The sequence below is a fragment of the Corynebacterium sp. KPL4035 genome (assembly GCF_037908325.1).
Taxonomy (GTDB): domain Bacteria; phylum Actinomycetota; class Actinomycetes; order Mycobacteriales; family Mycobacteriaceae; genus Corynebacterium; species Corynebacterium kefirresidentii.
Genome location: NZ_JBBMGF010000004.1, coordinates 1 through 56,923 on the forward strand (window position 1 = coordinate 1; position 56,923 = coordinate 56,923).

The following is a 56,923-nucleotide window of genomic DNA, read 5'->3' on the forward strand; positions in this document are numbered from 1 at the left end:
AAGCAAAAACAACCAACGCACAAGGCCTAATCGACCTCATCTTGGAAGACACCCACACCAGCGTCGCGATCAACACACTTACCACCAACGAAATCACCAACAGCGTCTACATCCCAGGCGCCGGATGGATAAACATAGGCCACGCGCCCACAGACAACACCTTCATCCGCCGGCTTAATGCCGACGAAATTGACGGATACACCCCAAATGCTGATATCCGCGCCTACACCCAAGGCAGAGACGCCACCTGCCGCTGGCCCGGCTGCACCATCCCCGCCACACAGTGCCAACTAGACCACCGCATCGAATACCACCAAGGCGGACCCACCAGTCCAGACAATCTAGTAAACCTGTGCCAGCATCACCACAACATCAAAACTGACCGCCGCGTCCACTACATCCTCGACCACATCACCGGCACCATCGCCTGGCTCCACCGAGACGGCACCTACCAACTAGACCACGCCACCAGGCCCCTAGCCACACACCAAACACACTGGAACCACACCTGGGCACAATACCTCGCACTACAACAACAAAGAACAAAAAGAGGAACGGCAACAGATTAGGTTGATGGCAACCGGAGTACGGCTCCATGATTGATCTCGCCATGCCTTAGTGTGCCGTTTTCCTCCTCTGGGATGATGCTGGCCGTCGTTCATGGTAGCTAAACTATAAGAGGTAATTTCCCATTTACAAGGAGAATTTGTTTCATGACTGATGCTGCGGCTCGCGCCGTTGACTTGTTCAAGCAATACGGAAGCGATGACACAGCCGTTGTGGCCCTGGATCATGTTTCCATTGAGTTCGGCAAGAGCGAATTCACTGCGATCATGGGCCCATCGGGCTCCGGTAAGTCGACGCTAATGCACACTATGGCTGGTTTGGATTCCGCGACTTCCGGTTCGGCGTTTATCGGCGATACCGATATGTCGGCGCTCAACGACAAGGACATTACGGCGCTGCGCCGTGATCGGCTGGGCTTTATTTTCCAGTCCTTTAACCTTGTTCCTACGCTGACTGCCGCGGAAAACATCACGTTGCCGACCGACATTGCGGGTAAGGACGTCGATAAGCAGTGGTTCGAAGAGGTAACTCGCCGTCTAGGCTTGGCAGAGCGCTTGGAGCACCGACCGGCTGAGCTATCAGGCGGTCAGCAGCAGCGCGTGGCCTGTGCCCGCGCGCTGGTTTCCCGTCCGGAAATTATCTTCGGCGATGAGCCAACCGGCAACCTGGACTCCAATTCTTCGGCCGAGGTGCTCGATATTTTGCGCACGGCAGTGGACAAGGATGACCAAACCGTGGTCATCGTGACGCACGATGCGAAGGCAGCGTCGTACGCGGACCGAGTGGTTTTCCTTGCTGACGGCAAGCTTGTCAACGAGTTGCACAATCCGACGATGGAGGCCATTCACCAGGTAATGGCGGAGATTGAGGGCTAAATGGCACGCGGAAATGCAATGCGCAGGGTGTCCCTGCGCAATATCGTGGCGCATAAGTTGCGCCTTGGGCTGACAATTCTCGCGGTGGTCTTGGGCACAGCGTTTATTGCCGGCTCGTTTATGTTCACCAATTCGCTGAAGTCTACTTTTGACTCCGCCGTGGATAATGAATTTCGTGGCGTGGATGCGGTGGTGAGCCAGAAGGACGACAATGGCGCGAAGCTGGATGAAAAGCTTCGCCAGAAGTTGGCCGATGATGAAGATGTCAAGAACATCAATATTGCGGATTCGGAGACTGTCGTCGCAGCCAATGAGAACTCGGAGGCCTATCAGACTCAGGGCGGTACGGCCAGCGTTGTCCCGTTTTATCCAGAGGATAAGGTCGTTGGCGGTGCCGATAAGCTAAAGGAGGGCGAGGAGCCGAGCGGTAAGGACGAAGTCCTTGTCAATTCCTCCGCGGCGGATAAATACGGAATCTCCGTGGGACAAAAGCTCATTGTGGTTCACCCCGATGAGCAGGATACGGTTACCGTTTCTGGTATCTCGGAGCCCGCCGTCGACCAGGGCGATAGCATCGTGCTGAGCATGGCCGAGAAGGACTACCTGGAGCGCTACGGCGATCCGAGCCAGCTCAAGGTTTCTGCGGCCGAAGGCGTGGATGCGAACGCCTTGGTGGATCACCTAAATGACAAATATGACGTCAAGGCGGAGTCGGGCGAGCGCCTGGCGGAGGAAACCTCTGAGATGATGTCCTCCGCCTTGAAGTTCATTAACTACTTCCTCATTGCGTTCGGCCTGATTGCACTGCTGGTGGGCACGTTTATCATCGCTAATACCTTCTCTATGATTGTCGCGCAGCGCACCAAGGAATTCGCTCTCCTGCGCGCGCTGGGCGCTTCCCGCCGCCAGATTACGAACTCGGTGGTGGTGGAATCTGCCATCGTGGGACTTCTGGGTTCCATTGTCGGCGTCGTTGCCGGCATGGGCTTGGTGGCCATCATTAAGGCAGTAATGAGCGCGAAAGGAATGCCGTTCGACGGTGGCTTGGGCCTGAGCGGTTCGGCCATCGTGGTCCCGATTATTCTGGGCACCATCGTGACGGTCGTGTCCGCGTGGGCCCCGGCACGGCGCGCAGGTCGCGTGCAACCGGTTGAAGCGATGCGCACCACCGAGTCTGCTTCTGCGTCTTCCCTGAAGGTCCGCACAATTTTCGGTGCCATTATTTTGCTGGTTGGCATTGTTGCGGCGTTGGCAGGCGTGCTTTCCGACGGCGAGACGAACGTCCGCGCCGTCCTCGTCGGTGTGGGCGCGTTCGGGATCATTGTCGGATTCTTCTTGGCTGGCCCAGCCCTGTCGCTCCCTTTGGTGCCGACGGTAGGCAAGGTAATCGGTGCGCCTTTCGGTGCTATCGGTTTTTTGGCGGCGACGAACTCGCGTCGCAATCCACGCCGCACGGCAGCCACTGCCTTTGCGCTGACCCTGGGCGTCGCCTTGGTGACGGCAATTGGCATGCTTGGTGCGACGATGAAGTCCTCCGTGGCCGATACCGTGGAGCAGAACATCACCTCCGATTACCTCCTTTCTGGCCCTAGCTCCGGTGAATTCCCAACACCGAAGGACACTGGTAAGCGTGCGGCTGAGGCTGAGGGCGTAGATAAGGCCATCACCATCGGTATGGCCCCAGTAACCGTGGACGGTCAAGCATCGATGGATTATGGCCCACAATTCCAGCAGACCACGACTGCGGATGGAGATCCGTCGTCGATGATTGCGCTCGACATGGTCGAGGGCGATGCCAACTTGGATAAGGGATTCATTGCTACCGAAGACTTTGCCAAGGAACACGGCTGGAAGGTAGGAGAGACCTATAAGGTAGCTTCTGCGGAAAAGGACAAGAAGGCCGAGGCCAAATTGGTCGGCATCTTTAAGCCCACCGATGTGGTGCAGAATATGGTGCTCTCGCAGGAGGTAGCTGAAAAGGTTGCACCGGAGAAGTCCTTTACCGTCCAGATGGTGGGCGTCTTGGGGCAAGAGGGCTATGACAAGGAAGAACTGCGCCATAACCTGGAGGATGCGGTCAAGGATCTGGTTGTGGTTCAGGTCAATTCCGGTGAGGAGTATGCGGGCCAAGCTGCAGGCTTTATTGACCAGATGCTCTCCATCCTTTATGGTCTGCTCGCCCTTGCCGTCATTATTGCGGTGTTGGGCATTGTCAATACCTTGACCTTGGGCGTAATCGAGCGCCGCCAGGAGATCGGTATGTTGCGGGCTGTGGGCACACAACGCCGCCAGATCCGCACGATGATTACCCTGGAGTCCGTGCAGATCGCGCTCTTTGGCGCGGTGATGGGCATCCTCATTGGGCTCGGCTTGGGCTGGTCTTTCATCAAGATCCTCGGCGATGAGGGACTAGACTCTGCGCAGATTCCGTGGGCGATGGTGCTCATTATGCTTGTGGGCTCGGCCCTCGTCGGCATTATCGCGGCAGTATGGCCGTCGCACCGCGCGGCGAAGACGCCGCCATTGGAAGCAATCGCCGACTAGCTGCCTAGTCTAAGGCCTCCCCTCATCACACGTTGAGGGGAGGCCTTAATGCTTTTACGCGGCCATCCATGCCTTGACTGCCGATACCGCATCCTTGGTCTTCATATCGGGCAGGTAGGCGTGCATGGTGGCCAGCGCGATGGAAGGAAGCTTCAATTCATCGTGATAGCACAGGTACCACGGGTGCTCCTCGGGTTGGAATTTGCGCTTGCTGGCCGCGAGGGTGCGGAAGCCGTAGAGCGGTTCGACTTCTTCCCCAATGCGATTGAGGGCGACGTCGAGCCAGTTAGGCTCGTCAGGCTGTCCAGCCAATGGCGCACCGGACAAGGAGATCCAGGCAAGGCCTTCGGACTGGGCAATGAGCATTGCCTCTGAGATGAGGAGCTCAATTACTCCCTTAAAGCCGTGCTCGTTGCGGCGCATGACGTCGAGAACGTAGCCGGTAATAGCACCGTTTTCGTATACCGGCATCCAACTGGTCACACCATGCAAAGTGCCGTCGGCGGATTCAGCAAGCAAAAGCCGGGTGCCGGTCACCGTCATTTCTTCTAAGCCGCCGAGGGTAAAGCCCATCTCGGGTAGGGCCTTGTCGGAAACCCAGTCCTCGCTGAGTGCGCTAATGCGGGCGATAGAGGCTATATCTAGCTCCTCCCACGTGGTCCACCGAGTACTAACTCCTTCCTTCTCGGCTTTGTTTCGGGCCGTGCGCACATTTTGGAATTTCTTTCCTTTGAATTCCACGGATTCGCAGTTGAGGACTGCTTCTTCTGCAACTTGAAGGCGCTTGAGCTGCGGGTGAGCATCCGCGAACTGCGCATTGACGGAATACCACGCCACGGCCCAGCCTTGCTCGGAGGCAAAGCGCTCGAATTCGGCGCTGATATCGCGGCCGACGGGGGCGCCCAGCGTGAGCGCAATGCCATTGGAGACACGGTAGGCCACATAGGAGTCACCGTGGAAGAAGTACCGGTTGGATTTCCACAGCGTCATAAAGGAAAGATGATCGCCGGTGCCGGATTCGAGTAGGCGGCGGGCCGAGTCGCGGTCGGATTCTTGTGCAGGATCAACGGGCCGAGAAAAGCCAAGGTAGAGCCGGACTGCCAGCAGGATCCAGAAGGCGTTTCCAACCCATAGGTAGATGAACCAGGAAAACATCGTTGCCGGCGCGACGTGGTGGGGAAGGATAAGCGCAACAACGGCCGGAACGAAGCGCAGGGGAGTCTCTGCGAGGATGTCGGCAAGATTTGCTGGGGGAACGGTGTTGTGCAACGAGGCTGTAAGGATCCACAAGCCCGCGCCGAGGGAAGAGGCAAGGATGGCGAAGACAATAGTGCGGGTGAAAAATGCGCGGTTTTCGCGGATCCGGAAGAGCGAATAATTGATAAGCAGCATGAATAGCGCCAAGAGCCAGGGCAGGATGACGAGCACGAGGTTGGGCAGGAGGTAGCTCAGGCGGGAATCATCCCAAAGCTGGTAGGTCAGCAACGCGATGGCCAGTACTTGGGTGATAACCGCCATCCACCAAGCGAGCACGCGGCCGCGCATGAGACCAAAGCACACCACCAGCTGGATGATGAATGGCATGATATTGGCTACCAAGGCGCCGATGCCTTGGGCACGGGCGAGATCGACTGCGGCGGTACAGCTGGTAGAAGTTAGCGAATCTGCGCAGACTTGAGTGGCCTCCAGAGCCGAAAGGTGTGGTGCCCACAGGAGCTGTGTGATTTGGGAGAACGGACCTTCGGCCATGGGGTCGAGTGCCACGAAGGCGGGGCCAATGGCTACGCAGGCGATACCGACGGCGAGGAGCACGCGACGCTCCCTGATGGAAGGCGGCGCGGATTCGGGCTTAAAGAGCAATTGGCCAGCCGTAATGGAAAGCATGGCGGCGACGATGCCGAGAACATCTGACATGGTGCCGGAGTAGAGCACAAAAGTGGCGGTAAGCACGATAAGCGAAACGCGCAGTCGGCGGCGCCATAGGCGGGGGAGTAAAGCCGAAGCAAAACCAGCGGCACCGGCGATAAAACCGATAGGGGTGAGGAAGGTATCGCTCAATAAGTCATTGCCCCATCGATTTAGGCCTACGGTCTCAATGCCGCGGGCGAGCACGATGGACAGCGGGACGCTGATGAGCTGGGAGACAACTCCTACCGCCAATGTGCGCAAGGAACCTAAGCGCCATTCAGCGGGAACGAGCCAGAGCACGATGAGCACGGACAAAATAATGGCGCCACCGGGGTGCGCGGTAGTCAGCGCCAGCCAGTGGGAGGTGGGGAAATCCACTAGGTGAAGTGCCCACATAATGACTAAGACGGCTAGGGAAACGGGAAACCTGGTCAGGATGGTTTTAAGAACGGACATCGTGGGCTCCAATTCCATCGAAGGGATCCTTGATAGCGGTCATTCCACCGCGGCTAGCGGCCCAAGCGAAGGATTCGCGCAGGGCTGGGCGCCACACCTGGAAGGAGTGGCCGCCGGGCCGGGTGCCAAAGTAGGTTTTCATGCCGGCGGCGCGGGCGGCATCGGAAAGCGAGCGCAAAGCATTGACCGAAGCAGTGTCCTTATCGCCAGCGATGAAGATGGCCTGGGTAGAGAAGTGCTTGTGGGCGAGCAGGTGGGCGGGGTCTTGGTCATTGAAGGCGGATTCGTCCCCGGCGAAGAATTTCTTCACCGTCGCCGCGTGGTTGCCAATGGTGGGCTCAGCCTCGCCGGAAATGTCGATGATGGAACCATAGGCTTCGGGGCGGTTGGTGGCGATCTGTAGGGAGCAGGTGCCGCCGTAGCTTAATCCGCCCACCGTCCAGGTGCGCTGATCCGGGTTAACTTTGAATTTTTGTTTAATGGCCTGTGGTACGTCCTGGCTGAGGTAGGTCATTACCTTAGCCTGGGAGCTATCGGCGCAAATGGGGTTGGCGGTTTCAGAGCCGGTGGCGTCCACGGCTATGACGATGGGGCTGCGGCCCCCGTTAGCCGCCTGGAATTGGTCTGCAGTTTCGGCCGCCTCGCCCGAACCGAACCACTGATCTGGGCCGCCCGGGTTGCCGTGCAGGAGCACGATGACAGGCAAGGTGTGGTCCGTCCAGTATGCCGGCGGAATATACGCCGTGGCTTGCCGAGCGGCGAAATGGGAGGTGGTGCCGCGAAGATCCACATGGACGATGGCTGCACCAGACTTGGTGTGGGAAAACTCTTCGTAGCTCATTTCCTTTGCCACAGGGCGCGGGTCAAGGGACGCAATATCTGGATAGGTTTGATATTCCATGTTGACGATGCCGACCGTGGCCAAAAGGGAAAAGATTCCGGCGGTGACCGTGACAATCTTGGGTTTGCGTACCAGCGCCGCCACGGGGACGAAGGCGGCGAGGAAGATGTACCACGGTACTTGCCAGTGACGGAGTAGGAACCAAGCAATAATGCACAGCAGGGCGGCGATGACCAGCGGCCACACCTTGCGCTGGAGGAGAATGATGATGGCCGCAATCGCGAGGATGGCGTAAAAGATCACGCCATTGATGGGATCCGCCAAAGGCAGATTCAAAAGGAAACTCACCCGAAAAATATTAGGCTCGAGCGGACCAAAAGTAACTGCTAGTTAGCTGGGAGTTTGCCGCTTAAATCCCGTGATAAATGCGGGCTGCCCAGATGGTGCCGCGCCAGGCTAAAACGATGCCGAGCCCGATGGTCCAGAAGAGATACTTGCTAAGCCGCCACCATTGCCTGCGTTTGATCATTTCTCCTAGTTCCTTGGCTAGCGTGGACCAGGTGGACAGGCCACCTGCAAGGCCGAGGGCGAGGAAGGGGTGGATGAGGGGGGCGTCGGCAAGCTGGGCGAAACCATAAGCCAGGCCGAGGGCGAGGGAACCCAAAATATTCGCCACGAAGGTGCAGTAGGGGGCAGGTAAAAGCCGGGTAAAACCATAGCGGAGGCTGCCGCCTATGAAGCCGCCGAGAAGGACGCATAGAAGATTCATCGCAGCTTGTCACCCGCCAGGTAGCCGCCCACGCAGCCAACGATGGTGGCTAGGACATAGGCTAGGGCGATGGACCAGTGCGCCTCGGAGGTCAGGAAAGCGAAGGTGGCAAAGCTGGTGAAACCGCCCAGCACGCCGGTGCCCCAGAATGGGCTGGGGCGGAAGTAGCCCATGAGCGCGCTGCCAAGGATATTAATGATGAGCAGCGGGATCATGCCGCCGCCGAGCGCTGCGGAGAGTAGGTATCTGGCGGTCGCACCGAGCGCGGCGCCAGCACCCACGACGAGGAATTGAGGCATGCGCCCTATGTTACTTCCAGTCCATTCCTTGGGACTCTACGAACGCGCGCACCTCATCTACCGGCTTAGTGAGCTTGGGGTCGAAGGCGAGATAAGCCTTAGTCTCGCGGGCTACTAGGCCGGAAAGGAGCAGCAGCCCAATGAGGTTCGGGATGGCGATGAGGCCATTGGCCAGATCGGAGAAGGTCCAGGCAAGCTCGAGCTCTGAGACGGAACCGACAAAAAGCAGACAGGCAAAGAACATGCGGTAGGGGATGGAAGCCTTGCTGCCGCACAGGGATTCCAGGGAACGCTCGCCATAATAAGCCCAGGCCATGATGGTGGAAAAGGCGAAGAAAATAATGGAGAGCGAAACGATGGTGCCGCCCCAGTCTCCGGGCAGTACACGAGAGAAGGCCTCAGCCGTCATGATTCCGGCCTCGTCGCGGCCCATGTCCCAGGTGCCACCCACCACAATGACCAAGCCGGTAATGGTGACCACAATGATGGTGTCAATGAAGGTTTGCGTCATGGAGACTAGCCCCTGGCGCGCCGGGTGCGGGGTTTTGGCGGCCGCCGCGGCGATGGCGGCGGAGCCCATGCCGGACTCATTAGAGAAGATGCCGCGGGCGACGCCGTATTGAATGGCCATCATGATGGTCGAGCCCACGAAGCCGCCGCCTGCGGCCGTGCCGGTGAAGGCATCGCTGAAAATCATGGCAAAGGCGGCGGGAAGCTCTGCGGCATGGGAGAAAATCACGTACAGCCCGCCAAGAACATAAACGATGATCATTAAAGGCACGAAGGCCGCGGTGATGCGGCCGATGGCCTGGATTCCCCCGAGGAGTACGGAGCCTACCAAGACGAACAGGATTGCACCGGTGGCCGCTGGGGCGATGCCGAAAGTGGATTCCATATTGGTGGCCACGGCATTGGCTTGGGCGAGGTTGCCGATGCCAAAGGAGGCGCAGATTGCGAAGATGGCAAAGAAGACAGCTAGCACGGAGCCGAGCAGTCCGGGGATGCCGCGCTTGAGATATTGCTGGGGGCCGCCGGACATCTCGCCCTTGGAATCGGTGGTGCGAAAACGCACTCCGAGGTACGCCTCGGTGTATTTGGAGGCCATGCCCACTAGGCCCGTAATCCAGATCCATACCAGCGCGCCGGGGCCACCAATAGACAGCGCGGTGGCCACCCCCACGATATTTCCCACGCCTACGGTGGCGGCAAGGGCGGTGGTCAGCGCCTGATAATTGGAAATATCTCCTTCGGTGGACTCATCATCAGAGTCTGTGGCAAAGACGTGGCGCGTCGCACGCCCTAGCGTCCGGAACTGGAGGCCACCCAAACGGATTGTCAGCCACAGGCCCGTGCCCAACAGGAGTGGAATGAGGATGAATGGTCCCCAGACCACGGTGCTGATGGCGGAGAGAATGGAATTAAGCGAGTCCATTCTGCAAATCTAGCGAACTATAGAAATGGAGTAAATTTGGCCATACCCCCAGCCGGGGGATCATCCGTCCTGCGCAATCACTGGGGAGAAGGCAAGCTATAGCTATACGGACCCCAACCCCAAGGAGTACGCCATGGCCCACGAGCGCGCCGGCACGCTTGCACAACCATCGGACCTCATTGACATCGCAGAATTGGTCACCGCCTACTACACCCGCACCCCGGATGCGGAGAACCCAGACCAGCAGGTCTCCTTTGGTACCTCTGGGCATCGCGGTTCCGCACTCGACTGCGCTTTCAATGAGGCGCATATCCTGGCGATCACCCAAGCCATTGTGGACTATCGCGCAGAGCAAGGCGTTACCGGGGCAATTTTTATCGGCCGCGATACCCATGCGCTATCCGAGCCCGCCATGGTCTCCGCCCTCGAGGTGCTGCTGGCCAATGAGCTGGAGGTTCGCGTCGACGATCGCGGCCGCTATACCCCGACTCCGGCGGTGTCCCACGCGATTTTGACCCACCCCGGTACCGACGGCATTGTGATTACTCCTTCGCATAACCCTCCGCGCGATGGTGGTTTCAAGTACAACCCGCCAACCGGCGGCCCGGCCGATGCGCAGGCAACCGATTGGATTGCAGGGCGCGCCAACGACTACTTGCGCGCCGGGCTGGAGGGCGTGAAGCGGACGTCTGTCGCGGGCGTGCTGGACGAGCGCTGCGTGAAGCACGACTACGTACAAAACTTTGTTGCTGACCTAGAAAACGTGGTGGATATGCAGGCCATCAAGGATTCCGGCCTGCGCATCGGCGCTGATCCCATGGGTGGTGCCTCGGTGGACTATTGGCAGGCCATTGCGGATCACTACGGACTGAATATGACCGTGGTCAACCCTGAGGTGGACTCCACGTTCCGCTTTATGACCTTGGATACGGACGGCAAGATCCGCATGGATTGTTCTTCGCCGTATGCCATGGCCTCGCTTATCGACGCCCGCTCAAGCTTCGATCTTGCCACCGGCAACGACGCCGATGCGGATCGCCATGGCATTGTCACTCCCGATGCTGGCCTGATGAATCCCAATCATTACCTCGCCGTGGCTATTGAGTACCTCTTCAGCCACCGTCCGCAGTGGGGGAATGCCGGTGTGGGAAAGACTTTGGTGTCCTCCTCCATGATTGACCGCGTGGTGGAAAGCCTTGACCGGGAGCTGGTGGAGGTTCCCGTCGGCTTCAAATGGTTTGTGCCGGGGCTGGTGGAAGGCACCATTGGTTTCGGTGGCGAAGAATCGGCCGGTGCTTCCTTCCTACGCTTCGATGGCTCCGTATGGTCTACCGACAAGGATGGCATCATTATGGATCTGCTTGCCGCGGAGATCACCGCGGTAACGGGCAAGAGCCCGTCCCAGCGCTATGCAGAGCTGGCGGAAAAATTCGGTGCCCCAGCCTATGCCCGTACCGACGCCCCAGCTAACCGCGAGCAAAAGGCCATCCTCAAGAAGCTATCTCCCGAAAAAGTCAGCGCTACGGAACTTGCAGGGGAGGAGATCGTGGCCAAATTAACCGAGGCTCCCGGCAACGGTGCCGCCATCGGCGGCCTGAAGGTGGCGACTAAGAATGCGTGGTTCGCTGCCCGCCCTTCTGGTACGGAAGATAAATACAAAATCTATGCGGAGTCTTTCCTAGGTGAGGAGCATCTCAGAAAGGTACAAGCAGAAGCACAGGCAGTTGTTACCCATGTATTAGAGGTTTAACGCTAAACTCATCCTCGTGAGTAGCAAGAATAAAGGGAAGCTGGTGCTCGATATCATCAGCTTCATCGCCCGCTTTGGCATGGCCTGGGTGTGGATTGAAGCCGGCGTGCACAAGCTCGGCAAAACTCTGGACATGACCCAAGCCATCAAAGGCTATGACATTTTTACGCCTGAGTGGGCTGGTTACCTAGCAACGGTCATTGGTCCATTGGAAGTTATCGGTGGCGTGCTCTTGCTTCTCGGGCTGTTTTTGCGGAGGTCCTCCATCGTGGCAACCATCGTGCTGCTGTTGTTTATGGTGGGCATCGCGCAGGCTTGGGCCCGCGGTCTAGATATTGACTGCGGATGCTTTGGCTATGACGCCCAAAATCCTGACCGCGGAATGGATTATGCGAAGACGCTGTTGCGCGATGCCGCGTATCTATTCCTCACTGTTTGGACTATTAAACGCCCTTTCACTAAGTTTGCCCTTCACCCCTGATAGGTGGGCAAGGTAGGCTGTATTGGTCCGAAAATTTTCAAAGGCAAGGTTCAAATGAGCAAAGTAACTGACCCGAACGCCAAGGGTGGCAACGGTTTTATCTGGGGAGTCGGCGTACTCCTTGTCATCATTGCCGTTGTCATTGGCTACATCGTGTGGAATGGCAAGCAGTCGTCCACAGATTCTGTCGGTGACCTTGAAGCCCAGGACGTGAATATGTCCATGGAATACAACGACGGAGCTATCACCCTTAAGTCTGACAGTGCCAAGAAGGACACCCCTGAGGTGGATTTGTATGAGGACTTCTCCTGTCCTCACTGTGCTGAATTAGCTCAGGCTACCGACGGTGACATGAAGAAGGCCATCGAAGATGGCAAGCTGATTGTTCACGTGCGCACCCTCAACTTCTTGGATGGCAAGGATATTGAAAACCAAGAAGGCTACTCCACTAAGGCGGCAGCCGCGATGTCTGAGCTGTCTAAGTCCGGTGACGTTAAGACCTACTGGAACCTGCGTGATTACATGCTGCAAAACCAGCAAACGGTGGCTTCTTCTTGGGAGATTGCGGACATCGCAGAAGCAGCCAAGAAGCTTGGCGCGGAAGATGATGTTGTTGACTCCATGAAGGACGTGGATATCAAGCAGGGCAATAAGGTTGCGAAGACCAACTACGACAAGCTGGATAAAGAAACCGGCTCTGTCTCTTCGCCGCGTATTGTTCAAAATGGCAAGGATGTTCCAACCGAAAAGGATCAAAAGGCCGGCAAGAACCTGGGCGATTGGGTAGAAATCGTCACCCAGTAGCAGGCGATTTGGAGAGTTAAATGCCCTCCATGTATATTTAAGCGAGTTGCAGCCCACAAGGTTGCACCTCGTTTGAGGGGCTATGGCGCAGCTGGTAGCGCACCACACTGGCAGTGTGGGGGTCACGGGTTCGAATCCCGTTAGCTCCACAATATAAAGGAGAGGAACATTAGTTCCTCTCCTTTTTGTTTGTCTCGGGTGTCTATAGTTTCGCTAAGTCCTCATCAAGCATGCACTGGTCGATAGCAATGCCGACGGCGGCGCCGCTACCCATCGCTTGGGAGACCTGATCCGGCGAACTGACTACATTGCCGGCTGCCCATAGGCGCGATACTGAGGCTTGGCCACGCTCTGCTTTGACCCAGCCATTGGCCGGTTCGCAACCAGCATCCCGTAACAGTGCATCGTTGGGCAGAAAATCGGGCCCAGTAAAGGATGCTTCGTAGATGTGTGCTCCATCGGCACTGTGTACTTCTACGCCGGTGGGCGAGGCCTGATCCGGCTGGACTTGTGTCACCTTCGCATCGTTTATCTCTACGCCCAATCCGGCGAGCTGGGTGCGGTCAAGCCCGGTGAGCTCAAGGCCGTTGGTGTAGAAGGTCAGAGCACTCGTCCACTTAGAAAGCAGTTTGCTAATGCGGATAGTAAAAGGCGGATTCGCGCCGCCAATGAGCACAACCTTCTTCCCCTTGACCTCATGGCCGTGGCAATAAGGGCAGTGAAAGATGCGCGTTCCCCATAAATCACTAAGACCAGGGACATCAGGGAGCTTGTCTGTGAGGCCAGTAGCAACGAGGGCATGGCGGGATTCTAGAAGCGTGTCATCGGTGAGTCTTATTTGCCACGGGGCCTGCTCGGAAGGTCGGGAGAGGCTTTCTACCGTGGCGTGGGTAATGGTGCCGCCGAATTTTTTAACCTCCGCGTGGCCGCGTTCGAGCAACTCGGTGGGAGCCACGCCATCGAGGCCGAGGACGCCGTGGGAATGTTCGCTGAAGCGATTGCGGGGAGTGCCGGAATCGATAACCTGAACATTCCGGTTAGCGCGGGCCAAAGTGATGGCAGCGGCGGTGCCGGCAAAACCTCCGCCGATGATGATGACGTCTGATTGCATTGCTCATCCTTTATGGGAAGTGGGTAGCATGGTTCGCAGCCGAGTATATGCAGCCAACGTCGAAGGGGCCCGCGCGTTATGACTTACGAATCCACGGGGTTCTTTGCACGCGATGCGCTCTACGGGGCGTCTCCTGCACAGGCAGTGGGCAGGTTCTTTATTCGATACTTCAACTTCCTTGGTCGAGCGTCTGTGAGTGAGTTCTGGTGGGTATTTGGCTTTCTAGTGTTGATTTCAGTGCCCATTAACGCCGTCGATCAGCATTATGGCGTGAATATCAAGCCTGTTGTAAAAGGATTTCTTGCTATGCCGGTCGTTTCCTTAATTTTCCGGCGGTTGCACGATTCTGGGAGAACGGGGTTTTTATGCTTGATCGGGTTTATCCCCGTGTTCGGTGGGTTAGCGCTTCTATTCATGATGTGTTTGCCCACGCGGGAGCGCGCGGCGCTTTAAAAATTTCCCTGCCGGATTAGGCTGGGCGTCATGCAGACTTTTTCAAAGCGAGTACGCGACACGGATCAAGCTGGCGCCGAGGCGGCAGGATTGCGGTGGCTTGGGGAAGCTACCGATGCGGTGGTCAACGTAGTAAGCGCCGACGGGCTAGAGATCGTTACCGAGCGCGTGGACGAGGTCATGCCCACGCCGGAGGCGGCGAGGAAGTTTGGTGCGGAGTTGGCTCGCATGCACCACGCAGGAGCCGAAGCGTTTGGCGCACCTCCTGCCGGATGGGAGGGAAAGAACTTCATCGGCAGCATCGAGCAAGACTGCATCCCGACGGATAACTGGGGTGAGTTCTACGTCGAACAGCGCGTGCTGCCTTTTGCGGAACTGGCTGGGATTAGTTCGGCGCAGTTGGATTTGGTAAGGCGAGCTTGCGATGCCATCGCCGCGCGCAGTTGGGATGTGGCGCCGGCTCGCATCCACGGTGACCTGTGGGCGGGAAACCTGCTCTTTGGTTCCGATGGCGGCATCATGATTGACCCCGCTGCCCACGGCGGGCATCCGCATACGGATTTGGGAATGCTGGCCCTTTTCGGGGCACCATACCTAGAAGAAATTTTCCAGGGCTATGGTGCGCCGAAAGATATCGAGAATTGGATTCCTATGCATCAGCTGCATCCACTAGCGGTGCATGCGCTCACGCACGGTGCAAGCTATAACCGGCCGCTGGAGCGTGCGGCTGCCGCAACCTTGGAGGCACTGGCCTAAAGGTTTGGCCCCTGCGGCATGATGCGTTTATGAGCGCCGCGGCGCCATAGGGTTTCGATGCGTTCGCGGGCGGCATCGGGAACCGCCTTTCCCTCCAAGTAGTCATCGATGTGGGCGTAGGTGACGCCGAGGCCTTCTTCGTCGGGAAGCTGGGGCTTATCGTCTTCCAAGTCCGCGGTGGGGACCTTCTCCCAGGTAGAGCGCGGGGCGCCGAGGTGCTCTAGGAGGGCGGCGCCCTGGCGTTTATTGAGCCCGGCCAAGGGGAGGAGGTCTGCCGCACCATCGCCCCACTTAGTGAAGAAAGCAGTGACGTTTTCCGCCGCATGATCGGTGCCGATGACGAGGGCGCCGACCTCGCTGGCGATGGCGTACTGGGCGGTCATGCGCAGGCGGGCCTTAGTATTGCCGCGGTTGAAATCGGTGACGTCGGCAAGCTGCACAGCATCCGCCACCTGCTCGTCGAGGGCGAGGGTGGCCGGCTTGATATTGACGGTGGGGCGGTGATCGGGCTGGATGAAATCCAGGGCAATCTGGGCATCGTCCTCATCGGCCTGCACACCGTGAGGCAGACGTACGGCCCAAAACTCCGCGCCGTCGACGCGGTCCACCGCCAGTTGCGCGAGCTTTCCTGCCAAGGTGGAATCCTGGCCGCCCGAAATCCCCAGCACGTAGCCCTTAGCGCCGGTGGTGCGCAGGTAGTCAACCAAGAAATCCACGCGGCGCTGGACTTCCGCTTCTGGATCGATAAAGGGGCGTACACCCAGGGCTTTTATGATGGTTTGCTGCAGGTTTTCGGCATCGTTCGACATGACGTTCATGGTAGCCGCCTGACACAATATTGTGCTGTGAATAAGGAAGTTTATGTCAAGGTAGTAGCTGGCATAGCGGCCCTCGGCGGGCTGCTTTTTGGTTACGACACCGGAGTGATGTCCGGTGCCTTGCTTTTTATTAGCCCCGAATTCGACATGAGCGCCCACCAAGAGGGGTGGGTGACCTCGATGCTGCTTGTGGGGGCGGCTGTTGGTGCGCTGACAGCCGGGCGCATCGCCGATAGGTTTGGCCGCCGCTTCACACTGATTGCGGGTGGCATCATTTTCGTGCTGGGCTCCATCTGGTGCGCCCTGTCCGGATCGGTGGGCATGCTGGCCACGGCGCGCACGTTCTTGGGCTTTGCAGTAGGTGCGGTCTCCATCGTTTCGCCCATGTACATCGCGGAAATCGTGCCCGCCAAGGTGCGCGGGCGCATGGTCTCGCTCAATACCCTGGCGATTGTGGTGGGTCAGTTGATGGCCTACTTGGTCAACTCCGCGTTGGCCTCTACTGGCAGCTGGGAGTGGATGCTGGGCTTGGCCGCCGTGCCAGGACTCGCGTTGGCGCTCGGAATGGTGTTTCTGCCAGAGACGCCGGTATGGCTAGCGACGAACGGCAAGATGGCTCGTGCTCAAGAAATTGCCGGGCGCGCCGGAATGGATATTTCGGAGCTGACTTCGCAGGAGACCGCGCGCAAGTCCAGCGGGTCTGAGTGGAAGGCTCTTGCTGCCAACCGGTGGATGCAGATTACGGTGCTGCTGGCCATGCTGATGGGGCTCACACAGCAGATTACCGGTGTGAACGCCATCGTGTACTTCGCGCCGACCCTGATGAATCAGGTGGGGATTTCTACGGCCAATTCGGTCTATACTTCCATCGTTATCGGCACGGTATCCGTGCTCGCCTGCTGGGTGGGCCTAAAGGTAGTAGACCGCATTGGGCGCAAGCGCTTATTGCTCATCGGCCTGACCGGCAACGTGGTCTCGCTATTCATTCTTTCCTTCGCCTATTCCCACGCCCAGGATTCCACCGCTATGGCTATGGTCTCTTTGGTATTTATGGCGCTGTTTATTGCCTTCCAACAGGCGGCGGTCTCACCCACGACGTGGTTGCTTATCTCCGAGCTAGTGCCGCTGCAGGTACGTGGTCTAGGCATGGGCATTGCGGGACTATCGTTGTGGGCCACCAACTGGGCCGTGGCGCAGTACTTCTTGCCGCTAGTGGAGTGGCTGACTGGCCCGGTGGCGTTTATGGTCTTTGGAGTCTTTGGTCTCATCGCCATTGCCTATACCCGCATTTTGGTTCCAGAGACAATGGGACGTAGCCTGGATGAGGTAGGCGAGGAGATGAAGTCGCGCTACGAGCGCGAGTCCGCAGTCGTCAAGCCTTAGTGTTTTGGTATTGACGGCCGTGTGAGGTAAAATTTTTCTTCGTGTCATGGCTGGGGATTCCCAGTCCGTGCTTTACTTATTCAACCGCATGTAGATTGCGCATAACGAAAGGAGCGCCCGATGAAGGTCCGTAAGTCCCTTCGGTCGCTGAAGAAGAAGCCGGGCGCCCAGGTTATTCGCCGCCACGGTAAGGTCTTCGTGATCAACAAGAAGGATCCCCGTTTCAAGGCTCGTCAGGGCTAATTGATTCGCGATTCCATCCGCTCCCTCCGGCTATCCGGAGTGGGGCGGATTTTTTATGGGTGAATTATGGCACAAGGGATAATTTTCTCCAGGGCCACGGGGAATAAAGAGACATGTATGAATATAATCAAATCGCCGTTATGTGTCGTGAGAAAGAAGAATAATGTCCCGGCGAATTGTTGCTGTGCTTGCTGCTGCAGCCCTTGGGCTATCCGCCCCTATTGCTAATGCCTCTCAGTCGGAGTGGGAATCCTCTGTTCCAGAGTCCTTTGGGATCAATGACCCTTCCTGTGTGCCTTCTGGCTAGATTGTTGAGCCGGTGGTGCTACTGCATGGCACCTATAACAATGCGGGTGTGTGGAAAAGCTTGATTCCGATGTTGAAGGATCAGGTCGCGTGCGTATGGGCCTTTGATTATGGAGCGGATGATGTTTCTTTGCAGAATGCCTCTCCCTCAACGAAGGCCATTTCAGATTTGGATGATGCGGCCGAGGAAATAGCGCGGCACGTGGACTATGTCCGAGCGGTAACCGGCGCGGAGAAAGTGGACTTGGTAGGCCATTCCCAGGGCGGTACCCATATTAAGACCTATACCCAAATGTACGGCGGGGCTGAGCACGTCGCTCGGGCTGTGGCTCTAGGCGGCAACTTCCACGGCACCACGCTGGGTGGGCAGGGCGAAGGTCTGGCCAAATTCATCGCCTTCGCACCCCGCCTCGCAGCCTTCTTGGCCAGCACGGCCGGCATCCAACAGGTGGTGGGTTCGGAATTTATGCAAAGGCTCAATGCGCTGCCGGACACCGCGCCGGGCGTGCTCTACACCTCCATCTACTCGCCGGCGGATACGACGGTAACCCCGAATAGCTCCTCGCAGCTGGTAGCTGTCGACGGCGCCGATGTGGTGAACCTCGACCTTGGTGAGGTCTGCGGCGTGGCTCCTCGGCACGATAAGCTGCCGACTGACCGCACGGCGCTGAGCCAGGTCATTTTTGGCCTGAAGCGCGCCCCAGGGGAGGGGCCGCGGCCGTCGACCTGTGTCTCCGGGGAGTCATCGACGGTCGGTTCCTGAAGCGAAGCGCCACACCGGAAATGTGAACTTTGACACACAAAACGGTGAATTCCAGGTAAACCCGCAGGAATCTCATTGATGTAGTTTCATGGCTGTCCTTGGGTGTGGTCAACATGTGGGGCCTGGGGGTGTGTCATCCTGGGAATACCATGCTTGTAACTACTACATATTGTGTTGGTTGCGGGTCTTTCCCCCAAAGTATAGTGTCGTTGATGTTGTTCAGAGCGGCGCAGGAAGCGCCCGAATAAGCGGGAAACGCTCCCCGTTCTGACGAGTTTTCAATGCAGGAGCTTTAAGGATCTATATGTCTATCACCGTTTACACCAAGCCAGCGTGCGTCCAGTGCAACGCCACCAAGAAGGCCCTCGATCGTGCCGGCCTCGAGTACGACCTCGTCGATATCTCGGCCGATGACGAGGCTCGCGACTACGTAATGGCATTGGGTTACGTTCAGGCCCCAGTAGTTGAGGCCAACGGTGAGCACTGGTCTGGTTTCCGCCCAGACCGTATCAAGGGCCTGGCTTCCCTAGCGGCATCCGCCTAAGGGGTAGGGGAGGCCAGTAGCGATGTTGGTCGTGTATTTTTCCTCCGCAACGGAAAATACGCACCGGTTCGTGCAGAAACTGGGCTTTCCCAGCGCGCGCATTCCGCTGCGCCGCACGGAGGAGCCCCTCAAGGTCAACGAACCTTATGTCTTGGTGTGTCCCACCTATGGCGGGGGCGCGTCCATTAGCCACCAAAATTCCCGTCCCGTGCCCTCACAGGTAATTAAGTTCCTTAATGATGAGCACAACCGCAGTTTCATTCGCGCGGTAATCGCGGGTGGTAATAGCAATTTTGGCGCCGACTTTGGCAAGGCTGGTGACGTCATCAGTGCCAAATGTAAAGTGCCCTATGTATATCGTTTCGAGTTGCTGGGAAACGATGACGATATAAAAATTTGTCGTGAAGGCTTAATGGCTAACGCCGCCGAGCTTGGGCTCGAGGCCGCGGCCTAGCACCCACCACGACTTAAATAAAGATCCTGATTTTTAAGAAAGGCCTTGTCAGCTGTGAGTACGCAATTGGGGAAGACCGTCGCCGAGCCAGTAAAGCCGGAAGAGCAGTTGGACTACCACGCTCTCAACGCGATGCTGAATCTCTACGATGCAAACGGCAAGATTCAGTTTGATAAAGACCGCGAGGCCGCAAACCAATTCTTCCTGCAGCACGTTAATCAAAACACGGTCTACTTCCATGATCTGGAAGAAAAGATCGATTACCTGATTAATAACAAGTACTACGACCCACGAGTCATCGAGCAGTATGACTTCTCCTTTATTAAGGAGCTTTTTAAACGCGCTTATTCCTATAAATTCCGCTTCAAGTCTTTCCTGGGCGCGTATAAGTACTACACCAGCTACACGCTGAAGACCTTTGATGGTCGCCGCTACCTCGAGCGCTTTGAGGATCGTGTCTCCATGACCGCCCTATTCTTGGCAGATGGTGATACTGGCTTGGCAGAGCGCCTTGTGGACGAGATTATGAACGGCCGTTTCCAGCCGGCCACCCCAACCTTCCTCAACGCCGGCAAGGCCCAGCGTGGCGAGCTCGTGTCCTGCTTCCTGCTGCGCATCGAGGACAATATGGAGTCAATTGGACGCTCCATCAACTCCGCGCTGCAGCTTTCCAAGCGCGGCGGCGGCGTGGCCCTGCTGCTGTCTAATATTCGTGAATCCGGCGCGCCCATTAAGCACATTGAGAACCAGTCTTCCGGTGTTATCCCAGTAATGAAACTGCTGGAGGATTCCTTCTCTTATGCCAACCAGCTTGGTGCCCGCCAGGGCGCTGGTGCGGTCTATCTCAATGCGCACCACCCAGACATCATGGACTTCCTGGATACCAAGCGTGAGAACGCGGACGAGAAAATCCGCATTAAAACCCTCTCTCTGGGCATCGTCGTGCCGGATATCACCTTCGAGCTGGCCAAGCGCAATGACGATATGTACCTCTTCTCGCCGTATGACGTAGAGCGCGTCTATGGCAAGGCCTTCGGTGACATCTCCGTTACTGAGCACTATGAGGAGATGGTAGAAGACCCACGCATCCGTAAGAAGAAGATCAACGCCCGTCACTTCTTCCAGACCGTGGCAGAGCTGCAATTCGAGTCCGGCTACCCGTACATCATGTTCGAGGACACCGTGAACCGCGCCAATCCGGTAAAGACGTCGTGGATCAACATGTCCAACCTGTGCTCGGAGATCCTGCAGGTTAACTCCGCTTCCGAATTCAATGCGGATCTGACCTACCAGGAGCTGGGCAGCGATATCTCTTGTAACCTGGGCTCGCTGAATATCGCGATGACCATGGATTCGCCGGACTTCGCCACTACGGTGGAGACTGCCATCCGTGGCCTGACCGCTGTGGCGGATAAGACATCCATCGATTCCGTGCCGTCTGTGCGCCGCGGAAACGACGAGTCCCATGCTATCGGCTTGGGCCAGATGAACCTCCACGGTTACTTGGGTCGCGAGCACATCGAGTATGGCTCGGAAGAAGGCTTGGATTTCACTAATGCCTACTTCGCGGCCGTGCTGTATGCGGCATTGCGTGCCTCTAATAAGATTGCCCGCGAGCGCGGTGAGTACTTTAAGGAGTTCCCGCAGTCCGAGTACGCCTCCGGCGAATTCTTCGACCGCTACGATCCGGAAGAGTTCAAGCCGCAGACAAAGAAGGTCCAGGAGCTTTTCGGGTCCTCTTCGATCCACACCCCGTCCGCCCAGGACTGGGAGGAGTTGAAGCAGGACGTGGCCAAGTACGGACTATATAATCGCAACCTGCAGGCAGTGCCACCGACGGGTTCGATTTCCTATATCAATAACTCCACCTCATCCATCCACCCGATTGCTTCCAAGATTGAGATCCGCAAGGAAGGCAAGATCGGTCGCGTCTACTACCCGGCGCCGCACATGGATAATGACAACTTGGAGTACTTCAAGGACTCTTATGAGATCGGCTTCGAGAAGATCGTCGATACCTATGCCGTAGCCACTAAGTATGTGGACCAAGGTCTATCGCTCACCCTCTTCTTCAAGGACACCGCAACCACCCGCGATGTCAACCGTGCGCAGATTTATGCGTGGCGCAAGGGGATTAAGACCTTGTATTACATCCGCCTGCGCCAGATGGCGCTGGAGGGCACCGAGGTCGAGGGCTGCGTATCCTGCATGCTCTAAACGGTAGGTAGAACGCCTCGATGCACGTCGTGGGGAAGGACGTGCATCGAGGCGTTTAACCGTTTTCTGCCCTGGTGCGGTCGAGGATGGTGCGGGAGGTGCTTTCGGCGGCGTCGGCAAGCCCAGCATCAATGGCGCGGGCCAGCTCCATGTGCAGTTGTGTGGTCCCGCCTATCGGATCGCGCTTGCGGGAACCAAAGACGGACTTGCCCTTGAGCATGGCTACTAGCGAAGGGGCGAGCGCGGCCAGCATCTCATTGCCGGAAGCCCGCAAAATTAAAGTGTGGAAACGCAGATCGGTTTCCAGTTCCTCGCCCACGCGCGGGGAAGGAGTGGATTCTAGCTCGGCTAAACGCGCGGCGAGGCGAAGGAGCTCCGCCCGCTGCCGGGCGCTGGCATTGCCGGCTGCGAGTCGGGCCGCCACCGGTTCGATTCCCAGCCGCAACTCGTTGAGGCGTGCCACTTGCTGCCCGCGGGTTTTGTCATCATTTAACCGCCAGCCGATGATCGCCGGGTCATATACCGTCCAACTATCCATCGGCAGCACCGTGATTCCCACGCGACGCCCAGAGCGGACCATGCCGAGGTGTTCGAGCGTGCGCATGGCCTCACGGGCCACTGTGCGGGAGATGCCAAAGCGCTTTTCGACGTCCCCCAGACGGAACCGCTCGCCCTCGGCGATGTCTCCGCTTACGATCTCGGCGCCGAGCCTATCCACCACGGAACCCAGCAGGGGAGGGGTGGCACTCATGCGGAAATCCTTTCTTTGCATGCTCCGAAGTAACTGGAATCAGTATAGGTAAGTGGTATCCAGCACAATGGCTTAGAGGGCGGGCGAATTGGGTATGCTGGAGACCTGAATTTGTCCGTTTTTAGTATTGGAGTGACGCCGCGTGTCGCACGAGTACGATGACTACGTTTCTAGTCATGAAAAGCCAGTTAAGGCCATTAACTGGAATAGCATCCCGGATGAAAAGGACCTCGAGGTATGGGAGCGCCTCACCGGTAATTTCTGGCTGCCAGAAAAGGTCCCAGTCTCCAATGACCTTCCCAGCTGGAAGACGCTGACGGAGAAGGAAAAGGAAACCACCATGCGGGTTTTCACCGGCCTGACGCTGCTGGATACCATCCAGGGCACCGTCGGTGCGATTTCCCTCCTCCCGGATTCCCAGACCCTGCACGAAGAGGCGGTCTACACCAACATTGCGTTTATGGAGTCCGTGCACGCCAAGTCCTATTCCAATATCTTTATGACCTTGGCGTCCACACCCATGATCAACGATGCCTTCCGCTGGTCCGAAGAAAACGAGAACCTGCAGAAGAAGGCCAAGATCATCTTGTCCTATTACAAGGGCGAGGATCCGCTGAAGAAGAAGGTGGCCTCCACTTTGCTGGAGTCCTTCTTGTTCTACTCCGGCTTCTATCTACCGATGTACTTCTCTTCCCGCGCGAAGCTCACCAATACCGCCGATATCATTCGCCTGATTATCCGCGATGAAGCCGTGCACGGCTACTACATTGGCTACAAGTTCCAGCAGGCCTATAAGCAGCTGGATGAGGAGCGCCAGGCGGAGCTGAAGGAATACACCTTCGACTTGGTCTACGACCTGTATGACAATGAGATCGACTACACCGAGGATCTCTACGATGACTTGGGCTGGACTGAGGACGTTAAGCGCTTCCTGCGCTATAACGCCAATAAGGCGCTGAATAACTTGGGCTTCGAGGGGCTCTTCCCGGCCGATGAGACCCGCGTTTCGCCGGCCATTTTGTCCTCGCTTTCCCCGAACGCCGATGAGAACCATGATTTCTTCTCTGGATCCGGTTCTTCCTATGTCATTGGTAAGGCTGAGGACACCACGGATGACGACTGGGACTTCTAAGCATTCCCGCTGATCAGCGTGGTCTAGCGGCACACCTTCTGCTCTAAATCAATCGAAAGGTTGATAACGAGCGGGGGTGTGTTTTCGCGTTTTGGGGGTGCACAATTAAGCGCATCTGTGACATATAGCACGGTAATTGGGGGCCGAAAATCCGTGCCGGAATTGGCGGCCGCGCCACGTGCAGGGCCTATGTGAAAGATGTGGTTAGTGTCGAGGCGTGGTCGTGCGGCTCATTATTGGGGGAAGCTGGAAAGAACAGGGGAAAATGGCCTAATATAATGCGAGTAAACCTAGGTGTAGGTGGGCCCTGCCCACAGGCACTTTGTTAATCAGGAGGATTTTATGACCGCTGTGGCGCCACGGGTCGACGATTACGTCGCCCCTACACGTCCAGAGCCAACCGGTAATGCGAAGACCGGTTCAAAGGCTTGGGTATTTCTAACCACCACCGACCACAAGCAGCTGGGCATCATGTACTTGATCATGTCCTTCAGCTTCTTCTTCCTCGGTGGCTTTATGGCACTGTTGATCCGCGCGGAGCTGTTCACCCCGGGTCTCCAGTTCTTGTCTAATGAGCAGTTCAACCAGCTGTTCACCATGCACGGCACCGTGATGCTGTTGCTGTTTGCAACCCCAGTTGTGTGGGGCTTTGGTAACTACATCCTGCCGCTGCAAATTGGCGCGCCGGACGTGGCCTTCCCGCGTCTGAACGCCTTCGGCTTCTGGGTTACCCTGCTGGGCGGCACCGTGATGCTGCTGGGCTTCGTCACCCCAGGTGGTGCAGCTGACTTCGGCTGGACCATGTACATGCCGCTGGCTGATGGTGTCCACACCCCTGGCATTGGCGCCGATATGTGGATCGTCGGCGTGGGCGCTACCGGTGTCGGTACCATTGCCTCCGCTATCAACATGATCACGACCATCCTGACCTTGCGCGCACCGGGCATGACCATGTTCCGCCTGCCGGTATTCAGCTGGGCCGTATTCACCGCATCCGCCATCGTGCTGATGATCTTCCCGCTGCTGACCGCTGCAGCACTGGGCGTCCTGTATGACCGCAAGCTGGGCGGCCACATCTACGATTCCGCTAACGGTGGCGGCATCCTGTGGCAGCACCTGTTCTGGTTCTTCGGCCACCCTGAGGTTTATGTCCTTGCACTGCCATTCTTCGGCGTTGTTTCTGAGGTTGTTCCGGTCTTCTCCCGCAAGCCGGTCTTCGGCTACATCGGCCTGGTCTTCGCACTGCTGGCCATCGGCGCCCTGTCCATGGCTGTGTGGGCTCACCACATGTTCGTTACCGGCGCTATCCTGTTGCCGTTCTTCTCCTTCATGACGTTCCTTATTGCGGTGCCTACCGGCGTTAAGTTCTTCAACTGGGTCGGCACCATGTGGAAGGGCCACATCACCTGGGATACCCCGATGATCTTCGCTATGGGCTTCATGGCAACCTTCCTCTTCGGCGGCATGACCGGCGTTATGCTGGCATCCCCGGCATTGGACTTCCACTTGGCTGAGTCCTACTTCTTGATTGCTCACTTCCACTACACCCTGTTCGGTACCGTTGTGTTCTCCGCCTTCGCGGGTCTGTACTTCTGGTTCCCGAAGATGACCGGCCGTATGCTGGATGAGCGTTTGGGTAAGATTCACTTCTGGCTGACCTTCATCGGCTTCCACGGCACCTTCTTGGTTCAGCACTGGGTAGGCAACATGGGTATGCCGCGTCGTTACGCTGACTACTTGGAGTCTGATGGCTTCACGGTCTTCAACCAGATTTCCACCATCTTCTCCTTCGTCCTCGGCGCCTCCGTCATCCCGCTGATTTGGAACGTATTCAAGTCCTGGCGCTACGGCGAGATTGTCACCGTGGATGACCCATGGGGCTACGGCAACTCCCTCGAGTGGGCAACCTCCTGCCCACCGCCGCGCCACAACTTCGTGTCCCTGCCGCGTATCCGCTCCGAGCGTCCGGCCTTCGAGCTGCACTACCCGCATATGGTTCAGCGCATGCGCGAGGAAGCACACGTGGGTAGCCACTAAAGCGAAGTAACTCGCACAAACTCCTGACTAAAGCCGCCTCCCAGCCCTTAATGGGTAATGGGAGGCGGCTTTGGCGTATCTTCTGTACCCCACGTGCGATAATGGGCGGCGTGAGTACTCAAGCTGATACCAATGCAGTCATCACCACCAGCGGGCCGGATAAGCCTGGGGTCTCGGCGGCCTTTTTCCGCGTTCTGGCGGCCCATAACGCCACGCTTGTCGACGTCGAACAAGCCATCTTTTCCGGCCGCATTACCCTCGCTGCCCATACCCGCATTCCTGGGGCGCGCGCCGAGCAAATTGCACAGGGGCTGCGCAATACCTTGAGCATTTACGGTCAGCAGGTATCCGTAGACCTGCGGGAGGAAAAATCCACCGCTCGAGCCCGCTCGAGCTATGTGGTGGTCCTCATGGGCACGCAGGTTACCGCCCATCACATGGAGGAAGTTGCCCGCGTACTGGCCAACTTCGATGCCAATATCGATCGCATCCGCGGGCTTTCAACCTCTCCGTTGACCGGGCTGGAGCTTTTCCTATCTCTCGATGGTTCCGCCGCACCTGTGCGCCAGGCATTAGCGGAGCTGGCGCAGCAGATCGGCATCGATATCGCCATTGAACCCGCGGGCCTGGGTCGGCGTTCCAAGCGTTTGGTGTGCTTCGACTGCGATAGCACCCTCATTCAAGGCGAGGTCATCGAGATGCTGGCCGCCCATGCGGGAAAGGAGAACGAGGTTGCCGCAGTAACAGCCCGGGCCATGCGCGGGGAGCTGGACTTTGAGGCTTCCCTGCGTGAGCGCGTCGCCGTGCTGGAAGGGCTGGATGCCGCCATTATCGATGAGGTGGCCCGCGATATTCATTTGACTCCAGGCGCCCGGGAAACCATCGCCACGTTGAATCGCATTGGCTACCGCACTGCGGTGGTCTCCGGCGGATTCATTCAAGTATTAGAGGGCCTAGCTGCGGAGATGGAATTGGACTATGTGCGCGCCAATACCTTGGAGATCGCAGATGGGAAGCTCACCGGCCGGGTGACCGGCAAGGTGGTTGACCGCAAAGCGAAGGAGGAATTCCTGCGGGAGTTCGCCGCGGATTCGGGGGTAAATATGCGGCAGACGGTGGCCGTGGGCGATGGCGCCAATGATATCGATATGATTTCTGCTGCTGGGCTGGGGATTGCCTTTAATGCTAAACCGGCCCTGCAGGAAGTGGCGGATACCTCTGTAAACCACCGGCGGCTGGATGAGGTCCTGCAAATTTTGGGTATTCCGGCCGAGGAGGTTGTTGATGAATAAATTCGACAGAGCGCATCAGCGTTTGGTGGAAGCCTGTGATTCACGCTCCTGGCGCGATGATCCCGAGAACCCAGATGATCCGGCCACGATTCAAGCTATGCAGATTGCGCTTAATCTGCCGAAGCAGGAGCCGCCGACACGTACGGCGGTGCTAGAAGCGGCCGCGCGCGCTGTGGTGGCGGTGTGCCTCGACGAGCGCGCGGGCGAGGACGGCGCCTTCGCGCAGGCGCTGGGGCAGTGGTATGGCCACCGCATCCGCAAGATCGCCCGCCGCGCGCGCAATAAAGCGTGGCGCGATGTACAAAGCCTGCCCGGCGTGACCGTAGCGGACCGCGCCCGCGCTTTTGCGCCCTCGGCCGTAGCAGAGGTGGATCCTCTCATTGCCAAGCTGCAGATCGGCCACACCGACCTTGCCTATGACGAACCCGGAGCCCCGCTTAGCGATGCCCCCGTTATCTACGTCGACCGCAGCCTCGACATGTCTGCGGGCAAAGTCGCGGCACAGGTAGGCCACGGCTCGATGATGCTGGCCGCTGCGATGTCGGTGGATGAAGCACGCGACTGGGCAGAAACTGACTTTCGGCTTTCGGTGCGCGAGGTTTCCGCGACGGATTTTCGCACCGCCTGCGCACAGGACGGCGCCGTGGTCATCGTTGACGCCGGCTTTACGGAAATCGCGCCAGACTCGGCTACCGTGTGCGCCCTGCGGCGACCAATCGCTTAAGCGCACCCCGGACCGTGCTCGCGTCAGTGGTCTGCCAAAAGCGCGGCATGGAGGCCTTGAGGAAGCTGCCGTAGCGCTTATACTCCAGGCGGTTATCAAGCACGGCGACCACGCCGCGATCGGTCACGTGGCGCAGCAGACGGCCGGCTCCCTGCGCCATCAGCAAGGCGGCGTGATTGGCGGAGACCTCCATGAACCCGGAGCGGCCGGCGGCATCGGCTGCTTGGGCGCGCGCCTGCATGAGGGGATCGTCTGGGCGAGGGAATGGAATGCGGTCGATGATGACCAGCGAGCACGCCGGCCCTGGCACGTCCACGCCCTGCCATAGGGTAAGCGTTCCGAAGAGGCAGGAGTTTTCCTTCTGCGAGAATTTCTCTACTAGCGCACCGATGGAATCTTCGCCCTGCACGAAGAGGTCAAACGGGATACGGGGTTTGAGCGCGGCGGCTGCTTCTTCCGCGGCCCGGCGAGAGGAAAACAATCCGAGAGTGCGCCCGCCGGCGGCCATGATGAGCTCATAGATCTCCTCGATCGATTCTTTAGACAGCCCATCGCGGCCCGGAGCGGGCAGATGCTTGGCGGTGTATAAAATGCCGGATTTGGCTGGGTCGAAGGGCGTGCCCGCGTCCAAGGTGTCATAGGTGCCGCTCGGCATGCCCCACTGTGCGGCCATAGCATCAAAGCGGCCGCCGAGGGCGAGAGTGGCCGAGGTAAGCACTACAGTTTGTTCCCCAAAGAGGTTCTCGCGCAGCATGTGGGCGATGGACAGGGGTGCCACGGCGAGGGTTTCGGCGTCGCTGCGCGGATCGCGTTCGAGCCAGACTACGTCGTCCTGCTTGGCTGGGTCATCGGTGGCGAAGACCTCCAGCATGCGTGATACGGCTTGCGCGAGGTCGGAGAGGTGGTTGCTTAAGTTTTGGCGCTCGGCGTTCTTTTCTGGGTCATCGGTGGCCTCGCCTTCGGGGGCGCGTGAAACGAGAGACTTAACGCGCAGGAACTCTTCGGCAAGCGCGCGCAGGTGGCTCTGCGAAGTTTCATCCAAGTCGGTCCACCGCCCGGGCTCCTGGATTTTCATCAGGTCATCGAATTCCTCGGCCAGATCCGAAAGATTGCCGGCATTGCCTAAGGACTTCGCGCGGTTGGCGGCCATCTTGATGGCGCGGGTAGTAATCTCCGCGGTGGACACGGAGGTGATCCGGCCGTCGAGCTCGTGGGCCTCATCGATAATGGCCACGTCGTGTTCGGGCAAAATATTTGCCTCAGAGATAGCGTCGATGGCCAGCATGGCGTGGTTGGTGACCACGATATCGACGTCGGCAGCCGCCCGGCGAGCCTCTTCCGCAAAACAGTCTGGCCCGTGCGGGCAACGCGAAGCCCCCAAACACTCGTTTGACGTTACCGACACCGCCCGCCACACCAGGTCCGGTACACCTGGCTCGAGGTCATCGCGGTCACCAGTTTCGGTTTCCTGTGCCCACTCGTGGATGCGGCGCACGGCCTTGCCGCGGCGGGAGATTTCGGATTCGTCGATAAGAGCTTCCGGATCATCCGGGGTCGCCGCAATCTTATTCATGCACAAGTAGTTATTGCGGCCCTTCATGATGGCGAAGGTAGGAGTGCGCTCCATAACAGGGGCAAGGGCCTTCGTGAGCCGGGGCAGATCGCGCTCCACCAGCTGGCGCTGCAATGCCAGGGTAGCGGTGGAGACGATGACGGTGGACCCTGAGTTCATTGCATGCCGGATAGCCGGGACTAGGTAGGCCAGCGACTTACCGGTGCCGGTACCGGCCTGCACTGCTAAGTGGCGCTCCTTATCGAGCGCGGCCGCGACGGCCGTGGCCATGCGCACCTGGCCTTCGCGCTGGCTACCACCCAACGCAGCAACGGCCTTGTCCAGCAGCGTTTCCGTGTCGAGGTTTAGGGGCTCATCTGCGTGCTCACTCACCCCACACAGTCTAGCGGCCTACTTTTTAAAGCCCACCATCCGTGTGGGCACTGCTGCTTCATCGCGGGAGAGCGCTAGGCCTTCCCACGGCAGGGTCTTGCGGGCCTGATCCAAATACTCGCGGGAGGCATGCAGATCCGGCAGCTCATCCACGATGTGTCCATCGCGCATGAGCGGAATGGTCATCTCGCGGGTATCGAGCTGGCCGGTATCTGGCGCGGGCGCGTCAAAGGGATAGACGATCTCTTCCACCGCCACGCCCGAGGAACGGTAGGTGCGTAGCGCGCGCTTGGCACCGCCGACGGACTGCTTGGAAGTAGAGCGCTTGGCCACTGGGATGCCGTCTACTTCTACGACCTTGTAGACCATGCCGGCGGTCGGTGCGCCAGACCCGGTTGCCACAGACGTACCGACGCCGTAGACGTCTACCGGATCGCCGCGCAGGCCGGCGATAGCGAACTCGTCGAGGTCGGAAGAGACCACGATATTGGTGTTGTGGTTGCCCAAATCATCCAGCTGTTTGCGCACGCGGCGGGTAACGGCGCCCAAGTCACCGGAATCTATGCGGACCCCACCTAGCTGCGGGCCACCTACTTTCACTGCGGTTTCTACGCCCTTGGTGATGTCATAGGTATCCACCAGTAACGTGGTGTCCACGCCCAAGGTCTCGATCTGGGAACGGAAGGCGGCCTCTTCGTTCGGAGTGCCATCCGGGTTTGTGTGCGCCAAAGTCCAGGAGTGGGCCGCGGTGCCGGAGACAGGGATGCCGTAGCGGTAGCCCGCCTCCAAATTGGAGGTGGCTTCGAAGCCAGCCAGGTAGGCCGCGCGGGCGGAGGTTACCGCCGCATACTCGTGGGTGCGGCGCGAACCCATCTCGATAATCGGGCGGCCATCGGCCGCCGTGACCATGCGGGAGGCGGCCGAGGCTACCGCGGAATCGGCATTCATGATGGACAAAATAACGGTCTCCAAAATGAGGCACTCTCCAAAGGTGCCGCGCACCGTCAAGATGGGGGAGTTGGGGAAATAGAGTTCACCCTCGCGGTAGCCGTCAATCTGCCCAGAAAAGCGGTAGTGACGCAGGTATTCCTTGGTTTTCTCATCCAGGAAGTCCATCTCTGCCAATTGATTGGCTGAAAAGCGGAAATCCTCCACCGCCCGCAGGACCCGCTCGGTGCCGGCAACCACGCCGTAGCGGCGCTCATTGGGCAGACGGCGGCCGAATACCTCGCAGGTGACCTGGCGGTTTGCCGAGCCGTCTCGCAGCGCGGCCTGGAGCATAGTGAGCTCGTATTTATCCGTCAGTAAAGCGGTGGAGCGATCATTAGGAATAGCTTTGTCATTCACGTGAGTGATAATACCCACTGACTAGGTGTTTTTCAGAGGTTTAGATTCTTTGGACCTAGATTGTCCGCAGCCAGATCGGGCTGGCCCACAATAAATCCCCAAAAGTGGTTAGGCTAGAAAGCATGAAGGCGCAATTTCCCGTAGTCCGCATGAGCTCTCCTATGGCTACGCCCGAATTGGACGAAGAAATCGACGTAGATGTGGCCACGAGCGAGAACCTCCCGTGGATGTGCATCGTGTGGGATGACCCAGTCAACCTCATGAGCTACGTGTCCTATGTATTCCAAACGGTTTTGGGATACGACAAGAAGCGGGCCAATGAACTTATGATGCAGGTCCATACTGAGGGCAAGGCCGCCGTGTCCAGCGGCGAGCGCGACAAGATTGAAGCGGACGTGAAAAAGCTCCAGATCGCTGGTCTGTGGGCGACGATGCAGCAGGCAGGTTAACTAGATGCAACCGTGGAAGAAAAAGAAGTCCCTTATGCGCGCGCCAAAAATTACGGCTGTCTTCGAGCCGATGGAGCGCGAGGTGTTGGGAGATCTCACCGCTACCGTCTCTGAGGCCATCATCGGGCGCGCCCAGTCCGCACCTAAGGATGAGCTAGCAGAGATGCTGGATATGCCTACTGGGCATACGGAAGCCCCAGAGGATCCTTCACTGGCTCGCCTCTTTCCAGACTTTGAAATGCCCGGCGATGAGGAATACGAAGGCGATGCTTCTTTGCTGCGGTCGCTGCACGAAAATGACATTGCGCGCGCCAAATTGGAAAACCTCCAGGTGATCGGCACGGCCCTCGGCCCTACCGGTGGGGTAGAGGTCAGCATTAATGAGCAGGAGGCCCACGCCTTCGTTGCCGGCCTAAACGATCTGCGCCTCTACGTTGCGGCGGGCGATGTTTCCGATGACAACCTGATGTTGGACCGCGATAGCCTGGTGGAATGGCTTGCCTTTTGCCAGGATTCGCTACTTCAGGTGCTGATGGATTAATGCTGGGCGGCATTAGCATCGGGCATTTTAGCGGCACCGATACCGGCGTCACGGTGCTCTATTGCGGGCCGGGCGGCGCGCTCGGCAGCGTCGACGTGCGCGGTGGCGGACCAGGCACCCGGGAAACGGATCTCTTGCAGCCACATAATACGGTCGAGCGGGTTCACGCAGTGGTGTTGTCGGGCGGCTCCGCCTTTGGCTTGGCAGCCGCGGACGGCGTGATGAATGAGCTGGCAGAGCAGGGGATTGGCTTCCCTGTCTTTGGCGAGGAAAAACCCGGTCCGCGTGTGCCCATCGTTCCCGGTGCCGTCATTTTTGACCTCTTGGTCGGGCCTTCCCGACCCGGGCCGGAAGAGGGCGCGGCCGCGCTCCGAGCCGCGCTGGCGGGCAATGATGAAACCATGGGCACGGTGGGAGCCGGCGTGGGTGCTACCGCCGGCAAGCTGCGGGGTGGCTTCGGCCTAGCTACGCGCCGGGTAGGAAATTACGAGGTTAGCGCCGCGATGGTCGCCAACCCTGTGGGTGAGGTCATCGATCCGCAGTCCGGCCGGCTCTACGGTGCGCCAGGGAGCACCGCGGTCAATGCTGCTGCCTACCGCGCCTTGCCACATCCAGCGGAGTCCAAGCTCAATACCACCATCGGTGCCGTGCTTACCGACGCCCCCATTAACACTGCCCAAGCCCAGCGCTTGGCCATGACTGCCCACGATGGCATCGCCCGCGCGGTGCGTCCTGCGCATTCACCGCTAGATGGAGACACCATCTTCGCCCTATCCACCGCGCAGCGCCCGGCCGAACTCAGCACGCAGATAATGACCCAGATTTGCGCCGCTGCCGCCGATGCCGTGGAGGAAGCGATTGTCAACGCGGTTACCGCCGCCGAGCCTGGCTTGGGCTTGAGCGTGTACCGCGATCTGCTGGACTAAGATAAGGCGCATTATGACTTCAGGTGGAACATTTAACTACCGGCCGGCGCCCGCGGGCCAGGTCAATCGTGGCGATTCCAAAAACTACACTCGCAGCGGGCGCATCACCACCGGATTTTCTATAGCTTTTGGCTTCCTCGTGGTGGAGTGGGCGGTCCACATTATTAACGCGTTCCTTTTTGGCGGCCAGCTATCCAATTACGGCATTCGCCCGCTGGACTTCAACGGCATCTGGGGCATTTTTACCGCCCCACTGCTGCATGCAAACTTTGAGCACCTCATGTCCAATTCGGTGCCCGGCGCCATTTTCTGCTTCCTTATCGGCCTGTCCGGCCGCAAGGCTTGGTGGGAAGTTACCCTGATTACCACTCTGGTCGCAGGCCTTGGCACGTGGTTCATTGGTGGCCCCGGTACCTCCCACATCGGGGCGTCCAGTTTGGTCTATGGCTGGCTGGCATATCTGATTGTGCGCGGTATCTTCAATCGATCGCTCATCCAGACCATTTTGGGCATCGTTCTCGGCTTTGCCTATTCCGGCTTGGTGTGGGGCGTGCTGCCCGTCTACGAGGGCGTGAGCTGGCAGGGCCACCTTTTCGGTGCCATCGGCGGCATTCTAGCCGGCATGACCATCACCTCGGACGATCCGGTTAAAGCAGTGAAGCGCTAATGCCTACCGCAACCTCTCCCATTGGCATCTTTGATTCCGGCGTGGGCGGACTCACCGTGGCACGCGCAGTGATGGAACAGCTGCCGCACGAATCCGTCATCTATACCGGCGATACTGCCCATAGCCCCTACGGTCCGCGGCCCATCTCAGAAGTCCGCGCCTTTTCTCAGGACGTGGCAGATCGGCTGGTGGAACGCGGCTGCAAGATGTTGGTCATAGCGTGCAATACCGCCACAGCCGCCTTCTTGCATGATGCGCGTGAACGCTACGATATCCCCATCGTGGAGGTTATCCGTCCCGCGGTGCGCCGCGCCATGTCCACCACGCGCAACGGAAAAATTGGCGTCATCGGCACCGAAGGCACCATCAAATCCGGCGCCTATCAGGACCTTTTTGCGCTCAATCCGAAGGTACAGGCTTTCGCTACCGCCTGCCCGGATTTTGTTCCTTTTGTAGAGCGTGGCATTACCGCCGGCCGCCAGATCCTCGGCGTCGCTGAGGGCTATTTGGCCCCGCTCCAAGCACAAGGAGTAGACACGCTGGTCTTGGGCTGTACGCACTATCCGCTGTTGACCGGCATCATCCAGCTAGCTATGGGAGATAATGTCTCGCTGGTGACATCTTCGGAGGAAACCACCAAGGACGTTATGCGGATTCTCACGGAAACCGATATGTTGGCCCCCGCAGATACTCAGCCGGTCCACACCTTTGAATCGACCGGTGACCCGGAAGCCTTTGCCCGCCTTGCCACACGCTTTCTCGGCCCGCGGATTGCATAAGTAGGTGCAAATTTCTCCCCCGTTTGCACGTTGAGTACGCATGCGGGGCGATTTCATGGAACTATTGAGCCCATGAAGCTGACCATCTTAGGCTGCTCCGGTAGCGTCCCCACCGCCCAGAACCCCGCCTCCGGCTATTTGCTGTCCTTCGATAATGCGCCGTCCATCGTCCTCGATATGGGCCCTGGCACCTTAGCGCAGCTGGAACAGCAGCAGGATCCTTGCGATGCGCACGTGGCTTTTAGTCACCTGCATGCCGATCACTGCCTGGATTTCCCCTCTCTGATGGTGTGGCGCCGCTTCCATCCCACGGCGCCCGCGGCCTCAAGAAATATGTGCTTCGGGCCGGAGGCTACGCCGACGCACCTGGGCCGCCTGTCTTCCGATGAGGTCGATGGCATCGATGACATGTCCGATACCTTCGCCTTTAGCGCATGGGAGCCGGGCGAGCGCCAGCTTGTCGACGATGTATATATCACTCCCTTCCCGGTCACCCACCCGGTAGAGGCCTATGCTTTGCGCGTGGAACATACTAAGACGGGCCAGACCATCACCTACTCCGGTGATTCTTCATATACGCCCGCGCTTGTCGACGCCGCACGGGGCGCCGACATTTTCCTCTGTGAGGCAGCCTGGGGCGCGAGCTCGGAGGGGATGGCACCGGATATGCATATGTCGGGCGCGGAAGCTGGCAGGGCGGCGCGCGAGGCGGGCGTGGGCAAGCTCGTGCTCATTCACATCCAACCGTGGGGCGATGCCCAAGCTACCTTGGAGGCCGCTCGCTCCGAATTCGACGGTGAGATTATCCTCGGCGCCGCGGGTATGGAGTTCTAAGATACGCTGGACGGCATGACTGAATTTACTCGTGCCGATGGGCGCGCGCTGGACCAGATGCGCAGCGTCCGCATTACCCGCAATTTCACTACCAACCCTGCCGGCTCCGTGCTGGTGGAGTTTGGCAATACCCGCGTCATGTGCACCGCATCCGTGGAATACGGCGTGCCGCGCTTCAAGCGCGATTCCGGTGAAGGCTGGCTTACCGCCGAGTACGCCATGCTGCCTTCCGCCACCCACGATCGCATGCCGCGCGAATCCATGAAGGGCAAGGTCAAGGGCCGCACGCATGAAATTTCTCGCCTCGTCGGCCGCTCCCTGCGCGCCGCAGTGGACTTGGAGGAGCTAGGGGAGAACACCATTCAGCTCGATTGCGACGTCCTCCAGGCTGATGGCGGCACCCGCACTGCCTCTATCACCGGCGCCTATGTTGCGCTGGCTGACGCCATCGCACACCTCAAGGCCGAGGGCGTCGTCCCCGGCGAGCCGCTGCTCGATCCCATCGCTGCGGTCTCGGTAGGCATTATTGATGGTGAAATCTGCCTTGATCTGCCTTATGAGGAGGATTCCCGCGCCGAGGTCGACCTCAACGTAGTAATGCAGGAATCCGGCGACTTCGTTGAAATCCAGGGCACCGGTGAGCACGGTCTCTTTGGCCGAGAGGAGCTCAACGAGATGCTCGACGTAGCGCAGAAGGGCTGCCGCGAACTCATCGCCGCACAGAAGGCGGCGCTGGGGTGGTAATTCTCGTCGCATCTAATAACCCTAAGAAGCTCGGCGAGCTGGAACGGATTCTGGCTGATGCCGGCATCGAGGGCGTCGAGCTGCGCCCGCTTTCCGCCGTGGAACCTTATCCAGAACCGGTAGAAGATGGCCGCACTTTTGCCGATAATGCGCTCATCAAGGCCCGTGCTGGCGTGGCCGCTACCGGTTATGCCACCGTGGCGGATGATTCGGGCCTCGCTATCGAAGAGCTCAACGGCATGCCCGGCGTGCTTTCCGCCCGTTGGTCCGGCCAGCACGGCAATGACCAGGCCAATAATGACTTAGTCTTGGCGCAGATGGCCGATGTCCCTGATGAGCGCCGTGCCGCAGCCTTTGTCTCGGTCTGCGCGCTCGTCACGCCCGAAGGCGCAGAGCACGTGGCCGAGGGCCGCTGGGAAGGCCGCTTCTTGCGCGAGCCGCGCGGGGAAAACGGCTTTGGTTATGACCCGCTCTTCCAGCCGGAAGGCGAGTCCCGATCGGCTGCAGAGATGTCCCCAGAAGAAAAGAACGCGGTCTCGCATCGCGGCCGCGCTCTTAGTCAACTTGTCCCCGCCATCGCGGAGCTTGTTCACAACTCTTAGAGTTGGAACTCCTCCGTGATTTCCTTGCGGCGCTTGTGCTCCATCCAGAAGGACAGGAAGGGCACCACGCCCGCAAGGGCGGTGGTAAAGAGCTTGCCCACCGGCCACAGCGCGCGCGGGCCGAGGATGAGGATGGACAGCAGGTAGGTCATGTACGCGATGCCGTGCACGATCGCGATATAGGTGGCCCACTCGGGGATATCCATGCCAATGATGTACTGGCAGACCATGCGGATGACCAGGATGATCAAGAAGATACCGGTCACAGTGGCCGCGATGGAGAAAAACTTCAAGGGTCCGCGGATGCGGGCTTGGCGGGCGGGGTGAACTTTATTGGTCATAATCAGCTTTCTTCATTCTCGCCGCGCCGGCGGCGCGGGGTATTCATGGCGTTGAACGTTTCCACATCCATCTGGGGCCGCTGGGGCAAAAAATCCTCATCAATTTTGGTTTCTGCCTGCGGCTGTGTGGGAGCGTCGGCCGGGGCGGTTTTGTCTGTGTCATGCATGTCGCGGGCTTCTTCCTCGGCCGCGAGGCGCTCGTTTTCATAGCGCAGCGTGGTGCGATAGGCATAAACCACGAACACGGCAAACAGTGGCCACTGGAAGGCATAGCCCAGGTTTTGGAAGGTGCCCGAGCCGGAGCGGAAGCGGGTCCATTGCCAATAGGCCAGGAATAGGAAGAGCACGACGAAAAACGCGATGAGGAGGATGTGCCACCATCGCACCTGCACGCGCTTGTTTTTCTGTTCCTCTTGAGTGCTCACGCGTTCCACCCTACCCACCAGCGGCCGGAAAACAGAACACCCCTGGTTTCTGGATTACCCGCCCACCGTGTACACTATGTCAAGTCCCCCGCGCCCGTGGCGGAATTGGCAGACGCGCTAGATTTAGGTTCTAGTGTCTTATGACGTGTGAGTTCAAGTCTCACCGGGCGCACCATAGGCGCCGTCGACCCTCGTGGCCGGCGGCGTTTTCGCATATCACCGTCCGTATTTCACCCTAAGATGGGCATTATGAAAAAGCTGTTTTCCACCCTTATCGCTGTCATTCTCATCGCCGCCCTGGCGGTAGCTGCGGTGGTGGTGTGGCAAGTCCGGGAACCGGTGGACGTGGAGACCGAATCGAGCAATACCAAGGTCATCAAGGCCGTGGAGCGCGAGGAACAAGTGGTGCTCGTCTCCTTGGGGATTGAGGGATTATCGGAGGAGTCCGCCACCAGCACGCTGTGGAATTGGCAGGTCCCAGGCAGTGAGCGTACCCAATACATCAAGTACTCCTACCGCGCGAAGCTCGGCATTGAAGGATCCCGGGTGCACGTAGAAGAGGAATCCCCGCACCATTTCCGCGTGCAGGTCCCCGAGTTCATTTTCATTGGCCACTCGGATGAGAACTTCGAAACCGCGGTGGACGATAATGGCGCGCTGAGCTGGATTACCCCGGATATCGATAAAGCGGAAACCATCACCAAGATTCTGGATGAGGACAAAAAGAAAAAGGACATCGCGGATAATCGCGATGTCCTCCAAAGCCAGGCCAAGCAGTTCTACACCGGCATTATTTCCGGCGTGGACCCGGAGGCTGAGGTAGATTTTTCCTTCCGTTAGCTAGTCCACCTCGGTGAACTTGCGGTCCCAGGAAGAACGGACCGGGTTGGCATCGGCTAGCAAGATATCGAAGCGGTCGTTGGCAATCTCTACGATCTCACCCAGCGCGGTGCGGTACTCCTGCTCTGGGGAGTTAGCCAGCCTGCGTACGCCGGCGTCAATGACGCGGTCAACGGTGTCATTGGTATCCAGATAAGCCACAAAGGGCATATCGAAGCGCTCGCGGTAGGCGGCGGAAAGCTCGGTAATGCGCTCGGTCTGCACATCATCCAGGTCGGTTAGCCCCAGGGAGCCGCGGTCGGCGGAGATGGTGGCGGCTTCGTCGGCGTCGGCAAGCAGCAGCTCATCCATGGCAGGGTAATCGTGGATGAGGGCAGCACGGCGGGAATCATCCGCGGTCAGCACGGCTACCTGAATGGCGGCGCGCAGCTCATTGACATCGCTGAAAGGCCGCGACTCCCACGCCAGTTCGAGCGGCCACGTCTCGTTATTGAACAGCGGGCGCAGCGCGGAGACGAATTCCTCGCGGGAGGCATTGTTGAGCTGCTGTAGGCTTACGCTCTTGCCGACGGCCCGAGACACCTGCGTGCCCTGCTTTCCCCCGGTGTGGAAGAACAGCAGGTTAAGCACGATGGCGGTAATGGCGCCGATGGACATGCCGGAGGAGACGAAGGTTTGCGCCCACTCCGGGAAGGCCGTGGCGATATCCGGCTTGAAGGTCACCAGCATGGCCAAGCCGAGCGCGGAAGTGACGATGACGGAATTGCGGCCATCGGAAAGATCGGCCTTGGCGATGGTCTGTAGGCCCACCCACGCTACGTTGGCGAAAAGCGCCAGGGAGGCGCCGCCAAGCACAGGGGAGGGGATGGCGGCCACGACCGCACCGGCCTTGGGCAAAATGCCCAATACCATCATGAATCCGGCGGCAGCCACGGCCACCCAGCGCGATTTCACGCTGGTCAGGCGGACCAGACCGACGTTTTGTGCAAAGCAGGTATACGGGAAGGAGTTCATTACGCCGCCCACCAGGGTGGAAAGGCCATCGGCGCGGATGGCGCGCACGACATCATCGCGACGGATGCGCTTTTTGACAATCTCGCCGGTGGCAAAGACATCGCCAGTGGTCTCCACCATGGTGATGATCATGACAATGATGAGCGAGAAAATAGCCACCACGTCGAACTTTGGCATGCCGAAGTAGAACGGGGTGGTGATACCGAGAGCGGGGGCGGAGGAGACTTCGCTAAAGGAGGCGTCGCCTAGCACGAGCGCCACGCCCGTACCCAAGACTAGGCCGATGAGCACGGCCAGGGTGCCTAGGAAGCCAGAGGAAAAACGCTGCACCAAAACGATGACCGCGAGCGTGCCAAAACCGTAGAGCAGGTCACGGGTGGCTGGAACTCCCTCGGCGTAATTGACAAAGTCATTGGCCGAAACCCCCAATAGTGAAGTGCCCATCACCAGCAGGACCGAACCGGTGACCACCGGCGGGAAGAAACGCAGCACTTTGCCAAAGACCGGCGCCGCGAAGAAAGTAAACAGGCCGGCGACGATGATGGCGCCATAAATGGTCGGCAGCGAGGCCACCCCGCCTTCGCCGTCGGTTGCGCCCAGGCCAATGGCAATAATCGGGGAGACGGCCGTTGTGGTTACGCCCTGCACGATGGGCAGGCGCACGCCAATGCGCTTGCCGACGCCCATGGACTGAATGATCGTTGCTATGCCACAGGTCAAAAGGTCCGCATTGATGAGGTGGATGGTGGTTTCCGCATCCAGGTTAAGCGAGCCGGCGATGAGCAGCGGAACGATAACCGCCCCGGCATAAAAGGCCAGTACGTGCTGCACGCCTAAGGCAGCTAATTTGGGGGCGGGTGGGACGGTATCTACTGGATGCTTGGGCTGGGAAGCCACGAAGTCCTCCTTTGTGCGGAAGCGAAGCTGAACGGGTTTAACAGTAGAGGTTCGTGCAGGTAGCGACCAAAAAATCGGGGTGATGAGGAACACGTTCGGGGCTAGTTCACCCCCGATCTAAGACGTACGTGCGTTCTGCATGAAATCACTAACCAGCGAAACAACACGACCGGTTTATTTTTAGCCTTTCCAACGTCTGCTGAACTTGTTATTACCGCTGATGTAGTCAACAATTGAGGCCAGAGGGGCTTGGTGCTGTGGCTCGAAAAAGCGGCATTTACCCCTGATAGAAATTCGCCCGAAAGAAGGGAATTATGACTACCGCAACGCAGCCTCAACAGTTTGAAGCGTGGAAGGGATTTGAGTCCGGTCCATGGACCGAGGGCATCAACGTCCGCGACTTCATTCAGCGTAACTACACGCCGTACGACGGCGATTCCAGCTTCCTGGCGGGCCCGACCGAAAAGACCAAGCGCGTCTGGGAGACCCTGGAGAAGAACTACCTGTCCGTCGAGCGCGAAAAGCGCGTCTACGATGTTGACACCCACACCCCGACCGACATTGACGCTTTCCCGGCCGGCTACATCTCAGAGGACGACGACGTCATCGTCGGTCTGCAGACCGATACCCCGCTGAAGCGCGCCATGATGCCGTTCGGTGGCTGGCGCATGGTCAAGCAGGCCATCGGCGAAGCAGGCAAGGAAGTCGACCCTGAGGTGGAGAAGATCTTCACCCGTTACCGTAAGACCCACAACGATGCGGTCTTCGATATCTACACCCCGCGCATCCGTGCTGCTCGTTCATCACACATCATCACCGGCCTGCCGGATGCTTATGGCCGTGGCCGCATCATCGGTGACTACCGCCGCGTGGCTCTCTACGGTGTGGACTACCTGATCGAGGAAAAGCAGGCTTCCCGCGATTCTGTCGCAGACGCTGGCTTCTCTGAGCACTGGGCACGCTTCCGCGAGGAGCACTCCGAGCAGATCAAGGCCCTGAAGAAGCTCAAGAAGATGGCTGAGTCCTACGGCTTCGACATCTCCAAGCCGGCTAAGACCGCTCACGAGGCAGTACAGTGGACCTACTTCGGCTACCTGGCATCCATTAAGTCCCAGGATGGCGCCGCAATGTCCATTGGCCGCCTGTCCGCCTTCTTCGATTGCTACTTCGAGCGCGACCTCGCCGCTGGCATCATCACCGAGGAAGACGCCCAGGAAATCATCGACTCCCTGGTTCTCAAGCTGCGCATCGTTCGCTTCCTGCGCACCATCGATTATGACCAGATCTTCTCTGGCGACCCGTACTGGGCAACCTGGTCTGATGCTGGTTTCGGCAACGACGGCCGCCACATGGTCACCAAGACCTCCTTCCGCCTGCTGCAGACCCTGGTTAACCTTGGCCCATCACCGGAGCCAAATATCACCATTTTCTGGGATCCAAAGCTGCCAGAGGGCTACAAGGAATTCTGTGCCCACATCTCGATTGAGACCTCCTCCATCCAGTACGAGTCTGACCGCCAGATTCGTGAGCAGTGGGGCGACGACGCCGCAATTGCCTGCTGTGTTTCCCCGATGGAAGTGGGCAAGCAGATGCAGTTCTTCGGCGCTCGTGTGAACGCCGCTAAGGCTCTGCTTTACGCCATCAACGGTGGCCGCGATGAGGTAACCGGCAAGCAGGTCGTAGAAGGCTACGAGCCCATCAAGGGCGATGGCCCGCTGGACTTCGATGAAGTTTGGCAGAAGTACGAAGAGATGCTGGACTGGGTTGTTGGCACCTATGTTGAGGCCCTCAACATCATCCACTACTCTCACGACAAGTACGCCTACGAGGCAGTCGAGATGGCGCTGCACGATTCCAATATCGTACGCTCCATGGGCTGCGGCATCGCCGGCCTGTCCATCGTCGCCGACTCCCTGGCTGCTATCAAGTACGCCAAGGTCACCCCGGTCCGTGACGAGACCGGCCTGATTACGGACTACGTCACCGAGGGCGAGTTCCCGTTCTATGGCAACGACGATGACCGCGCCGATGACATCGCCGCAACCATTGTCCACACCGTGATGGAAAAGATTAAGGCCATCCCGATGTACCGCAACGCCATCCCAACCCAGTCCGTGCTGACCATTACCTCGAACGTGGTCTACGGCAAGGCAACAGGCGCCTTCCCGTCGGGCCACAAGGCCGGCACGCCGTTCTCCCCAGGCGCAAACCCTGAAAACGGTGCCGACAGCCACGGCATGGTTGCTTCCATGCTGTCCGTTGGCAAGCTGGATTACAAGGACGCCTTGGACGGCATCTCGCTGACCAACACCATTACTCCTTCCGGATTGGGCCGCACCCCAGAAGAGCGCATCAATAACTTGGTGGGCGTTCTGGATGCCGGCTTCATCATGGAGAAGTAAAAACCACTCAACCCTCAACCATCTCGAAAAGGAGAAAATCATGGCAACCCCAACTTTCGAAGACCGCATGTCAGCAATGAAGGCAAACCGCGATGCACACCAGATGAACTCTGGTCTGTACCACGCCAACATCAACGTGCTGGACAAGTCCACCCTCGAGGACGCCGTTGAGCACCCAGAGAAGTACCCGAACCTCACCGTTCGCGTCTCTGGCTACGCTGTTAACTTTGTCAAGCTGACCAAGGAGCAGCAGCTCGACGTTATCTCCCGCACCTTCCACCAGGGTTCTTAATCATGGCTGATGGCGTTACTGGTGTTGTCACCCTCTCTCCGGAAGAAGGAGAGCGTGTCCGCGGCGTAGCTGCGGGCCTGGGAGATAATGCACAACTCGATGACATTACCCGCCCGGAGCTCATGGAGGCGCGCCGTACCGGCGATATCGCCCTCGTGCACTCTTGGGAGCTCGTGACCGCCGTCGATGGCCCGGGAACCCGCATGACGATGTTCATGTCCGGATGCCCACTGCGCTGCCAGTACTGCCATAATCCAGACACCTGGGAGATGAAGACCGGCACACTGGAGCGGGTCGAGGATGTGGTCAAGCGCATCAAGCGTTATAAGCCCATCTTCCAAGCTTCCGGTGGCGGTCTGACCATCTCCGGTGGCGAACCCCTCTTCCAGATTTCCTTCACGCGCCGCGTGCTTAAGGAAGTCCACGATGCGGGTATTCACACCACCATCGATACGGCTGGGTACTTGGGCGCGCGCTTGCGCGACGAGGACCTAGACAATATCGACCTCGTGCTTCTCGACGTCAAGTCGGGCGACGAGGAAACTTACCGCAAGGTCACCCAACGCCAGCTCCAGCCAACACTGGATTTCGGCGACAGGTTGAACAAGATAGGTAAGCCGGTATGGATCCGCTTCGTAGTGGTGCCTGACCTCACGGACTCGCCAGAGAACGTGGAAAATGTGGCCAATATCGTGGCTCGATGGAAATCTAACGTCGAACGCGTCGAGGTCTTGCCCTTCCACAATATGGGCAAGGACAAGTGGGAAGGCCTAGATATGACCTACCAGTTGGCAGACACGAAGCCGCCAAAGCCGGAGGACGTGGAGAAAATCCGCGACGTCTTCCGCTCGAAGGGCTTGGAAGTCTACTAGCCTGGGAGGGCATGACCGACTACCGCCGCTTTGGCCACACAATTAAAGAGCACCACCTAGAAGTCCCGTGGGATTATTCCAATCCCCACGGGACTTTTGGGCTTTATGCCCGCGAAATCATCCCGCCCGGCGGAGAGGGCCTGCCCGCGTTGCTTTACCTCCAGGGCGGGCCTGGTTTCCCAGCACCCCGGCCGCTGACACCCACGGGGCTTATTGGCAAGGCACTGGAGCGGTACCGCGTGATCCTCATGGACCAGCGCGGCACCGGCCGATCGCACCGCATCGATGCATTGAGCCCGGCCGCGGAGCGCACCGCAGCGCACTTGGCGTTGCTGCGCCAAGATAATATCGTCCGCGACGCCGAGCGTTTGCGCGAGCACCTCGGCCTGGAGAAGTGGTCACTTTTTGGCCAATCTTTCGGTGGCTTCTGCATTACCGCCTACCTATCCCAGGCGCCCGAGCACATTGAGCATGCATTTTTCACCGGCGGCATCCCCACGCTGAAGGGGGCAGACGATCTCTACCGCGCCACTTTTAGCAAGCTCAAGGCCCGCCAGCAGCGTTTCTACCGCGAATTCCCGTGGGCCCAGGACAGCATTGAGGAGATCATCTCCCACTTGGACAATTCGGATGAGCGCCTTCCCACCGGAGAGCGTCTGTCCTCGCTGCGGTTTCGCACCATCGGTATTGAGCTCGGCCGCGGCACCGGTTTTGATTCGCTGGCTTATCTGCTGGAAGAGCCTTTCCGCACCGTGGCAGGGGAGAAGCGGCTGCGCGGCGATTTCTTGGTGGACGTCGGCCAGCGCGTGAGCTTTGCAGACGGCCCACTCTATGCCGCCATCCATGAATCCATCTATGGTGGCGCCGGGGGCCAGGCCGCTACTAATTGGGCGGCGCACCGCGTGCGCGAGGAATTCCCGGAGTTTGCGGAGTCTGGCACGTGGTTGACCGGCGAGCACATCTTCCCCTGGCAGTTCGACGAGGACCCGGCCTTGCACGCGTTTGCCGACGCCGCCCATGGCCTCGCCCGCCACGAATTCTCCCCGCCCTATGCGCTCGGTGAGGTGCCGACCACGGCCGCGGCCATGTATGTCGATGATATTTTCGTTCCGCTCGAAGAATCCTTGGCTACCGCCGCCCACCTGGGGGACCTGCGGCCGTGGATTAGCAACGAGTTCCAGCACAACGGCATTCGCGAAGACGGTGCGACCATCCTGGGCAGGCTTTTTGCGCTTATCGACGATCACTAGCGTTTCGCTATTTCCTATGCGAAAATATTGGTGATTGTCACGACATTTAGGGAGATATTTTGATCGCCACCATAGTTATAGTCCTCATCCTGTTGCTTATCTTGGGAACCCTCTTTGATGGCTATTTCATCGTTCGCACTCGCGAAGCTGCCATCTTGGAGCGCTTGGGTAAATTCCAAAAGGTGGCGCATGCTGGCCTGCACTTCAAGATGCCGTGGGTAGACCGCGTACGCGATAAAATTTCGCTGCAGGTGCGCCAGCTGGATGTGATGGTGGAGACCAAGACCAAGGACAATGTCTTCGTCCAGATCCCTGTGGCCGTGCAATACGAGGTAGTTGAAGGCCGAGAGCGCGAGGCATATTACATGCTCTCCAACCACGAACAGCAGATTGTGGCCTACGTGCAGGATAATGTTCGTTCCTCCGTGGCGAATATGGACTTGGATGATTCCTTCTCCTCCAAGGACACCATTGCTCGCAATGTTGCGGCTTCCCTGCGCGATAATATGGCCGAGTACGGCTGGAACTTTGTCAACACCCTGGTTACCGATATCCGCCCCGATTCCCGCGTACGCGAGTCCATGAACTCCATTAACGCGGCGCAGCGTGAGCGTGAAGCGGCCGTCGCCCAAGCAGAGGCCGAGAAGATCCGCGTGGTCAAAGAGGCCGAGGGTGCCGCCGAAGCAAAGAAGCTGCAGGGACGCGGCGTTGCGGACCAGCGCAAGGAAATCGTCGAGGGCATTGCCCAGCAATACGAAATGCTTCGCGACGCCGGCGTGGAAGAATCCCCCGAGGCGCTCATGCTGGTCTCTCAATACCTTGACGCGATGGTCGATGTCTCCCACAACGGCCAGGCCTCTGTGCTGTACATGCCCTCCAACCCGCAGGGCATGGGTGACCTCTTCAGCGGCATGCGCGACGTGCTCATGGCCAACCGCGCCCTCGACTCCGCCGAGGGGGCGCCTCAGCACCGCCGCCCGCAGCCGCACAAGCCATCCCGCGCCGAGGAAATCGAGCGCGAGTCCAAGCGTCAGGCAGAGCGTGCCAAGCGCGAAGCCATCGCTGCCTCCCAGCGTGCTGAGCAGGAGCGCTCCGAGCAAAATCGCGGTGAGCAACAGGCGCAGCAGGGCCAGCACTCCACCGCGCAGCCCCAGGCTGCCCGCGAGTACTTCCAGCAGCTGCGCGACCAACTCAAAAACGAGGACTAGCCCTGAGCATCGATAACCTCTTTGACGCCTATACCGCCCAGCGCGGTATTACCCGCCGCGCAGAAGTTGTACCCGACCACGAGTGTCAGATTTTCCCCGCCGAGACCAGGGCTGCCTCACAAGTCGATGCCTTAAACGCTGCCCGAAGCCTCGTTCACGACGCCCTTTCTGCCGACCAAGAGCATGAGCCCCAGCGCGACGGGGACAATTCCGACAACAAGTAGGTAGGTCCGCTCCGCACCCGCCGAGGAAGGGTCATACAGCGTCGACAGCGTTCCCGCTAGCGAAGTTCCAATGGCCATGGTGAGGAAATACAGCGCGGAAAAGCGCGTCGCGTACGCTCGCGGCGCGTGCGCGGCCGATGCCGCCATACCCACCGGCCCGATAAATAGCTCGCCGAGCGACATCAACAAGATGGTCACGGCCAACACCACAAATGGCGTTGAATTTTCTCCGCCCCCGACGAACGGCAACAGCACAAACATTCCGGAACCTGCCACCATGATGCCTACGGCCATCAGCACACGCCGCGAGCATGCCCACCGAGACATGCTCGCCGCCAGCGGTAGGGACAATGCCAGGATGAACAGTGGATTGAGCGATTGCGTCCATGCCGCCGGAATCTCAAACCCGCCGACCATGCGGTCTACACGTTGATCCGAGTACACGGCTAGCACCCCGTAAATCTGCGGCTGGAGAGTCCAGTAGGCCGTCGAGCAGAAAAAGAGCGGGATATACGCCAGAACCTGCTTCCGCTCCGGCACGCTGACCCGCGGGGATCGCAGCATGCTGGCGAAGAGAGCGAGGGCGGCCGCGATCGTCGCAAAGAGCAAAAGCATGGCGAGCTTGTCTGGTGGGACCGTCACCGCGACCGCGACGCTGCCCACTACAGCCACCACAGCTACCGCCGCGGCCTTGCCTGGCGCGGCAGTAGGGTTGGGAGGCCGGGTATCGAACTCCGTGACTACCCGCTGGAGCAATAACCCGTAGAAGACACACCCGCAGCACATGAGGCCTGCGGCTGCGAGGAAACCGGCATGGTAGCCGTGCTTTTGTGCCAGCCAGCCCGTGAGCATCGGTCCGAGTAAAGCGCCGATATTTATCCCCAGGTAAAAGATTTGAAAAGCCCCATCCCGTGCGCCGGCTGTGGGAGGAAAAGCCGCGCCCAGAATGGTAATTGCCGCCGTTTTAAGCAGCCCTGAACCCAGCGCAAGCGGCAACAGTCCGGCCACGAGGCCCGCCATACCAGGCACCAAGGACAGCGAAAGGTGCCCGCACATGAGCAGACTCGCGCCGGCAAGCAACGTGCGTTCGGCACCTAGGAGCCGGTCGCTGACCCACCCGCCAACGAACGTGCACAGGTAGAGCAGACTGCCGTAGGCACCGACGAGCGCCGTGGCCTGCGCCTGGTCCATGCCGAGTCCGCCGGAGGTGGAATAGAGATAGTAGGCGAGGATGGCCTGCATGCCGTAGAAGCTAAAGCGCTCCCACATTTCAATTCCGGCGATTGCTGGCAAAGACACCGGTAAACGCCGAATTGAACGATGTTTAATAATTGTCATAAAAGCACTATAACGGCCGAAAGTCTGTGATAAACCTAAAATCATGGATATTTCAGCGGAGGACATTGCCGCTCTCGACGCACGCCACATTTGGCATCCCTACGCCGAGCCAGGCGAGCCCACGCTTGTGGTGGACTCGGCCGCCGGCGTTTATTTAACACTCGCGGATGGCACCACGCTTATCGACGCCATGTCTTCCTGGTGGGCCGCCGCCCACGGCCACAGTCACCCACGGCTCAAGGCGGCAGCGAACGAACAAATCGAGAGGGTGAGCCACGTCATGTTCGGCGGACTCACCCACGAACCGGCTGCGCGGCTTACTCGTAACCTCATGGAATTAACGCGTGGTGATTTTGAGCAGGTCTTTTATTCCGATTCCGGATCTGTATCGGTAGAAGTAGCCATCAAAATGGCACTGCAGTATGCCCGTGGCGCAGGGCACCCAGAGCGCACCAAGATGCTGACATGGCGATCGGGGTATCACGGCGATACCTTCGCGGCGATGAGTGTGTGCGATCCCGAAGGCGGCATGCACTCGATGTGGACCGGTACCTTAGCTCAGCAGATTTTCGCCCCGGCGCCGCCCACTCGCGGGGCTAGCCCGGCCGAGCGCGCGAACTATCTGCGCGAGCTGGAAGCGTGCATCACGGAAGAAGTTGCGGGGCTAATTATTGAACCTGTAGTCCAAGGTGCGGGTGGCATGCGCTTTCACGACCACGAGCTGGTCCGCGGGGCCCGAGAAATCTGCGACCGCCACGGTATCGTGCTGATCGCGGACGAAATCGCCACCGGGTTCGGGCGAACCGGCGAACTTTTTGCCACCCAAGCCGCTGGCGTTGTGCCAGATATCATGTGCGTTGGCAAGGCGATGACCGGCGGTTTTATGACCATGGCTGCCACGCTCGCCACCGCGAAGGTGGCCGTGGGGATGCGTCCGCGCGCGCTAATGCACGGACCAACATTTATGGCTAATCCACTCGCTTGTGCCGTTTCGGCCGAGGCAACTGCGCTCATTTTGGAGGGCAATTGGCGCGAGCAGGTAGCCGGCATCGAAAAGCAGCTGCAACGAGGGTTTGAGGGCCTGTCCGAGGAACCTGGGGTAGCCGACGTGCGCGTACTTGGCGCCATAGGTGTGGTGGAAATGGAACGCGATGTAAATATGTCCGCAGCGACGGCCGCAGCCGTAGACCAAGGTGTGTGGTTACGTCCGTTCGGCCGGTTGATTTATATCATGCCGCCGTTTATCAGCACCGCAGATGAAATAGCGCAAATGTGCCGCGGCGTGCGCGCTGCGGTGGCAGGAGGACGACAGTGATTATTTATGTAACGGGAACGAATACGGACGTCGGCAAGACTGTGGCCACGGCCGCGCTCGCCAGCGCGTTCAAGCAACGCGGCCGCGAGGTCATCTACGCCAAACCGCTGCAGACGGGGGAGCCGGAAGGCAAGGGGGATGCGGCGACCGTCGGCAAGCTGGCGGGGGTGGAGGTAGCAGAGATGGTGCGCTTTCCGGAGCCACTGGCGCCGAATCTTTCTGCGCGCCGGGCCGGCATGCCCCAACCCAGCCTGCAGGAACTTAAAGAGTGGATTGCCGCCCTTGACGCACCCGGCCGTGTGGTGCTCGTGGAAGGCGCCGGCGGGCTCCTCGTGCGTTTAACGGACGCCTATACGCTTGCCGACGTCGCCGATAGGCTCCTCATCGTCACCTCCCTTAACCTAGGAAGCCTCAACGCGGCCGAGCTGACCGTGCGCGAGGCACAACGCCGTGGAATTGAGGTGCTCGGGCTAGTTGGTGGCTCGCTGCCGGCCGATCCGGACTTGGCTACGCGCCTGAACCTGGAGGAGATGCCGGAGGTGACAGGCTGTACGTTGTGGGGCAGCCTGCCGGAGGGCATGGCGCGCATGGCACCGGCCGATTTCGCGCGGGTAGCCGCGGAAGTCTACGCGGACTTTGTCGAGCACGCCGAGTAGCGCTACCTCGCAGAGGCAGCGCTAGCGGACCCAACGTACCTTGCCATTGACTCGGGCAAGGCGCCCACGCAGCGGCGGGGCATTCGGATCATCTTGGTTGACCCCGTTGTGATACGGGCAGCACACGGTGAGGTTGTCCATATTGGTCAGTCCTCCGTGCTTCCAAGCCTTCAGGTGATGGATCTGGGCCTTGTCCGCCGGGTGGTTGCACGGCGGCCACGGGCAGGTAGGGTTTTCGGCCGCGGCCATCTGCCGCTGTTTCTCGGTGGCGTAGCGCGAGGTGCGATACAGGTTGACGGGGCCTTTAACGGGATGGATAAGGGTGGCTAGTCCGTGCTCGGTGAAGGTGCGCTCGACCAACTCGGCACCGGTAATGGTGGCGCCATTAGTCAGCCGCAGGGTGACTTCTTCACCGTCGCCATCCAAGATGCGGTCCAGCGCGTTGAGCGGGATGATGACGTTGGTTGTGGTGCGCGCCGAAGGCGCACCCGTGCCGCGAAGGAGATCGCGCAGGGAATCGAGTGGGCGCGCGGGATCGAGCGCGGCGTCAAACTCCGCGAGGAAGGCCGAGGGGGCGGTAATCCGCATGGTCCAGGGGCCATTCGGGCGGCGAAGGAGCTGGACCCCTTCGCGGGGCGGCGTGCGGCGCGGGCGGAGGTCGCGCAGGCGTTGCTTGGCGCGGCGGGCGATTTCAGAGGCGGGGCCTCGCAGGCGGCACAGCTCTACCCGCAAGTTCCACGCATCGCGCTGTGTGCGCACGCGGGAGACATATTTTTCAATCAGCTTGAGCGTTATGAGGTCATGGTGGCGAGCGGCCGTGGCGGCGTGGCGTTGCTTCCGGCTGAAGCGGGTTGGGCCGTAATAAACTGCGGCAAGCGCGCGGAGGTTGCGAGCTTCTACATCTGGTAGACCCAGCTCGATGAGGGCGCGCTCAGACATGCCGCGGGCCTCGGCGAGGATATCCATCGCCGAGGCTATGTGGGAGGCATAAGCCTTCAGTGCGCTCATGGCCGCAACTCTAAACAGGACCGGCAGTAGAACCGAGTCGTAGACGGCCGCAGCTGTGGATAGCTTGTTTAAGTGTCAACTGCCTGCGGTGGGCGGAAGTGGCACAAAGGCGCGAAACGAGCGCGCTTTAGATCGCTACCACCGTGCTAGAAAGGCCCCCGGATCGCGCGCAGTTGCGCAATTGCACCGTACGGCCAGGCTGTGGATAAGGAGACCGGCCCGGTCAATGCGTTCGTCACTGCGCTGGACGACGCCGCGCTAGTTTAGGCCCTTCATCACGCGGGCGACGTGGCCGGTGGCCTTGACATTGTAGTGCGTCTGGCCGATGGTGCCGTCCGGCTCGACCAAGAAGGTGGAGCGGATAACGCCCTGGACAACCTTGCCGTAATTCTTCTTTTCCCCAAACGCGCCGTAGGCGGTCATGACGGACTTATCCGGATCCGACAGGAGCGGGAAGTTCAGCTCATGGTCCGCGCGGAATTTTGCCAGCGCCTCTGGCTTATCGGGCGAGATGCCTACGACGGCAATATTGAGATCATTGAGCTGCTCCAAGGAATCACGGAAATCGCAGGCCTCCTTGGTGCAGCCCGGGGTATTGGCGCGGGGGTAGAAATAGACGAGTACGCGTTGGCCTGCGTAATCGGCGAGGGAAACGGTGTTTCCGGCGTCGTCGGCAAGCGCAAAGGCAGGGGCGGTATCTCCAACGTTCAATCGGTTTTCAGTCATGGTTCCCACCCTACTTACCGGCCGGGCTGCACGCTTTTGCACCGGCGGGGTAGAATGAGCCCGTTAAGAGCGAACCTAAGTTAAGAGGAGAACTTCGTGGCACGCAATATTGAAGACATTCAACGCGATATCGAGCGCACTCGCCGCCAGCTGGCCGGCACCCTGGACGAGCTTGCGCAGCGCAGCAAGCCGCAGAACTTTGCCAACGAGGCCAAGACCGCGGCTACCGATAAGCTGCAGGACCGCAACGTGCAGATGGCCCTTGGCGGCGTCGGCGCCGCTGTGGTTGGACTAATTGCTTTCTCAGTCTTCCGCTCTCGCCGCCGCAAGAGCGACTTGAAGGAGCTGCAGCGCCTGCTGTCCGAGCGCCACTAATTACTAATTAAGGAAGTCCCCGCACACCGCGGGGACTTTTTTCGTAGGCTGGGTTGGGATGAAGACACCAATCCCTTTTTATTTGCAGGAAATCCTCAATAAAGTGCGCGATAATCGCGACGGCACCGTGGCGGATTATATTCCGGAGTTGGCTAAGGCGGAGCCCGAGTACCTCGGCGCCGCGATGTGCACCACCACCGGCCACGTATATTCTGCGGGCGATGATGAGGTGGAATTTACCCTGCAATCCCTGTCTAAACCGTTTGTTTACGCGCTGGCGCTGCAGGAGCTCGGCCTTTCCGCGGTGCGTGAGATAGTGGGCATGGAGCCTTCGGGGGAGGCTTTCAATGAGCTTTCGCTCAACCGTGATGACCACCGGCCGGTCAACCCCATGATCAATGCGGGCGCGATTGCGGTCACGCAGTTGATTAATGGCGTGGATTCGGAGCCGGCCGCGCGCGTGGAGCGGCTGCGCACCTATTTCTCCCGGTTGGCAGGCCGCGACTTGCTTATCGACGACGCCATGCGCTCCTCCGAGCTCGATGTCAGCGAACGCAACCTTTCGCTAGCGCACATGCTGCGCAATTACGACATCATCCAGGACGAGGCACACGATGCGGTCTCGACGTATATCGAGCAGTGTTCGATTGTGGTGACGGTGCGGGACTTGGCCGTGATGTCGGCAACTCTGGCCAATGGTGGGGTGCAGCCGGTAACGGGAGACAAGATTTTGGATGCGGACGTGTGCCGACTGACGCTGTCAGTGATGAGCTCGGCCGGCATGTACGACGGCGCCGGCCGGTGGATGGCCGAGGTGGGAATCCCGGCGAAGTCGGGTGTTTCAGGTGGCCTCTTGGGCACGCTGCCCGGCCAGCTGGGTGTGGCGACGTTCTCGCCGCGGCTGAACAAGGAGGGCAACTCGGTGCGCGGGGTGGATGCGTTTAAGTTGTTGTCGAAGGATATGGGCCTGCACCTAATGTCTACGGATGAGCGCTATGGCGTGAACCCAGTGCGCAAGGTGGAGCAGGATGCCGAGCTGACCGTCATCTATCTGCAGGGCCTGATTAACTTCAACGCGGCCGAGACCATCTTGTACGAGCTGATGGAGTCGGATTTTGGCGAAGGCACGGTGGTGCTCGAGCTATCGCATATCACCGGTACGAACCGCATGGGCCGGCGCATGCTGAAAGAGGGGCTGCGCCGAATTCGCGAGTCTGGCTTCGATATCGCCATCGTGGATCCGGATGGAGAGCTGGAAGATCGCACCATGTCGGACGGCACCGAGGTGCCCAAGGGCGAGCCGGAAGACTATGCGATCAACGGTGAACCCGTTTAGGTTTGGGTTACCTTACTTAGTCGGGTTAGGATGTCCTATGTAAGGCCCATCGCGGCTGCTGCGAGGGCATCCAACGACCAAGGACTAAAAATGGCTCATACTCCCCTTAAGGTGATGGCGGTTGTGGCGGCGTCGGCAATGGCGCTGGTCGGCTGCGGTGCGGCCGAGGAAGTAACCGGCGGAGCAAACGACGATGCTGCCTTCTCTTTTACTGATATCACCGGCCGTGACGTGGAACTGGATAAGGCTCCCGATCGCGTGATTTTGGGGGAGGGTCGATCGATTTTTGCCACCGGTGTACTCGACCCCGATAATCCACTGGACAAGGTCGTTGGCATCGGTACAGATCTCAAGCAGAACGTGCCGGATTACTACAAGGCGCTGGAAAAGGAACTGCCGTCCGTAAACGAGGTTCCAGAGATCGGCGGCTTTGCCAAGGGCGATGTCACCGTAGAAAAACTCGTGAGCCTAGACCCGGATCTCATTGTGCTCTCGCTGGATCAATACGATGCCTCCCGCGAAGCGGGCCTGACTGACAAGATGGAGCAGGCCGGCCTGAAGTACGCGGTGACCGACTTCCGCCGCGACCCGCTGGAGAATACGCCTAAGACCATGGACATCTTCGGCGAGATCTTCGGCCAAGAGGAGCGCGCTGAGGAATTCAACGCGGACTGGCAAGAGACGGTGGATCTGGTTGAAGACCGCGCAGAGAAGGTAAAAGATAAACCAAAGACCTTCGTTTGGAGAGCAGCAGGTGTCTCCGATTGCTGCGGTTCGTGGAACGATTCCAATATCTCCCAGCTGGTCAACGCGGCCGGCGGCGAGAATATCGGCGATAAAGTCATTCCGGGCGAGTCCGGCACAATCACCCCGGAAAAGGTCCTGGAATCTGACCCGGATATGATCATCGCCACCGGTGGCGATTGGTCCGAGATGAAGGACGATGAAGGCCACCCTGTCGGATACGCTGCAGTGGGCTACGGCATTGATGAAAAGGAAGCCAAGGGCAGCATCGCGAAGCTGCCGGAGAAGCAGGCTGGCTTCGATAAGCTGCGTGCGGTTAAGGAGCACCACCTGCACAGCATGTGGCACCAGTTCTATGATTCGCCGTTTAACTACCTGGCACTGCTGCAGGTGGCGGAGTGGATCGACCCGGAGGCGTATGCCGATATGGACGTCGCCAAGCAGTGGATGGATGCGCAAGAAAAGTACTCGCCGGTCTCCGGCGAGGGAACCTTCTTTAGCACCAACTAATGCAGGGCGCAGAGGTAGCCGCCCTCGCGCGGCAACATAAGAAGTTAACCTGGCAACGCATCGGCATCGTTGCGGGCCTGACGCTGATTGCGGCCGTGGCCTTTATTATCAGCAACTTTGTGGGCGCGATTGATATCAGCCCGGCCGAGGTCATGAAGGGCATCGTGAATCCCGCGGGGCTGGATGACCAGACGCGCACGGTGCTGTGGCAGCTGCGCCTGCCCATGGCCGTGATGGCCGTGCTCATCGGCATGGCCCTGTCTTTGGCTGGCGCGGAGATGCAGACCATCCTCAATAACCCGCTGGCTGAGCCTTTTACCCTCGGCATTTCTGCGGCCGCCGCGTTTGGCGGCGCCACCTCCATCGTGCTCAAGTGGCAGCTGATTGCGCAGCCGCAGTTCAACCTGGCGCTGATGGCGTGGCTTGCTGCCGCGGTGGCTACGGCCATTATTGTTATCGCGGCCGTTATCCGCGGCGCGAAGGCGGAGACCATGGTGCTGTTGGGCATCGGCTTGGTGTTCTTCTTCCAAGCCATGCTGGCGCTCATCCAGTACCAGTCCTCGGCCGAAGCGCTGCAACAGATCGTCTTTTGGTCCATGGGCTCACTTACCCGCGCCAATTGGGCGGCCAACGGCGTACTGGCCGCCGTGCTGATTATCGCCCTGCCCATCCTATGGGCGCTGGGCTGGCGCCTTACTGCCTTGCGGCTTGGCGACGCCCGCGCTACCGCCATGGGCATCAATACCTCCCGTCTGCGCGTTGTAGTGCTCATCGTGGTTTCGCTCGTTGCGGCGACCACCGTGGCCTTCGCAGGCATCATCGGCTTCATTGGCTTGGTGGGCCCGCACATCGCCCGCATGCTGGTGGGCGAGGACCAGCGCTACTTCTTGCCGGCCTCCATGGCGGCGGGCGCGGCCGTGATGTGTGCCGCGCATGCGGTGAGCCTGATGATTAAGCCGGGCCTGGCTATTCCCATTGGCATCGTTACTTCGCTTCTGGGCGTGCCATTCTTCATTGCTATCGTCATGACCCGAAGGAGGGCACTGTGGACGTAGAACTGACAATTTCCGGCCTAAGTGCGGCCTATGGCAAGCATCGCGTGCTGGAGTCCGTGGATGTGGAAAAGCTCCACGGCGGGCAGCTAGTTGGCCTTTTGGGGCCGAATGCCTCCGGCAAGACCACGCTTATCAAGTCCCTAGCCGGCGTGCACCGCGGCTGTGACGGCGAGGTGGATTTCCGCGTCGATGGCACGGCCCCGCGCGGCAAGCGACGCCGCCAGCTTATCGGCTACGTGCCACAGGACCTTACGAGCACGGCCGCGCTGCGGGCCTTTGAAGCCGTGCTGATTTCCGCGCGCCGGGAGGCCTGCGAAGAGCCGATTACACGCACGGGTGAGGTGCTGCACTCCTTGGGGCTGGACGCGATTGCTTCGCGCTACCTCAATGAGCTCTCTGGTGGCCAGCGTCAGCTTGTGGCGGTGGCACAGATGCTGGTGGGCAATCCAGGCCTCACGCTTTTCGACGAACCCACGTCCGCCCTCGACCTCCATCACCAGATCTTTGTCTTGGATGAGGTCCGTGCCAAAGCGCAGCGCGATGGCAGCCTGGGACTTGTGGCCATCCATGACATCAACCTGGCCGCGCGCATGTGTGACCAGCTGGTGGTGCTTAAAAAGGGTCATATTCGTGCTCAAGGTAGCCCTGCGGACGTTCTCACGGGGGAGCTCGTGGAAGGCGTGTATGGGGTAGAGGCGGACGTCGTCCAGCATGGCGGCGCTCCACTCATTGCCCCGTTGCGGGTGAGATAGCACAAGGCCGGGTAATCGCCCGGCCTATTTTTATTAGTTTTAGTGGTGAGCCATCAGGCATCTGGTTTCTTGGCGCCGTGAGCACATAAGTCATGTGCGGCGCGGTGACAAGGACTGGCTCATAAAAAGAAAAATCTCGAGGTGCCGTTCTAAGAACAACGCCTCGAGATTCGTATTGTGCGCCATCAGGGAATCGAACCCCGAACCCACTGATTAAGAGTCAGTTGCTCTGCCAATTGAGCTAATGGCGCATTGTTGACTTCCTGCCGTGTGGCTCTCTGTGCAACGAGTAGATACTCTAGCAGCCATTCTTTAAAAGTGTAAAATCGCCTGTTCAAAGCGGTTTTTGAAGGGTGTATAACAAATTGGTTAATGCCTGAAGTGGCTTCTGGTAATTGGCGGAGGGAGACGCTAATCTATGTTGGTCTTTGAAAGCAGCAATTACGTGTCTAAGGGCAACTCAGTGAAAAATTCCCTCCCTATCGCGCGCCGTCTCGTAGCGGCCGTGGGCGTTGCGTGCATTTCCCTAGCCGCCGCCTCCTGCTCCTCTGATTCCTCAGCCGAGAATCAGGCTGCCGACCAAGAATCCACCGCCGCCGCACATGCGGATGGAGACAAGGACGGCGGCAAAGAGTCCGACAAAAAGAAAGACGGCCTTGTAGCCTCCGTAAAGGACGGGGCGACGGATGTAGATCCGTCCAAGCCAATCACCGTGGAGACCACGGGCAAGCTCAAGAGCGTCACCATGACCAATGAAATGGGCGTGGAAGTTAAAGAAAAGCTCTCTAAAGACGCCAAG

56 protein-coding genes and 3 tRNA genes (1 of these 59 cut by a window edge) are annotated in these 56,923 nt (G+C 59.1%); 42 read left to right on the forward strand and 17 right to left on the reverse strand.

The annotated features are described in order from the left end of the window. From WMP96_RS04940 to WMP96_RS04950, 3 genes are all read left to right on the forward strand, one after another. Window positions 1-569 (forward strand): HNH endonuclease signature motif containing protein (locus WMP96_RS04940; RefSeq protein WP_340432253.1); only part of this gene is annotated, 569 nt, incomplete at its 5' end. A gap of 144 nt (window positions 570-713) precedes the next feature. Further along, window positions 714-1,442 (forward strand): ABC transporter ATP-binding protein, encoded by a 729-nt coding sequence (locus tag WMP96_RS04945; protein WP_023020834.1) that lies wholly within the window; start codon window positions 714-716, stop codon window positions 1,440-1,442. Continuing rightward, window positions 1,443-3,986: an ABC transporter permease gene (locus WMP96_RS04950; RefSeq protein ID WP_301716028.1), complete on the forward strand. Its 2,544-nt coding sequence runs from the start codon at window positions 1,443-1,445 to the stop codon at window positions 3,984-3,986. 54 nt (window positions 3,987-4,040) lie between these two features. On the opposite strand, the gene WMP96_RS04955 is transcribed toward WMP96_RS04950, so the two are convergent. From WMP96_RS04955 to WMP96_RS04975, 5 genes are all read right to left on the reverse strand, one after another. Next, a complete protein-coding gene (locus WMP96_RS04955) occupies window positions 4,041-6,350 on the reverse strand; it encodes a bifunctional lysylphosphatidylglycerol flippase/synthetase MprF (RefSeq protein WP_239207961.1) in 2,310 nt (769 codons plus the stop codon). Then, entirely contained in the window at window positions 6,337-7,539 is a 1,203-nt protein-coding gene (locus WMP96_RS04960) for an alpha/beta hydrolase (RefSeq protein WP_340432256.1), read from the reverse strand. The genes WMP96_RS04955 and WMP96_RS04960 overlap by 14 nt, the downstream gene beginning before the upstream one ends. A 61-nt stretch (window positions 7,540-7,600) precedes the next feature. Then, window positions 7,601-7,960, reverse strand: coding sequence for a fluoride efflux transporter FluC (locus tag WMP96_RS04965; RefSeq protein WP_301716024.1), 360 nt, complete (start codon window positions 7,958-7,960; stop codon window positions 7,601-7,603). Continuing rightward, entirely contained in the window at window positions 7,957-8,259 is a 303-nt protein-coding gene (locus WMP96_RS04970) for a fluoride efflux transporter family protein (protein ID WP_301716023.1), read from the reverse strand. Before WMP96_RS04970 ends, WMP96_RS04965 begins: the two co-directional genes overlap by 4 nt. A gap of 10 nt (window positions 8,260-8,269) precedes the next feature. Then, window positions 8,270-9,691: an alanine/glycine:cation symporter family protein gene (locus WMP96_RS04975; RefSeq protein WP_301716022.1), complete on the reverse strand. Its 1,422-nt coding sequence runs from the start codon at window positions 9,689-9,691 to the stop codon at window positions 8,270-8,272. 133 nt (window positions 9,692-9,824) lie between these two features. Between WMP96_RS04975 and pgm the strand changes: the two genes are divergently transcribed. From pgm to WMP96_RS04995, 4 genes are all read left to right on the forward strand, one after another. Further along, window positions 9,825-11,441 (forward strand): phosphoglucomutase (alpha-D-glucose-1,6-bisphosphate-dependent), encoded by a 1,617-nt coding sequence (gene pgm, locus WMP96_RS04980; RefSeq protein WP_301716021.1) that lies wholly within the window; start codon window positions 9,825-9,827, stop codon window positions 11,439-11,441. A gap of 16 nt (window positions 11,442-11,457) precedes the next feature. After that, on the forward strand, window positions 11,458-11,922 hold the full coding sequence (locus WMP96_RS04985) for a MauE/DoxX family redox-associated membrane protein (RefSeq protein WP_301716020.1): 465 nt from the start codon (window positions 11,458-11,460) through the stop codon (window positions 11,920-11,922). A 54-nt stretch (window positions 11,923-11,976) separates the two neighbouring features. Next, a complete protein-coding gene (locus tag WMP96_RS04990) occupies window positions 11,977-12,726 on the forward strand; it encodes a DsbA family protein (protein ID WP_239207955.1) in 750 nt (249 codons plus the stop codon). Window positions 12,727-12,802: 76 nt separating this feature from the next. After that, window positions 12,803-12,875, forward strand: a tRNA-Ala gene (locus WMP96_RS04995). A 53-nt stretch (window positions 12,876-12,928) separates the two neighbouring features. Here WMP96_RS04995 and WMP96_RS05000 read toward each other — a convergent pair. Continuing rightward, complete coding sequence (locus tag WMP96_RS05000; RefSeq protein WP_340432261.1) at window positions 12,929-13,837, reverse strand: NAD(P)/FAD-dependent oxidoreductase; 909 nt, start codon at window positions 13,835-13,837, stop codon at window positions 12,929-12,931. 78 nt (window positions 13,838-13,915) lie between these two features. Here WMP96_RS05000 and WMP96_RS05005 point away from each other — a divergent pair, with 78 nt between their 5' ends. Both WMP96_RS05005 and WMP96_RS05010 read left to right on the forward strand, forming a co-directional pair. Continuing rightward, entirely contained in the window at window positions 13,916-14,290 is a 375-nt protein-coding gene (locus WMP96_RS05005) for a DUF805 domain-containing protein (RefSeq protein WP_301716018.1), read from the forward strand. A gap of 30 nt (window positions 14,291-14,320) precedes the next feature. Further along, complete coding sequence (locus WMP96_RS05010) at window positions 14,321-15,046, forward strand: fructosamine kinase family protein (RefSeq protein ID WP_239204905.1); 726 nt, start codon at window positions 14,321-14,323, stop codon at window positions 15,044-15,046. On the opposite strand, the gene nadE is transcribed toward WMP96_RS05010, so the two are convergent. Continuing rightward, complete coding sequence (nadE, locus tag WMP96_RS05015) at window positions 15,043-15,864, reverse strand: ammonia-dependent NAD(+) synthetase (protein WP_301716017.1); 822 nt, start codon at window positions 15,862-15,864, stop codon at window positions 15,043-15,045. The genes WMP96_RS05010 and nadE overlap by 4 nt on opposite strands. A gap of 27 nt (window positions 15,865-15,891) precedes the next feature. Here nadE and WMP96_RS05020 point away from each other — a divergent pair, with 27 nt between their 5' ends. From WMP96_RS05020 to nrdE, 6 genes are all read left to right on the forward strand, one after another. Further along, window positions 15,892-17,247: a sugar porter family MFS transporter gene (locus WMP96_RS05020; RefSeq protein WP_301716016.1), complete on the forward strand. Its 1,356-nt coding sequence runs from the start codon at window positions 15,892-15,894 to the stop codon at window positions 17,245-17,247. A 120-nt stretch (window positions 17,248-17,367) separates the two neighbouring features. Further along, the gene (ykgO, locus tag WMP96_RS05025) at window positions 17,368-17,490 is read left to right on the forward strand and encodes a type B 50S ribosomal protein L36 (protein ID WP_003847162.1); all 123 of its coding nucleotides are present in this window, start codon (window positions 17,368-17,370) and stop codon (window positions 17,488-17,490) included. 322 nt (window positions 17,491-17,812) lie between these two features. Then, window positions 17,813-18,559, forward strand: coding sequence for an esterase/lipase family protein (locus WMP96_RS05030; RefSeq protein WP_301716029.1), 747 nt, complete (start codon window positions 17,813-17,815; stop codon window positions 18,557-18,559). A gap of 304 nt (window positions 18,560-18,863) precedes the next feature. Next, window positions 18,864-19,103 (forward strand): glutaredoxin-like protein NrdH, encoded by a 240-nt coding sequence (gene nrdH / locus WMP96_RS05035; protein WP_023020850.1) that lies wholly within the window; start codon window positions 18,864-18,866, stop codon window positions 19,101-19,103. Window positions 19,104-19,125: 22 nt separating this feature from the next. After that, window positions 19,126-19,557 carry a class Ib ribonucleoside-diphosphate reductase assembly flavoprotein NrdI gene (gene nrdI, locus WMP96_RS05040; RefSeq protein WP_023020851.1) on the forward strand — a complete coding sequence of 144 codons (432 nt, stop codon included), beginning with the start codon at window positions 19,126-19,128 and terminating at the stop codon, window positions 19,555-19,557. 54 nt (window positions 19,558-19,611) lie between these two features. After that, a complete protein-coding gene (gene nrdE / locus WMP96_RS05045) occupies window positions 19,612-21,774 on the forward strand; it encodes a class 1b ribonucleoside-diphosphate reductase subunit alpha (protein WP_023020852.1) in 2,163 nt (720 codons plus the stop codon). A gap of 55 nt (window positions 21,775-21,829) precedes the next feature. Here nrdE and WMP96_RS05050 read toward each other — a convergent pair whose 3' ends face one another. Beyond that, window positions 21,830-22,525, reverse strand: coding sequence for a FadR/GntR family transcriptional regulator (locus WMP96_RS05050; protein WP_301716015.1), 696 nt, complete (start codon window positions 22,523-22,525; stop codon window positions 21,830-21,832). A 142-nt stretch (window positions 22,526-22,667) separates the two neighbouring features. Here WMP96_RS05050 and nrdF point away from each other — a divergent pair, with 142 nt between their 5' ends. The 4 genes from nrdF to WMP96_RS05070 all read left to right on the forward strand — a co-directional run bounded on the left by nrdF (window position 22,668) and on the right by WMP96_RS05070 (window position 27,710). Further along, a complete protein-coding gene (gene nrdF, locus WMP96_RS05055) occupies window positions 22,668-23,657 on the forward strand; it encodes a class 1b ribonucleoside-diphosphate reductase subunit beta (protein ID WP_023020854.1) in 990 nt (329 codons plus the stop codon). Between the two features lie 342 nt (window positions 23,658-23,999). Continuing rightward, window positions 24,000-25,694, forward strand: coding sequence for an aa3-type cytochrome oxidase subunit I (gene ctaD, locus WMP96_RS05060; RefSeq protein WP_023020855.1), 1,695 nt, complete (start codon window positions 24,000-24,002; stop codon window positions 25,692-25,694). 101 nt (window positions 25,695-25,795) lie between these two features. Then, entirely contained in the window at window positions 25,796-26,986 is a 1,191-nt protein-coding gene (gene serB, locus WMP96_RS05065) for a phosphoserine phosphatase SerB (protein WP_239204915.1), read from the forward strand. Then, window positions 26,979-27,710 carry an aminoacyl-tRNA hydrolase gene (locus tag WMP96_RS05070; protein WP_239204917.1) on the forward strand — a complete coding sequence of 244 codons (732 nt, stop codon included), beginning with the start codon at window positions 26,979-26,981 and terminating at the stop codon, window positions 27,708-27,710. Before serB ends, WMP96_RS05070 begins: the two co-directional genes overlap by 8 nt. Here WMP96_RS05070 and WMP96_RS05075 read toward each other — a convergent pair. Then, on the reverse strand, window positions 27,676-29,655 hold the full coding sequence (locus tag WMP96_RS05075) for an ATP-dependent DNA helicase (RefSeq protein WP_023020858.1): 1,980 nt from the start codon (window positions 29,653-29,655) through the stop codon (window positions 27,676-27,678). The two genes, WMP96_RS05070 and WMP96_RS05075, sit on opposite strands and share 35 nt — an antisense overlap. Before the next feature lie 18 nt (window positions 29,656-29,673). After that, complete coding sequence (locus tag WMP96_RS05080; RefSeq protein WP_034655966.1) at window positions 29,674-31,002, reverse strand: nicotinate phosphoribosyltransferase; 1,329 nt, start codon at window positions 31,000-31,002, stop codon at window positions 29,674-29,676. 122 nt (window positions 31,003-31,124) lie between these two features. On the opposite strand from WMP96_RS05080, the gene clpS reads away from it, so the two are divergent. The 8 genes from clpS to rdgB all read left to right on the forward strand — a co-directional run bounded on the left by clpS (window position 31,125) and on the right by rdgB (window position 36,544). Continuing rightward, window positions 31,125-31,451 carry an ATP-dependent Clp protease adapter ClpS gene (gene clpS / locus WMP96_RS05085; protein ID WP_023020860.1) on the forward strand — a complete coding sequence of 109 codons (327 nt, stop codon included), beginning with the start codon at window positions 31,125-31,127 and terminating at the stop codon, window positions 31,449-31,451. Window positions 31,452-31,455: 4 nt separating this feature from the next. Next, window positions 31,456-31,992: a DUF2017 domain-containing protein gene (locus tag WMP96_RS05090; RefSeq protein ID WP_239204919.1), complete on the forward strand. Its 537-nt coding sequence runs from the start codon at window positions 31,456-31,458 to the stop codon at window positions 31,990-31,992. Continuing rightward, entirely contained in the window at window positions 31,992-32,918 is a 927-nt protein-coding gene (locus tag WMP96_RS05095; protein WP_239204921.1) for a P1 family peptidase, read from the forward strand. Before WMP96_RS05090 ends, WMP96_RS05095 begins: the two co-directional genes overlap by 1 nt. A 13-nt stretch (window positions 32,919-32,931) precedes the next feature. Then, window positions 32,932-33,585: a rhomboid family intramembrane serine protease gene (locus tag WMP96_RS05100; protein ID WP_023020863.1), complete on the forward strand. Its 654-nt coding sequence runs from the start codon at window positions 32,932-32,934 to the stop codon at window positions 33,583-33,585. Next, a complete protein-coding gene (gene murI, locus WMP96_RS05105) occupies window positions 33,585-34,364 on the forward strand; it encodes a glutamate racemase (RefSeq protein ID WP_049360983.1) in 780 nt (259 codons plus the stop codon). The genes WMP96_RS05100 and murI overlap by 1 nt, the downstream gene beginning before the upstream one ends. A gap of 72 nt (window positions 34,365-34,436) precedes the next feature. Next, window positions 34,437-35,198: an MBL fold metallo-hydrolase gene (locus WMP96_RS05110; RefSeq protein ID WP_023020865.1), complete on the forward strand. Its 762-nt coding sequence runs from the start codon at window positions 34,437-34,439 to the stop codon at window positions 35,196-35,198. A 15-nt stretch (window positions 35,199-35,213) separates the two neighbouring features. Next, on the forward strand, window positions 35,214-35,942 hold the full coding sequence (gene rph / locus WMP96_RS05115; protein WP_005323955.1) for a ribonuclease PH: 729 nt from the start codon (window positions 35,214-35,216) through the stop codon (window positions 35,940-35,942). Next, a complete protein-coding gene (gene rdgB, locus WMP96_RS05120) occupies window positions 35,936-36,544 on the forward strand; it encodes an RdgB/HAM1 family non-canonical purine NTP pyrophosphatase (RefSeq protein ID WP_023020866.1) in 609 nt (202 codons plus the stop codon). Before rph ends, rdgB begins: the two co-directional genes overlap by 7 nt. Here rdgB and WMP96_RS05125 read toward each other — a convergent pair. Both WMP96_RS05125 and WMP96_RS05130 read right to left on the reverse strand, forming a co-directional pair. Then, window positions 36,541-36,885, reverse strand: a complete 345-nt coding sequence (locus tag WMP96_RS05125; RefSeq protein ID WP_023020867.1) for a DUF3817 domain-containing protein — start codon at window positions 36,883-36,885, stop codon at window positions 36,541-36,543. The two genes, rdgB and WMP96_RS05125, sit on opposite strands and share 4 nt — an antisense overlap. A 2-nt stretch (window positions 36,886-36,887) precedes the next feature. Continuing rightward, a complete protein-coding gene (locus WMP96_RS05130) occupies window positions 36,888-37,310 on the reverse strand; it encodes a hypothetical protein (protein WP_284799128.1) in 423 nt (140 codons plus the stop codon). A 90-nt stretch (window positions 37,311-37,400) separates the two neighbouring features. On the opposite strand from WMP96_RS05130, the gene WMP96_RS05135 reads away from it, so the two are divergent. Further along, window positions 37,401-37,485, forward strand: a tRNA-Leu gene (locus tag WMP96_RS05135). Between the two features lie 74 nt (window positions 37,486-37,559). Then, entirely contained in the window at window positions 37,560-38,150 is a 591-nt protein-coding gene (locus WMP96_RS05140) for a hypothetical protein (RefSeq protein ID WP_239204925.1), read from the forward strand. On the opposite strand, the gene WMP96_RS05145 is transcribed toward WMP96_RS05140, so the two are convergent. After that, window positions 38,151-40,061, reverse strand: a complete 1,911-nt coding sequence (locus WMP96_RS05145; protein WP_239204927.1) for a solute carrier family 23 protein — start codon at window positions 40,059-40,061, stop codon at window positions 38,151-38,153. Between the two features lie 314 nt (window positions 40,062-40,375). On the opposite strand from WMP96_RS05145, the gene pflB reads away from it, so the two are divergent. Genes pflB through WMP96_RS05170 form a run of 5 tightly spaced genes read left to right on the forward strand, consistent with a single transcriptional unit; the run spans window position 40,376 to window position 46,085 of the window. After that, entirely contained in the window at window positions 40,376-42,463 is a 2,088-nt protein-coding gene (pflB, locus tag WMP96_RS05150; RefSeq protein WP_239270266.1) for a formate C-acetyltransferase, read from the forward strand. Between the two features lie 40 nt (window positions 42,464-42,503). After that, a complete protein-coding gene (gene grcA2, locus WMP96_RS05155) occupies window positions 42,504-42,755 on the forward strand; it encodes an autonomous glycyl radical cofactor GrcA2 (protein ID WP_005323969.1) in 252 nt (83 codons plus the stop codon). 2 nt (window positions 42,756-42,757) lie between these two features. Then, on the forward strand, window positions 42,758-43,627 hold the full coding sequence (gene pflA / locus WMP96_RS05160; protein ID WP_049360991.1) for a pyruvate formate-lyase-activating protein: 870 nt from the start codon (window positions 42,758-42,760) through the stop codon (window positions 43,625-43,627). Window positions 43,628-43,638: 11 nt separating this feature from the next. Further along, window positions 43,639-44,877 carry an alpha/beta fold hydrolase gene (locus WMP96_RS05165; protein ID WP_239204929.1) on the forward strand — a complete coding sequence of 413 codons (1,239 nt, stop codon included), beginning with the start codon at window positions 43,639-43,641 and terminating at the stop codon, window positions 44,875-44,877. A gap of 59 nt (window positions 44,878-44,936) precedes the next feature. After that, a complete protein-coding gene (locus WMP96_RS05170) occupies window positions 44,937-46,085 on the forward strand; it encodes an SPFH domain-containing protein (protein ID WP_200288698.1) in 1,149 nt (382 codons plus the stop codon). 131 nt (window positions 46,086-46,216) lie between these two features. Here the strand turns inward: WMP96_RS05170 and WMP96_RS05175 are convergent, their stop codons facing one another. Then, window positions 46,217-47,647 carry a peptide MFS transporter gene (locus WMP96_RS05175; protein WP_340432278.1) on the reverse strand — a complete coding sequence of 477 codons (1,431 nt, stop codon included), beginning with the start codon at window positions 47,645-47,647 and terminating at the stop codon, window positions 46,217-46,219. A gap of 43 nt (window positions 47,648-47,690) precedes the next feature. Between WMP96_RS05175 and WMP96_RS05180 the strand changes: the two genes are divergently transcribed. Together WMP96_RS05180 and bioD are read left to right on the forward strand one after the other, a co-directional pair. Then, window positions 47,691-48,962 carry an adenosylmethionine--8-amino-7-oxononanoate transaminase gene (locus WMP96_RS05180; RefSeq protein ID WP_301716012.1) on the forward strand — a complete coding sequence of 424 codons (1,272 nt, stop codon included), beginning with the start codon at window positions 47,691-47,693 and terminating at the stop codon, window positions 48,960-48,962. Continuing rightward, entirely contained in the window at window positions 48,959-49,618 is a 660-nt protein-coding gene (bioD, locus tag WMP96_RS05185) for a dethiobiotin synthase (protein ID WP_086588446.1), read from the forward strand. The genes WMP96_RS05180 and bioD overlap by 4 nt, the downstream gene beginning before the upstream one ends. Window positions 49,619-49,639: 21 nt before the next feature. On the opposite strand, the gene WMP96_RS05190 is transcribed toward bioD, so the two are convergent. Both WMP96_RS05190 and bcp read right to left on the reverse strand, forming a co-directional pair. Beyond that, the gene (locus WMP96_RS05190) at window positions 49,640-50,626 is read right to left on the reverse strand and encodes an HNH endonuclease signature motif containing protein (protein WP_301716011.1); all 987 of its coding nucleotides are present in this window, start codon (window positions 50,624-50,626) and stop codon (window positions 49,640-49,642) included. A gap of 258 nt (window positions 50,627-50,884) precedes the next feature. Then, the gene (bcp, locus tag WMP96_RS05195) at window positions 50,885-51,352 is read right to left on the reverse strand and encodes a thioredoxin-dependent thiol peroxidase (RefSeq protein ID WP_150851338.1); all 468 of its coding nucleotides are present in this window, start codon (window positions 51,350-51,352) and stop codon (window positions 50,885-50,887) included. A gap of 96 nt (window positions 51,353-51,448) precedes the next feature. Here bcp and WMP96_RS05200 point away from each other — a divergent pair, with 96 nt between their 5' ends. From WMP96_RS05200 to WMP96_RS05220, 5 genes are all read left to right on the forward strand, one after another. Next, a complete protein-coding gene (locus WMP96_RS05200) occupies window positions 51,449-51,727 on the forward strand; it encodes a DUF3618 domain-containing protein (RefSeq protein WP_005323988.1) in 279 nt (92 codons plus the stop codon). 58 nt (window positions 51,728-51,785) lie between these two features. Continuing rightward, a complete protein-coding gene (locus WMP96_RS05205; protein WP_340432280.1) occupies window positions 51,786-53,063 on the forward strand; it encodes a glutaminase in 1,278 nt (425 codons plus the stop codon). 90 nt (window positions 53,064-53,153) lie between these two features. Further along, window positions 53,154-54,317, forward strand: a complete 1,164-nt coding sequence (locus tag WMP96_RS05210; protein ID WP_239204939.1) for an ABC transporter substrate-binding protein — start codon at window positions 53,154-53,156, stop codon at window positions 54,315-54,317. Further along, window positions 54,317-55,372 (forward strand): FecCD family ABC transporter permease, encoded by a 1,056-nt coding sequence (locus WMP96_RS05215; protein ID WP_301716009.1) that lies wholly within the window; start codon window positions 54,317-54,319, stop codon window positions 55,370-55,372. The genes WMP96_RS05210 and WMP96_RS05215 overlap by 1 nt, the downstream gene beginning before the upstream one ends. Beyond that, entirely contained in the window at window positions 55,363-56,124 is a 762-nt protein-coding gene (locus tag WMP96_RS05220; protein ID WP_340432283.1) for an ABC transporter ATP-binding protein, read from the forward strand. Before WMP96_RS05215 ends, WMP96_RS05220 begins: the two co-directional genes overlap by 10 nt. Window positions 56,125-56,302: 178 nt before the next feature. Here the strand turns inward: WMP96_RS05220 and WMP96_RS05225 are convergent. Then, window positions 56,303-56,375, reverse strand: a tRNA-Lys gene (locus tag WMP96_RS05225). Window positions 56,376-56,542: 167 nt separating this feature from the next. On the opposite strand from WMP96_RS05225, the gene WMP96_RS05230 reads away from it, so the two are divergent. Further along, window positions 56,543-56,923, forward strand: the 5' end (the start) of a protein-coding gene (locus WMP96_RS05230) for a L,D-transpeptidase (RefSeq protein ID WP_445292943.1). It continues 894 nt past the right edge of the window; 381 of the gene's 1,275 nt are visible here — the first part of the coding sequence; the start codon lies at window positions 56,543-56,545; its stop codon lies beyond the right edge, outside the window.

Coding starts and splice junctions, on each gene's coding strand:
- WMP96_RS04945 (WP_023020834.1), top strand. CDS start 714: ATGACTGATGCTGCGGCTCGCGCCGTTGACTTGTTCAAGCAATACGGA.
- WMP96_RS04950 (WP_301716028.1), top strand. CDS start 1,443: ATGGCACGCGGAAATGCAATGCGCAGGGTGTCCCTGCGCAATATCGTG.
- WMP96_RS04955 (WP_239207961.1), bottom strand. CDS start 6,350: ATGTCCGTTCTTAAAACCATCCTGACCAGGTTTCCCGTTTCCCTAGCC.
- WMP96_RS04965 (WP_301716024.1), bottom strand. CDS start 7,960: ATGAATCTTCTATGCGTCCTTCTCGGCGGCTTCATAGGCGGCAGCCTC.
- WMP96_RS04970 (WP_301716023.1), bottom strand. CDS start 8,259: ATGCCTCAATTCCTCGTCGTGGGTGCTGGCGCCGCGCTCGGTGCGACC.
- WMP96_RS04975 (WP_301716022.1), bottom strand. CDS start 9,691: ATGGACTCGCTTAATTCCATTCTCTCCGCCATCAGCACCGTGGTCTGG.
- pgm (WP_301716021.1), top strand. CDS start 9,825: ATGGCCCACGAGCGCGCCGGCACGCTTGCACAACCATCGGACCTCATT.
- WMP96_RS04990 (WP_239207955.1), top strand. CDS start 11,977: ATGAGCAAAGTAACTGACCCGAACGCCAAGGGTGGCAACGGTTTTATC.
- WMP96_RS05000 (WP_340432261.1), bottom strand. CDS start 13,837: ATGCAATCAGACGTCATCATCATCGGCGGAGGTTTTGCCGGCACCGCC.
- WMP96_RS05005 (WP_301716018.1), top strand. CDS start 13,916: ATGACTTACGAATCCACGGGGTTCTTTGCACGCGATGCGCTCTACGGG.
- WMP96_RS05010 (WP_239204905.1), top strand. CDS start 14,321: ATGCAGACTTTTTCAAAGCGAGTACGCGACACGGATCAAGCTGGCGCC.
- nadE (WP_301716017.1), bottom strand. CDS start 15,864: ATGAACGTCATGTCGAACGATGCCGAAAACCTGCAGCAAACCATCATA.
- ykgO (WP_003847162.1), top strand. CDS start 17,368: ATGAAGGTCCGTAAGTCCCTTCGGTCGCTGAAGAAGAAGCCGGGCGCC.
- nrdH (WP_023020850.1), top strand. CDS start 18,864: ATGTCTATCACCGTTTACACCAAGCCAGCGTGCGTCCAGTGCAACGCC.
- nrdI (WP_023020851.1), top strand. CDS start 19,126: ATGTTGGTCGTGTATTTTTCCTCCGCAACGGAAAATACGCACCGGTTC.
- WMP96_RS05050 (WP_301716015.1), bottom strand. CDS start 22,525: ATGAGTGCCACCCCTCCCCTGCTGGGTTCCGTGGTGGATAGGCTCGGC.
- ctaD (WP_023020855.1), top strand. CDS start 24,000: ATGACCGCTGTGGCGCCACGGGTCGACGATTACGTCGCCCCTACACGT.
- serB (WP_239204915.1), top strand. CDS start 25,796: ATGGGCGGCGTGAGTACTCAAGCTGATACCAATGCAGTCATCACCACC.
- WMP96_RS05070 (WP_239204917.1), top strand. CDS start 26,979: ATGAATAAATTCGACAGAGCGCATCAGCGTTTGGTGGAAGCCTGTGAT.
- clpS (WP_023020860.1), top strand. CDS start 31,125: ATGAAGGCGCAATTTCCCGTAGTCCGCATGAGCTCTCCTATGGCTACG.
- WMP96_RS05090 (WP_239204919.1), top strand. CDS start 31,456: ATGCAACCGTGGAAGAAAAAGAAGTCCCTTATGCGCGCGCCAAAAATT.
- WMP96_RS05095 (WP_239204921.1), top strand. CDS start 31,992: ATGCTGGGCGGCATTAGCATCGGGCATTTTAGCGGCACCGATACCGGC.
- WMP96_RS05100 (WP_023020863.1), top strand. CDS start 32,932: ATGACTTCAGGTGGAACATTTAACTACCGGCCGGCGCCCGCGGGCCAG.
- murI (WP_049360983.1), top strand. CDS start 33,585: ATGCCTACCGCAACCTCTCCCATTGGCATCTTTGATTCCGGCGTGGGC.
- WMP96_RS05110 (WP_023020865.1), top strand. CDS start 34,437: ATGAAGCTGACCATCTTAGGCTGCTCCGGTAGCGTCCCCACCGCCCAG.
- rph (WP_005323955.1), top strand. CDS start 35,214: ATGACTGAATTTACTCGTGCCGATGGGCGCGCGCTGGACCAGATGCGC.
- WMP96_RS05125 (WP_023020867.1), bottom strand. CDS start 36,885: ATGACCAATAAAGTTCACCCCGCCCGCCAAGCCCGCATCCGCGGACCC.
- WMP96_RS05140 (WP_239204925.1), top strand. CDS start 37,560: ATGAAAAAGCTGTTTTCCACCCTTATCGCTGTCATTCTCATCGCCGCC.
- pflB (WP_239270266.1), top strand. CDS start 40,376: ATGACTACCGCAACGCAGCCTCAACAGTTTGAAGCGTGGAAGGGATTT.
- grcA2 (WP_005323969.1), top strand. CDS start 42,504: ATGGCAACCCCAACTTTCGAAGACCGCATGTCAGCAATGAAGGCAAAC.
- pflA (WP_049360991.1), top strand. CDS start 42,758: ATGGCTGATGGCGTTACTGGTGTTGTCACCCTCTCTCCGGAAGAAGGA.
- WMP96_RS05165 (WP_239204929.1), top strand. CDS start 43,639: ATGACCGACTACCGCCGCTTTGGCCACACAATTAAAGAGCACCACCTA.
- WMP96_RS05175 (WP_340432278.1), bottom strand. CDS start 47,647: ATGACAATTATTAAACATCGTTCAATTCGGCGTTTACCGGTGTCTTTG.
- WMP96_RS05180 (WP_301716012.1), top strand. CDS start 47,691: ATGGATATTTCAGCGGAGGACATTGCCGCTCTCGACGCACGCCACATT.
- WMP96_RS05190 (WP_301716011.1), bottom strand. CDS start 50,626: ATGAGCGCACTGAAGGCTTATGCCTCCCACATAGCCTCGGCGATGGAT.
- bcp (WP_150851338.1), bottom strand. CDS start 51,352: ATGACTGAAAACCGATTGAACGTTGGAGATACCGCCCCTGCCTTTGCG.
- WMP96_RS05205 (WP_340432280.1), top strand. CDS start 51,786: ATGAAGACACCAATCCCTTTTTATTTGCAGGAAATCCTCAATAAAGTG.
- WMP96_RS05210 (WP_239204939.1), top strand. CDS start 53,154: ATGGCTCATACTCCCCTTAAGGTGATGGCGGTTGTGGCGGCGTCGGCA.
- WMP96_RS05215 (WP_301716009.1), top strand. CDS start 54,317: ATGCAGGGCGCAGAGGTAGCCGCCCTCGCGCGGCAACATAAGAAGTTA.